At 71.3% G+C, this 47,791-nt stretch carries 42 protein-coding genes and 2 pseudogenes; 25 read left to right on the plus strand and 19 right to left on the minus strand.

Annotation, left to right across the window (positions count from 1 at the left end; translation table 11 throughout):
- Positions 1-46: 46 nt before the first annotated feature.
- Positions 47-1,462: a DUF4185 domain-containing protein gene (locus ACTWP8_RS34065; RefSeq protein WP_443325955.1), complete on the plus strand. Its 1,416-nt coding sequence runs from the start codon at positions 47-49 to the stop codon at positions 1,460-1,462.
- A gap of 61 nt (positions 1,463-1,523) precedes the next feature.
- Positions 1,524-1,922 carry a J-domain-containing protein gene (locus ACTWP8_RS34070; RefSeq protein WP_443325956.1) on the plus strand — a complete coding sequence of 133 codons (399 nt, stop codon included), beginning with the start codon at positions 1,524-1,526 and terminating at the stop codon, positions 1,920-1,922.
- Between the two features lie 125 nt (positions 1,923-2,047).
- Here the strand turns inward: ACTWP8_RS34070 and ACTWP8_RS34075 are convergent, their stop codons facing one another.
- The 3 genes from ACTWP8_RS34075 to ACTWP8_RS34085 form a co-directional block, all read right to left on the minus strand.
- On the minus strand, positions 2,048-2,689 hold the full coding sequence (locus ACTWP8_RS34075) for a GNAT family N-acetyltransferase (RefSeq protein ID WP_443325957.1): 642 nt from the start codon (positions 2,687-2,689) through the stop codon (positions 2,048-2,050).
- Between the two features lie 159 nt (positions 2,690-2,848).
- Positions 2,849-3,274, minus strand: a complete 426-nt coding sequence (locus tag ACTWP8_RS34080; protein ID WP_443325958.1) for an SRPBCC domain-containing protein — start codon at positions 3,272-3,274, stop codon at positions 2,849-2,851.
- A gap of 196 nt (positions 3,275-3,470) precedes the next feature.
- Positions 3,471-5,093 carry an ABC-F family ATP-binding cassette domain-containing protein gene (locus tag ACTWP8_RS34085; RefSeq protein ID WP_443325959.1) on the minus strand — a complete coding sequence of 541 codons (1,623 nt, stop codon included), beginning with the start codon at positions 5,091-5,093 and terminating at the stop codon, positions 3,471-3,473.
- 409 nt (positions 5,094-5,502) lie between these two features.
- Here ACTWP8_RS34085 and ACTWP8_RS34090 point away from each other — a divergent pair, with 409 nt between their 5' ends.
- Complete coding sequence (locus ACTWP8_RS34090) at positions 5,503-5,652, plus strand: hypothetical protein (protein WP_443325960.1); 150 nt, start codon at positions 5,503-5,505, stop codon at positions 5,650-5,652.
- Positions 5,653-5,697: 45 nt separating this feature from the next.
- Here ACTWP8_RS34090 and ACTWP8_RS34095 read toward each other — a convergent pair whose 3' ends face one another.
- Positions 5,698-6,111: an SsgA family sporulation/cell division regulator gene (locus ACTWP8_RS34095; protein ID WP_443318463.1), complete on the minus strand. Its 414-nt coding sequence runs from the start codon at positions 6,109-6,111 to the stop codon at positions 5,698-5,700.
- 133 nt (positions 6,112-6,244) lie between these two features.
- Here ACTWP8_RS34095 and ACTWP8_RS34100 point away from each other — a divergent pair, with 133 nt between their 5' ends.
- The 11 genes and pseudogenes from ACTWP8_RS34100 to ACTWP8_RS34150 all read left to right on the plus strand — a co-directional run bounded on the left by ACTWP8_RS34100 (position 6,245) and on the right by ACTWP8_RS34150 (position 17,591).
- A complete protein-coding gene (locus tag ACTWP8_RS34100; protein WP_443325961.1) occupies positions 6,245-6,955 on the plus strand; it encodes an endonuclease V in 711 nt (236 codons plus the stop codon).
- 115 nt (positions 6,956-7,070) lie between these two features.
- Complete coding sequence (locus ACTWP8_RS34105; protein WP_443325962.1) at positions 7,071-7,574, plus strand: pyridoxamine 5'-phosphate oxidase family protein; 504 nt, start codon at positions 7,071-7,073, stop codon at positions 7,572-7,574.
- Positions 7,575-7,583: 9 nt separating this feature from the next.
- On the plus strand, positions 7,584-7,883 hold the full coding sequence (locus ACTWP8_RS34110; protein WP_443325963.1) for a YciI family protein: 300 nt from the start codon (positions 7,584-7,586) through the stop codon (positions 7,881-7,883).
- 253 nt (positions 7,884-8,136) lie between these two features.
- Positions 8,137-8,250 (plus strand): annotated as a pseudogene (locus ACTWP8_RS34115) (oxidoreductase); the annotation flags it as partial.
- 303 nt (positions 8,251-8,553) lie between these two features.
- On the plus strand, positions 8,554-9,489 hold the full coding sequence (locus ACTWP8_RS34120; protein WP_443325964.1) for a dihydrodipicolinate synthase family protein: 936 nt from the start codon (positions 8,554-8,556) through the stop codon (positions 9,487-9,489).
- The gene (locus tag ACTWP8_RS34125) at positions 9,486-11,162 is read left to right on the plus strand and encodes a sialate:H+ symport family MFS transporter (RefSeq protein ID WP_443325965.1); all 1,677 of its coding nucleotides are present in this window, start codon (positions 9,486-9,488) and stop codon (positions 11,160-11,162) included. Before ACTWP8_RS34120 ends, ACTWP8_RS34125 begins: the two co-directional genes overlap by 4 nt.
- Entirely contained in the window at positions 11,123-11,530 is a 408-nt protein-coding gene (locus tag ACTWP8_RS34130) for an MmcQ/YjbR family DNA-binding protein (protein ID WP_443325966.1), read from the plus strand. The genes ACTWP8_RS34125 and ACTWP8_RS34130 overlap by 40 nt, the downstream gene beginning before the upstream one ends.
- 132 nt (positions 11,531-11,662) lie before the next feature.
- Positions 11,663-12,799, plus strand: a complete 1,137-nt coding sequence (locus ACTWP8_RS34135) for a CaiB/BaiF CoA transferase family protein (RefSeq protein ID WP_443325967.1) — start codon at positions 11,663-11,665, stop codon at positions 12,797-12,799.
- Position 12,800: 1 nt separating this feature from the next.
- Positions 12,801-13,943, plus strand: coding sequence for an acyl-CoA dehydrogenase family protein (locus ACTWP8_RS34140; RefSeq protein ID WP_443325968.1), 1,143 nt, complete (start codon positions 12,801-12,803; stop codon positions 13,941-13,943).
- Positions 13,944-14,006: 63 nt separating this feature from the next.
- On the plus strand, positions 14,007-15,221 hold the full coding sequence (locus ACTWP8_RS34145; RefSeq protein WP_443325969.1) for an acetyl-CoA C-acetyltransferase: 1,215 nt from the start codon (positions 14,007-14,009) through the stop codon (positions 15,219-15,221).
- 189 nt (positions 15,222-15,410) lie between these two features.
- Positions 15,411-17,591 carry a 3-hydroxyacyl-CoA dehydrogenase NAD-binding domain-containing protein gene (locus tag ACTWP8_RS34150; RefSeq protein WP_443325970.1) on the plus strand — a complete coding sequence of 727 codons (2,181 nt, stop codon included), beginning with the start codon at positions 15,411-15,413 and terminating at the stop codon, positions 17,589-17,591.
- Positions 17,592-17,665: 74 nt separating this feature from the next.
- Here ACTWP8_RS34150 and ACTWP8_RS34155 read toward each other — a convergent pair whose 3' ends face one another.
- Together ACTWP8_RS34155 and ACTWP8_RS34160 are read right to left on the minus strand one after the other, a co-directional pair.
- On the minus strand, positions 17,666-18,277 hold the full coding sequence (locus ACTWP8_RS34155; RefSeq protein ID WP_443325971.1) for a hypothetical protein: 612 nt from the start codon (positions 18,275-18,277) through the stop codon (positions 17,666-17,668).
- A gap of 23 nt (positions 18,278-18,300) precedes the next feature.
- On the minus strand, positions 18,301-19,086 hold the full coding sequence (locus ACTWP8_RS34160; RefSeq protein ID WP_443325972.1) for a MerR family transcriptional regulator: 786 nt from the start codon (positions 19,084-19,086) through the stop codon (positions 18,301-18,303).
- 307 nt (positions 19,087-19,393) lie between these two features.
- Here ACTWP8_RS34160 and ACTWP8_RS34165 point away from each other — a divergent pair.
- Positions 19,394-19,585 (plus strand): annotated as a pseudogene (locus ACTWP8_RS34165) (IS5/IS1182 family transposase); the annotation flags it as partial.
- Positions 19,586-19,600: 15 nt separating this feature from the next.
- Here ACTWP8_RS34165 and ACTWP8_RS34170 read toward each other — a convergent pair.
- The gene (locus ACTWP8_RS34170; RefSeq protein WP_443325991.1) at positions 19,601-20,239 is read right to left on the minus strand and encodes a LysE family translocator; all 639 of its coding nucleotides are present in this window, start codon (positions 20,237-20,239) and stop codon (positions 19,601-19,603) included.
- Positions 20,240-20,611: 372 nt separating this feature from the next.
- Between ACTWP8_RS34170 and ACTWP8_RS34175 the strand changes: the two genes are divergently transcribed.
- On the plus strand, positions 20,612-21,598 hold the full coding sequence (locus ACTWP8_RS34175; protein ID WP_443325973.1) for an erythromycin esterase family protein: 987 nt from the start codon (positions 20,612-20,614) through the stop codon (positions 21,596-21,598).
- Between the two features lie 225 nt (positions 21,599-21,823).
- On the opposite strand, the gene sph is transcribed toward ACTWP8_RS34175, so the two are convergent.
- Positions 21,824-22,858 carry a sphingomyelin phosphodiesterase gene (gene sph, locus ACTWP8_RS34180; RefSeq protein ID WP_443325974.1) on the minus strand — a complete coding sequence of 345 codons (1,035 nt, stop codon included), beginning with the start codon at positions 22,856-22,858 and terminating at the stop codon, positions 21,824-21,826.
- A gap of 306 nt (positions 22,859-23,164) precedes the next feature.
- Here sph and ACTWP8_RS34185 point away from each other — a divergent pair, with 306 nt between their 5' ends.
- The 4 genes from ACTWP8_RS34185 (at position 23,165) to ACTWP8_RS34200 (ending at position 25,839) form a co-directional block, all read left to right on the plus strand.
- Complete coding sequence (locus ACTWP8_RS34185) at positions 23,165-23,323, plus strand: hypothetical protein (RefSeq protein ID WP_443325975.1); 159 nt, start codon at positions 23,165-23,167, stop codon at positions 23,321-23,323.
- 71 nt (positions 23,324-23,394) lie between these two features.
- A complete protein-coding gene (locus ACTWP8_RS34190) occupies positions 23,395-24,261 on the plus strand; it encodes an oxygenase MpaB family protein (RefSeq protein WP_443325992.1) in 867 nt (288 codons plus the stop codon).
- A 119-nt stretch (positions 24,262-24,380) separates the two neighbouring features.
- The gene (locus tag ACTWP8_RS34195; RefSeq protein WP_443325976.1) at positions 24,381-25,475 is read left to right on the plus strand and encodes a hypothetical protein; all 1,095 of its coding nucleotides are present in this window, start codon (positions 24,381-24,383) and stop codon (positions 25,473-25,475) included.
- Positions 25,476-25,566: 91 nt separating this feature from the next.
- Positions 25,567-25,839, plus strand: coding sequence for a peptidoglycan-binding domain-containing protein (locus tag ACTWP8_RS34200; protein ID WP_443318446.1), 273 nt, complete (start codon positions 25,567-25,569; stop codon positions 25,837-25,839).
- Between the two features lie 74 nt (positions 25,840-25,913).
- Here ACTWP8_RS34200 and ACTWP8_RS34205 read toward each other — a convergent pair whose 3' ends face one another.
- Both ACTWP8_RS34205 and ACTWP8_RS34210 read right to left on the minus strand, forming a co-directional pair.
- Positions 25,914-27,446 (minus strand): M1 family metallopeptidase, encoded by a 1,533-nt coding sequence (locus tag ACTWP8_RS34205; protein ID WP_443325977.1) that lies wholly within the window; start codon positions 27,444-27,446, stop codon positions 25,914-25,916.
- A gap of 43 nt (positions 27,447-27,489) precedes the next feature.
- Positions 27,490-28,632, minus strand: a complete 1,143-nt coding sequence (locus ACTWP8_RS34210; protein ID WP_443325978.1) for a VanZ family protein — start codon at positions 28,630-28,632, stop codon at positions 27,490-27,492.
- Here ACTWP8_RS34210 and ACTWP8_RS34215 point away from each other — a divergent pair.
- Positions 28,610-30,583, plus strand: coding sequence for a Xaa-Pro dipeptidyl-peptidase (locus ACTWP8_RS34215; RefSeq protein WP_443325979.1), 1,974 nt, complete (start codon positions 28,610-28,612; stop codon positions 30,581-30,583). The two genes, ACTWP8_RS34210 and ACTWP8_RS34215, sit on opposite strands and share 23 nt — an antisense overlap.
- 108 nt (positions 30,584-30,691) lie before the next feature.
- The gene (locus tag ACTWP8_RS34220) at positions 30,692-32,410 is read left to right on the plus strand and encodes a BCCT family transporter (protein WP_443325993.1); all 1,719 of its coding nucleotides are present in this window, start codon (positions 30,692-30,694) and stop codon (positions 32,408-32,410) included.
- A gap of 131 nt (positions 32,411-32,541) precedes the next feature.
- Here ACTWP8_RS34220 and ACTWP8_RS34225 read toward each other — a convergent pair whose 3' ends face one another.
- From ACTWP8_RS34225 to ACTWP8_RS34235, 3 genes are read right to left on the minus strand one after another with little or no spacing between them, the layout of a single operon-like run.
- The gene (locus tag ACTWP8_RS34225; RefSeq protein ID WP_443325980.1) at positions 32,542-34,038 is read right to left on the minus strand and encodes a tripartite tricarboxylate transporter permease; all 1,497 of its coding nucleotides are present in this window, start codon (positions 34,036-34,038) and stop codon (positions 32,542-32,544) included.
- Positions 34,038-34,574, minus strand: a complete 537-nt coding sequence (locus tag ACTWP8_RS34230) for a tripartite tricarboxylate transporter TctB family protein (RefSeq protein ID WP_443325994.1) — start codon at positions 34,572-34,574, stop codon at positions 34,038-34,040. Before ACTWP8_RS34230 ends, ACTWP8_RS34225 begins: the two co-directional genes overlap by 1 nt.
- Positions 34,575-34,579: 5 nt before the next feature.
- Complete coding sequence (locus ACTWP8_RS34235) at positions 34,580-35,584, minus strand: Bug family tripartite tricarboxylate transporter substrate binding protein (protein WP_443325981.1); 1,005 nt, start codon at positions 35,582-35,584, stop codon at positions 34,580-34,582.
- A 111-nt stretch (positions 35,585-35,695) separates the two neighbouring features.
- On the opposite strand from ACTWP8_RS34235, the gene ACTWP8_RS34240 reads away from it, so the two are divergent.
- Positions 35,696-36,382: a response regulator gene (locus tag ACTWP8_RS34240; RefSeq protein WP_443325982.1), complete on the plus strand. Its 687-nt coding sequence runs from the start codon at positions 35,696-35,698 to the stop codon at positions 36,380-36,382.
- A 21-nt stretch (positions 36,383-36,403) separates the two neighbouring features.
- Here ACTWP8_RS34240 and ACTWP8_RS34245 read toward each other — a convergent pair whose 3' ends face one another.
- On the minus strand, positions 36,404-37,381 hold the full coding sequence (locus tag ACTWP8_RS34245; RefSeq protein WP_443325983.1) for an FAD-dependent oxidoreductase: 978 nt from the start codon (positions 37,379-37,381) through the stop codon (positions 36,404-36,406).
- A gap of 91 nt (positions 37,382-37,472) precedes the next feature.
- Between ACTWP8_RS34245 and ACTWP8_RS34250 the strand changes: the two genes are divergently transcribed.
- Both ACTWP8_RS34250 and ACTWP8_RS34255 read left to right on the plus strand, forming a co-directional pair.
- Positions 37,473-38,540: an oxidoreductase gene (locus ACTWP8_RS34250; RefSeq protein WP_443325984.1), complete on the plus strand. Its 1,068-nt coding sequence runs from the start codon at positions 37,473-37,475 to the stop codon at positions 38,538-38,540.
- Positions 38,541-38,681: 141 nt separating this feature from the next.
- The gene (locus ACTWP8_RS34255) at positions 38,682-40,322 is read left to right on the plus strand and encodes an ABC-F family ATP-binding cassette domain-containing protein (protein ID WP_443325985.1); all 1,641 of its coding nucleotides are present in this window, start codon (positions 38,682-38,684) and stop codon (positions 40,320-40,322) included.
- A gap of 59 nt (positions 40,323-40,381) precedes the next feature.
- On the opposite strand, the gene ACTWP8_RS34260 is transcribed toward ACTWP8_RS34255, so the two are convergent.
- The 5 genes from ACTWP8_RS34260 to ACTWP8_RS34280 all read right to left on the minus strand — a co-directional run bounded on the left by ACTWP8_RS34260 (position 40,382) and on the right by ACTWP8_RS34280 (position 47,640).
- Positions 40,382-41,896, minus strand: coding sequence for a hypothetical protein (locus ACTWP8_RS34260; protein WP_443325986.1), 1,515 nt, complete (start codon positions 41,894-41,896; stop codon positions 40,382-40,384).
- 196 nt (positions 41,897-42,092) lie between these two features.
- Positions 42,093-43,313 carry a sensor histidine kinase gene (locus ACTWP8_RS34265; protein ID WP_443325987.1) on the minus strand — a complete coding sequence of 407 codons (1,221 nt, stop codon included), beginning with the start codon at positions 43,311-43,313 and terminating at the stop codon, positions 42,093-42,095.
- A 50-nt stretch (positions 43,314-43,363) separates the two neighbouring features.
- Complete coding sequence (locus tag ACTWP8_RS34270; RefSeq protein WP_443325988.1) at positions 43,364-44,041, minus strand: winged helix-turn-helix domain-containing protein; 678 nt, start codon at positions 44,039-44,041, stop codon at positions 43,364-43,366.
- A gap of 172 nt (positions 44,042-44,213) precedes the next feature.
- Positions 44,214-46,586 carry a Tex family protein gene (locus ACTWP8_RS34275; protein WP_443325989.1) on the minus strand — a complete coding sequence of 791 codons (2,373 nt, stop codon included), beginning with the start codon at positions 46,584-46,586 and terminating at the stop codon, positions 44,214-44,216.
- 187 nt (positions 46,587-46,773) lie between these two features.
- Positions 46,774-47,640 (minus strand): SCO6745 family protein, encoded by an 867-nt coding sequence (locus tag ACTWP8_RS34280; protein ID WP_443325990.1) that lies wholly within the window; start codon positions 47,638-47,640, stop codon positions 46,774-46,776.
- Positions 47,641-47,791 lie beyond the last annotated feature (151 nt).

The raw sequence follows: 47,791 nt of genomic DNA on the forward strand, positions 1-47,791 counted from the left end.
AGCCTGGTACGTGGACCTGACGTCTCGTCAAAGAGGTGCGTCCCGCGTGGGTTTTTCCGGCATACGTTCCGTCACGTCGCAACGGCACCGCACGATCACCCTCGCCGCGCTCGCCCTCGCACTGGCCGCGGCAGCCGCCCTGCTCCTCGCGCTCCCCGGCTCCCCCCACGACGAGGCAACCCGCTGCCGCGGCCTGAAGGTCGGCTCGTGGGCCGCCGACGACCGTACGACCGGCGAGTTCGCCCGCTACGGGGACGACGGCAGCCGCTTCGACGACTGGACCGGCGGCGACGGCACCCACTCCGTACGGCTCCCCGACGGCCGCACCCTGTGGCTGTTCTCCGACCCCTTCCTCGGCCAGGTCCACCCCCCGCCCAACCCGGAGGGGCAGCCGCACTCCTGGCGGGACAACTCCGCTCCCGGCGGCGCTCTCGGCGGCACCCCCGGCGCTCCCGCCTGGCTGCGGAACGCGGCCGTCGTGATGTCCCCTTCCGGCCGCCTGGAGCGGACACTGACCGGCGGTACGGCGGCTGCCCCCGCGCCGCTGTTCCCCAATCCGCCGTCCGCGGGGCAGCAGCAGTGGCGGTGGCCGGTCGAGGCGGTCGTCGAGCCGCGCACGTCCGGTTCGCCAGGCGCACCGTCCGAGAAGTCCGAGAAGTCCGGGAGCGTCGTCCGCGTCCTGCTGTGGACCCGTACCGCAGGGGCCCCTCCCTGGCTCTACGGCGTCCCGGCCGCCACCGAGGTCGCCACCCTCTCGCTGCCCGACCTGCGCCTCGAGGGCATCGAGCGGATCTCCGACCAGACCCGCACCGCCGACCCGGCGCGCCGCGTCCTCTACGGCACGACAGCCGTCCGCAGCGGCCGCTGGACGTACGTGTTCGGCGGCGACGACGGCCGCGGTGCCACCCCCGCCCGCCCCTCCTCGCACGCCTACCTCGCGCGCGTGCCGCATGGGCGGCTGGCCGATCCGTCCGCCTGGCGCTACTGGGACGGCGGGCGCTGGCAGCCGGACCCGGACCGTGCGGCGCCCGTCCTCGGCGACGGCGGGCGGCGGGGCGTCGGCAGCGCGTTCACGGTGGTGCGCAAGTACGGCACCTGGGTGCTGCTCACCATGGACGCGGGCGGCCCGCACGCGGCCGGCCTCGCCACCATCACCTCGTACTGGGCCTGCTCCCCGCGTGGCCCCTGGCATGGGCCGTCCGGTGGCTTCGAGGCACCCCTGCCGCCCGACTCCGCGGCGCGACGCGAGGTCGCCGCGTACAACCCCCAGGCGCACCCGGAGTTCACCTCCGGAGGGAGGCTGCTGCTCAGCTACGACGTCAACTGGCTCGGCTCCGACCCGTCGGCCGCGCACGCCAACGTCAACCGCAACGTGTCCCTCTACCGCCCGCGGTTCGTCCGGCTGCGCCTGGAGCCGGCCGGCGAGCAGCGGCCCGCGCCCGCACCCGCGCGGGAGCCGTGAGTGAGCGGCGGGACCGGACGCCGCCCGTGTGTGCGGAGGCGGGGTGGGGGAGAATGGCAGCATGACTGAGCGCAAGCCACCCGGCGTCGGCTTCGAGTCATGGGTCGACAAGCAGATCCGCGAAGCTGCGGACCGTGGCGAGTTCGACGACCTGCCCGGCGCGGGCAAGCCCATCCCCGGCCTGGACAGGCCCTACGACGAGCTGTGGTGGATCAAGGAGAAGATGCACCGCGAGAACGTGTCCTATCTGCCGCCGACGCTCACCCTGCGGAAGGAGGCGGAGGACGCGCTGGCCGCGGCGTCGCAGGCCGCGTCGGAGTCCGAGGTCCGGCAGATCGTGGCGGACATCAACGAGAAGATCCGCGAGGCGATCAGGAAGCCGCTCTCCGGTCCTCAGCTCAACCTCGTTCCCTTCGACGCCGAGCGCGTCGTCCGTGAGTGGCGCGAGCGGCGGACATGAGGCCTTGAGGCCTTGAGGACACGAGGTCAAGAGGCAAGAAGGCCACGAGGTCATGAACCGCCGCAAGCACGCCGTACGCGGACCGCGTTCCCGTGGCCGGACGTCATCACGCGTCTCATCACGCGTCACACTCCGAAGAGTTCGCCGCACGCCTCCAGGCCATGCACGTGCACCGGGACCGCACGCCGTGACTCCCACTCCGCGCGGTCCAGGCGCAGCCGTTGTATGGTCCGCAGTTCCCCGCGCACTGACGCGGTGCTGAGACCGTCCGGGCGGTAGCCGAGCTTCCGCGACACCCCGAGCGAGCGTGGGTTGTCCGTCATGGCGGCCGACGTCACCCAGCGCGCGCCAAGACCCTCGAAGGCCAGGTGCAGCGCCGCCGCCCGCATTTCCGTGCCGATGCCCTGCCCTTGATGGGCGATCCCCAGCCAGGAGCCCGTCTTCGCCTCCCGGGTCATGGCGAAGTCCGTCGCGAACAGGTCCTGCCGACCCACCACTTTCCCGTCGCGCAGCACGGCCAGGCTCAGGGTCCACTTCTCCGGGCGCCAGTCCGCGATGGTGCCCAGCACGTGCTGGAAGGTGGCCCGACCCCGCCCCTCCGGCCCGGCATCGCTCCAGGGAAAGAGGAACGGCATCTCCGCCGGATCGTGCACCCCGTCCGCGGCGACCGCCGCCAGCTCATCGAGCAACTCTGTGTCCGGCAACCGCAGCTCAAGCCGCGGCGTCGTCATCCGCAGCCCGTACACGGGCCAGAAACGCCTCTCCATAACGAGAGCCTGCCGAACTCCCCATCGGATCGTCGAATGAATTAGTGCGCTGCCAGGTGGACCATGACGCCTGCGGCGGCCACGCGGCGCAGCACCGATATGCGGCTCCGCCGCGTGGCGCACATCGAAGGGAAAGGCCCGCCGGCACGCCCTCGTCGGTCATCTGCGGAAGGGCAGCGGCTCACCGGTTTCGAGCAGGCTCTTCAGGCTGGACAGAAGCATCGGCCAGCCCGGCCGGACGACCTTGAGGAAGAGGCCGTCCGGGTCCAGGTCGCTGTGGACCACCGCCAGGTGGGTCACCTCTCCCATCGGGCCGAGGTGGAACGAAATCGTGGACGGGTGCCCGCCGTTGGCCTCGGGCTGGTCGGTCTGGGACCAGTCGTAGACGAGCCGCCGGCCGGGGACCGACTCCGCCACCGTCCCCGTTCCGTCCGGGGACCGGCTGACCAGCGGCGAACCCGCCTGCCAGTCCGTCTCGAAGGACATGCCGAAACGCCAGCGCGGCACCAGGGCGGGGTCGGTCAGGGCCTCCCAGACCTTCTCGGGTGTGGCGCGTACGTAGAAGTCGAAGGTCAGGGTCGTCATCCGCGGAGCTCTCCGTCGATCGGCTGTCGGCATCGGCCGTTGGTGGATCAGTGGATACCCGATTCTGGGCGCTCCAGCCACGCTGCGCCGCCCAGTGACGCGCGCGTGGGCGCGTTGACGAGGCGACCACCGCACACGCAGGGGTGAGGCCGGAGCCCGGAGAGGGGCGCCGGGCCTCACGCCTCGTCCGGCCCTCTCACACCTCGTCCGGCTCCACCCCCGCCAACTCCCCCTCCAGCCGCACCCACCGGGTGATCCCGATCCCCCGGAGGAACGGCACATCGTGGCTCGCGACGAGCAGCGCGCCCTCGTACGAGTCCAGGGCGGCCGTCAATTGCCGCACTGACGCCATGTCCAGGTTGTTCGTGGGCTCGTCGAGCATGAGGAGCTGCGGGGCGGGCTCGGCCAGCATCAGGGCGGCGAGGGTTGCGCGGAAGCGTTCGCCGCCCGAGAGGGTGCCCGCGGGCTGGTCGGCGCGGGCGCCGCGGAAGAGGAAGCGGGCGAGGCGGGCGCGGATACGGTTGTTGGTGGCGCTGGGGGCGAAGCGGGCCACGTTCTCGGCGACGGTCAGCCCGTCGTCGAGAACGTCGAGCCGCTGCGGCAGACAGCGCAGCGGCACGTGCGCCACCGCCTCGCCGCCCGCCGGGTCCAGCTCGCCCGCGACCGTCCGCAGCAGCGTCGACTTCCCCGAGCCGTTCCGCCCGATCAGGGCGACCCGCTCAGGGCCGCGGATCTCGAATCCCGGCACGCGCGCGATGCCGTGCCGGAGTTCCAGGTTCCGCAGGGTGAGGACGGCCCGGCCCGCCGGGACCGCCGTGTGCGGGAGGTCGATACGGATCTCGTCGTCGTCCCGTACCGCCCCGACCGCCTCGTCCAGCCGCCCCTTCGCCTCCTCCAGCCTCTCCGCGTGCATGATCCGGTGCTTGCCCGCGGACTCCTGGGCCGTCCGCTTGCGCATCTTCATGACAGCACGCGGCTCCCGCTTGGTGTCGTACATCTTCTGGCCGTAGCGCACCCGCCGCGCCAACTTGACCTGCGCGTCCGCCAGTTCCCGCTTCTGCCGCCGCACGTCCGCCTCGGCGACGCGGACCATCCGCTCGGCGGCCTCCTGCTCCACGGCCAGGGCCTCCTCGTACGCGGAGAAGTTCCCGCCGTACCAGCGGACGTCCCCGCCGCGCAGATCGGCGATCTGGTCGGCCAGCTCCAGCAGTTCGCGGTCGTGGCTGACCACGATCATCACTCCCGACCAGGACGCCACCGCGTCGTACAGCCGACGCCGCGCCTCCAGGTCGAGGTTGTTGGTCGGCTCGTCGAGCAGCAGGACGTCGGGCCGCCGCAGAAGCAGGGCCGCCAGCCGCAGCAGCACCGACTCGCCGCCCGAGACCTCCCCGAGGGTGCGGTCCAGGTCGATGCGGCCGAGGCCGAGCTGGTCGAGCGTCGCGCGGGCCCGCTCCTCGACGTCCCAGTCGTCGCCCACCGCGGCGAAGTGCTCCTCGCTCGCGTCGCCGCCCTCGATGGCGTGCAGCGCGGCGCGGGTGCGGGCGATACCCAGCGCCTCGTCGACCCGCAGGGTGGTGTCGAGTACGAGATTCTGCGGCAGGTAGCCGGCCTCCCCGGCGATCCGGACGCTGCCCGCCGCCGGGGTCAGCTCCCCGGCCATGAGCCGCAGCAGCGTGGACTTGCCGGAGCCGTTGAGCCCGATCAGGCCGGTACGGCCGGGACCGACCGACAGGTCGAAGTCCTCGAAGACGGCGGTCCCGTCGGGCCAGGCGAAGGCGAGTCCCGAGCAGGTGACGGATGAGGGGGCGGAATGAGCCATGCACGGCCTCCCGGTTTGCTCGAAGCGATGTGGTGTGACGTGAAGTCATGCGGCAACACGGAGGAGACACCGGGAGTGCGACAACGGCGGCGAGCGAGCGGGCGGCCGGGCCAAGGCAGCAACGGCAGTAAAGGGGGAGCAAGAAGGCCCCGGTCGCGGGAAGACGGCTCAGTGCCGAGGTCGCACACGGCTCACGCAGGCAGCGTCACTGCGGAGCTCGGTGTCCCAGAACCTCAGACGAGCAACGTCCTTCTCCATTCGACGACAACGGGGCCAGAAACGACCGTACGGCGCGGCGCCGCCCCGTCGCAACGCAATAAAAGTCGGACCACGACCCCGTTCGCGGCGCTGATCGCGCCGGCGGCGGTGGGGGGCTGCGCACGGTGGTGTCGGCGGCGGACGCCACGGCGTGCGAGGCGCGGAGATCGCCGCCCTGGCCGAGCGCGGCGGCCGGGCGGCTCCGGCGCTGAAGAAGGTCATGAACGAGGTGCGGACGGCCTTGATCGTCGCGGTCACCACGGCCGTGCTGGTCCCCAGGATCACGGCCGCGGGCAGCTGACCCCGGGACCCGGGCCCGGAACTCCGGTCCTGCCCGCTGAGGCGGTCACGCCTCTCTCAGCAGCGCCGCCAGATCACCGTCCACGTCCAGGTACAGCCCCTCGCGGCCCACCGGGACCACCAGATACGTCCGCTGCAGGAAGCGGCGCAGATCGGCGGACTCCATCCGCACCATCGCCGTACCGACCGAGGCGTGGAACTCCAGCACGGTCAGATCGTCGCCGAACGGCCGTACGTGCACGTCCCCGTCGCCCGCCGGCTTCTCGAGACCGGCGGCCAGAAGGTCCCGGCCGAAGACCCACGCCACGTCCGAGCCGGCGAGCGAGGCCCGCGGCGGGAAGCAGACGCGTACGGCGAGCGGGTCGTCCCGCTGGTAGCGCAGCACCGCCGTGATGGCCTGCACCTGGGCATCGGCGGTGATGAGGCCGGCCCGGACAGCTTGGTCGATGACAGGGAACACGCCTGCCTCCTCGCGCTCGTAGGGATCCTTGGACGACGGTCCGCACTGGATAGGACGGCTCCGTGGCCGGATTCGTGCATCGGAGGGGAGGGTGACGTCTGTCACGGCCGCGGGGAGGTGATAGGACGGCTGCATGGGATGGACCTCCGGGGGATGGACGGGGACGGACCGGGGCTGGCCGGGCTCCGAGGCCGAGGCGGTCGAGGAGCAGGAGCGGCTGCGCGGGCTCGTCGACCTGGAGAGCGCGGGCCCTGCTCCGGGCGCCCCGGGCCGGGTCGCCGGGGTGGACGTGGCGTACGACGAGCGCACCGACCGGGTGGCCGCCGCTGCCGTCGTCCTGGACCTGGCGACCCTCGAGGTGGTGGAGCGGGCGACGGCCGTCTCCACGGCCTCCTTCCCGTACGTGCCGGGCCTGCTGGCCTTCCGCGAACTGCCCCCCGTCCTACGGGCGTTGGAGAGGCTGGCCGCCCCGCCCGACCTGGTCGTGTGCGACGGCTACGGCATCGCCCACCCGCGCCGCCTCGGGCTGGCCAGCCATCTCGGGGTGCTGACCGGTATCCCGTCCTTCGGGGTCGCCAAAACGCCGTTCTCCTTCGCGTACGAGCCGCCGGGCCCCTCGCGCGGCGCGTGGGCGCCGCTGGTCGACGGTGGCGAGGTGGTCGGGCGCGCGCTCCGTACCCGCGACGGCGTCAAGCCGGTCTTCGTCTCGGTCGGGCACGCGATCGGCCTGGAGGCGGCCTGTGCGCACACGCTGCGGCTGACCCCGCGCCACCGGCTGCCGGAGACGACGCGCCACGCGGACGCCCTGTGCCGCCGCGCCCTCGCGGCGGCCCTGGCGGGCTGAGTCCGGGGGCCACGCGCGCGGGTAGCGGGGGAGGAACGAGGGCAGGGCAGGCCTACGGGAGTCCTACGGCCGTACGTCCCCGGTTCGGCGGCACTCCCGCCGTACGGTGAGCCGTATGGACGCCCTGCCCGCTCCCGAAGCCGAGTCCCCGGTCATGTTCGGCAGCCCGATGCCGCCGGGAGAGCTCCTGCCCTGGCAGTGGGCGCTCGACCGGCTGATCGCCGCCCGTACCTACTGGATCGCCACCACCCGCCCCGGCGGACGCCCGCACACCCGCCCGATCTGGGCGGTCTGGCTGGAGGACGGCCTCTGGTTCAGCACGGGCTCGCTCGCCCGCCACAACCTCCGCGGCAACCCGGAGGTCACCGTGCACCTGGAGGACGGCGACCGCCCGGTGATCGTGGAGGGGATGGCGGAGGCGGTCGCGGGGGCCGGGCCGCTGACCGCTTTCCTGGCCGCGTACAACGCCAAGTACGACTGGGATCTCGTCGCGGCCGGCGAGGGTGTGGCCGACAGCTCCGGCGCTGCCGGGCCCGTCTTCCGGCTGCGGCCGCGGGTCGTATTCGGCTGGGATGACGAGATGAGGGCCCCCACGCGGTGGAGGTTCCCGGGCACGTAGGCTCGGATCATGTTCGTGCTTGAGCTGACTTACACCGCACCCGCCGACGAGGTCGACGCCCTCCGCGAAGCCCACCTGGAGTGGGTGGACGAGCAGTTCGAGGCAGGGGTGTTCGTCGCGTCCGGACGCAAGAGCCCGCCCGACGGCGGGGTGATCCTGGCGGTGGGGGACGACCGGGACCGCATCGAGGCCGTCGTCGCCAGCGACCCGTTCGTGCAGGAGGAGGTCTGCGCGTACCGGGTCACGCAGTTCACGATGTCGAGGACCGTGCCGGGGCTCGCGGAGTACCGCCAGCAGCCCGTCGGCTGACGCCCTGGCGCCCTGGACGGTGAGCTGACGGTGGACTGGCTTCGCCCGCCATGAGGCGCACGAGGCGCAGAGGCGCACGAGGCTAACGGAGCAGGCTGAGGCGTTCGGCGTCGGCAGGACTGTGCGCGGCGGCGCTCGCGGTCGTCGCCACCCCGGAGGGCACCGCAGCCGGCGTCACGGCAGGCGAGCGCCCGCGCACCGGCCGGCACCTCATCGGCCGGCTCTCATCGGTCGGCACCTCATCGGCCGGTACCTCATCGCGACCGGCAGCGACGCCCGGTTCCGCGGACTCGCGGCGGTGAGCCGCGGCACGGCCTGGGCTGTGGGCTCGAAGGGCACGGTCCTGCGCACGGTCGACGGCGGCCGCGACGACCTGGCCTGCTGGGCCTCGGGAGAAAAGGGCCGCATCGCCCGCCTGAGCCGCTGACGTCCCGGCCGGCCGTCTGGCCCGGCACCCGCCCGTTGACCCTGGCCTCGACGACCAGGGCTACGCCACCGCACGTGCAGTCAGGGCCCGCGGCCACACCGTTTGCTCACCACTTACTCACCACGCCCGGACAGGTCTTGACGCGGCGATATCGCTCGGGCACTGTCGGCCCCAAGACATAGGACGTCCAACGTCCAATGCAATCAGGCTTCTTCGCGATTGCCCGAAATTGTGGAGCCCGCAATGCCACTCCCCACTCCCCTCACCGGCGTCGTGCCACCCCTGTGCACCCCGCTCACCCCCGGCGGTGACATCGACACCCGCTCCCTCCGCTCCCTCGCCGAACGCCTCATCGGCGCCGGCGTCGACGCGCTCTTCGCGCTCGGCTCCAGCGGTGAGGTCGCCTACCTGAGCGACGCCCAGCGCCATACAGTCCTCCGTACGGCCGTTGAGGCGGCCGACGGCCGCGTGCCCGTACTCGCCGGGGTGATCGACATGACGACCGCGCGCGTCCTCGACCACGCGCGCGCCGCAACGGAGCTCGGCGCTGACGCCCTCGTGGCCACCGCGCCCTTCTACACCCGCACTCACCCGGTCGAGATCGCCGACCACTTCCGGCGCATCCGCCAGGGCGTGGACCTGCCGCTCTTCGCGTACGACATCCCGCTCGCCGTGCACACCAAGCTCCCGGCCGCGATCGTCCTCGCGCTCGCCGCCGACGGCACCCTCACGGGCCTCAAGGACAGCAGCGGTGACGACGGCGCGCTGCGCCGACTCCTCGTCGAGCTGCGCCACCGGGGCCTCGACAGCACGTTCTCCGTGCTCACCGGGTCCGAACTCGCCGTCGACGGGGCCCTGCTCGCCGGTGCCCACGGTGTCGTACCCGGCCTGGGCAACGTCGATCCGGCCGGTTACGTCCGGCTCTACGCGCAGGCGCGCGCGGGCCGTTGGGCGGACGCCGCGGCGGAGCAGGACCGCCTCGCCGCGCTGTTCGCCATCACCGACGTCGGCGACGAGGCGGCCATGGGCCGCAGCTCGTCCGCGCTCGGCGCCTTCAAGGCCGCACTCCACCTGCTGGGCGTCATCGACTGCCCGGCCACCGCCGCCCCGCAGGTCCCCTTGGGCGACGCCGCAACCAAGTCCGTGAGCCGCCTGCTCGAAGAGGGAGGACTGCTGTGAGCACGCCGGAGAACGCGCCAGGGTCCGAGTCCGGTTCCGGGGCGGGGTCCGAGTCCGCACCCGGGTCCGGGCCCGCGCCCGAATCGGGGTCCGAGTCGGCGTCCGAATCCGCGTCCGAGTCCGCGCCCGGAGCGTTACCCCTCCGCTGGTACCGGGAGGTCTCCCGGCGCCAGTGGAAGTCGATGTTCGCCGCCTGGGCCGGCTACGTCCTCGACGGCTTCGACTTCGTGCTCATCACGCTCGTCCTCACCGAGATCGCCGACGACTTCGGGCTGAGCACCGTGCAGTCCGCGAGCCTGGTCTCCGGCGCCTTCATCACCCGCTGGCTCGGCGGCGCGCTGCTCGGCGCGATGGGCGACCGCTACGGCCGCAAGGCCGCGATGATCGCCAGCATCCTGCTCTACTCGCTCGGCACCTTCGCGTGCGGCTTCGCGTGGGGCTACACCAGCCTCTTCGTCGCCCGGCTCGCGATCGGCATGGGGATGGCGGGCGAGTACAGCGCCAGCGCGACGTACGTGCTGGAGACCTGGCCGATCCGGCTGCGCAACCGCGCCTCCGGCTTCCTGATCTCCGGCTACGCCTTCGGCACGGTCCTGGCCGCCGAGGTCTACAAGTGGGTTGTGCCAGGGCTGGGCTGGCGCTGGATGTTCTGGATCGGCGTGCTGCCGGTGCTGGTCGCGCTGTGGGTGCGGCGGGCGCTGCCGGAGGCCGACGACTGGAGCGCCGAGGTCGGGGCCGCCGAGGCCCGGCCCAACCCGTTCCGGCCGCTGTTCGCCACACGCGCGCGTGCCACCGTGAACTCCATCCTCACCGCGGCCGCCGGCACCGCCCTGTTCTGCGTCTTCACGCCGGCCGGTGCCGGGGCGGTGCCCGCGCTGTCGGCGGTCGCGGCGGCCTGCCTGGTCGCCTTCGCCGTGCAGCTCGGCGGCCGGAGCGGCTGGGTGCTGTACGTCGGGCTGATGGCGACCGTGTTCTGCTGCTTCCTCTACAGCTGGCCGATCCAGGCCCTGCTGCCGACCTATCTCAAGACCGAGCTCGGGTACTCGCCCGGGCAGGTCACGGACGTCATGTACTACGCCGGGTTCGGGACGATGTTCGGCTGCTGGCTCGCGGGCTTCGTCGGCGACCGGCTCGGCACGCGCACCGCGTACACCGTCACGCTGATCGCCTCTCTGGCCTTCATCTTCCCGGTCTTCGCGGTCCAGGACAGCCTTGTCGGGCTCGGCGTGCTGCTCTTCTTCATGCTGGCGCTGAGCCAGGGCATCTCGGGCCTGCTGCCCAAGTACGTCGCGGGCCACTTCCCGGTCGCGACGCGCGCCGCCTCGCTCGGCTTCGTCTACAACGTCGGCGCGCTCGGCGGGGCGGTTGCCCCGGTGCTCGGCGCGCGGCTCGCCGAGGGGATGCCACTGGGCCGGGCGCTCGCCGTGCTGGCCTTCGGCCTGACCGCGGTCGTGATCGTGCTGGTCGGCGGCAATATCCCGCACCGCCTGCACCGGCTGACCGACCGCATGGCCGACGCCGACCACCTGGTTCACGCGCCGATGTCAGCGGCCCCGGTTAGCGTGGAGCGCGCGAACCCGGAGCGGGGCGAGCAGCGAGGCGAGCAGGGCGAGCGAGGCGGAGGCGAGGAGCGATGGGCGCAGCGAAGGACAAGGGTCCGCCGACGGCCCTGAAGGCGCCGCTGAAGGTGCGGGAGAAAGTGCGGAAGTTCGCGCTCGGGCTGCCCGGGGCGGTGGAGGAGTTCCCCTGGGGCGAGAGCGTGATCAAGGTCAACAAGAAGGTCTTCGTCTTCCTCGGCGTCGACGACGGCAGTTACCCGCCGGGTGTCACCGTCAAGCTCAAGGACGAGGCGACTCACGAGCACGCGATGTCCGCACCCGGCGCGGAGCCGGCGGGGTACGGGCTGGGCAAGGCGGGCTGGGTGAGCGTCCCGCTCGCCGAGCCGGGCGCGCCGGAGCCCGATCTGCTGTGCGACTGGGTGGAGGAGAGCTACCGCGTCATCGCCCCCAAGAAGCTCATCGCGGAGCTGGACGCCGACTGACCCCCGCGACCGCCGGACGCGACCCGTAGGCGGCCCATCGGGGGTTTCACATCAGCCGGGGCTTGTGCGAAGTGGAACGTGTTCTTAGCATCACTGATGTTACATCAATGGTGTCAAAGAGCTGGGGGCTTGATGGCAGCCGCAGGGAAGGCCGCAGGGAGGGGCCCCCTGGCCGGGGTTCGGGTCGTGGAGCTGGCGGGGATCGGCCCCGGGCCGTTCGCCGCCATGCTCCTCGCCGACCTCGGCGCCGACGTCGTCCGCGTCGACCGCCCCGGCGGCGCCGGGCTGAACATCGACCCCGCCTACGACGTCACCAACCGCAACAAGCGCTCCGTGCTCCTCGACCTCAAGTCTCCCGGGGGACCGGCGGCCGTCCTCGGCCTCGCCGAGCGTGCCGACATCCTGATCGAGGGCTTCCGGCCAGGCGTCGCCGAGCGCCTCGGCGTCGGCCCGGAGGACTGCTTCGACCGCAACCCGCGGCTCGTCTACGGCCGGATGACCGGCTGGGGCCAGGAAGGCCCGCTCGCCGACCGCGCCGGGCACGACATCGCGTACATCGCCATCACCGGCGCTCTCGGGATGATCGGACGACCGGGCGAGCCGCCCGCGGTCCCCGCCAACCTCCTCGGTGACTACGCCGGCGGCTCGCTCTACCTCGTCATCGGTGTTCTCGCCGCGCTCCAGCACGCCCGTACGGCGGGCGAGGGCCAGATCGTGGACGCGGCCATCGTCGACGGGACCGCGCATCTGACCGCCATGATCCACGGGATGATGGCGGCCGGCGGCTGGCAGGACCGGCGCGGCGCCAACCTCCTGGACGGCGGCTGCCCCTTCTACGGCACGTACGAGACGGCCGACGGCGGCCACATGGCCGTCGGGGCGCTGGAGCAGCGGTTCTACGAGGAGTTCGTCCGGCTCCTCGGCATCGCGGACGAGGCACCCGCGCGCAAGGACGCGGCGCGCTGGGGCGAGCTGCGCGCCGCCGTCACCGCCCGCTTCAAGCAGCGCACGCGCGAGGAGTGGACCGCCGTCTTCCAGGACTCGGACGCCTGTGTAGCGCCCGTGCTCTCCCTCCGCGAGGCCCCGGCCCACCCGCACCTCGCCGCCCGCGCCACCTTCACCGAGCACGGCGGCATCACCCAGCCAGCCCCCGCCCCGCGCTTTTCCGCCACGCCCGGCGCCCTGCGCCGCCCGCCCGCGCAGCCCGGAGCGGACACCGCAGAAGTGGCCCGCGACTGGGACGTTCCCGCACTCACCGAGGAGAGCTGAGTTGAAGCGCCGGATCTTCACCGCCGAGCACGATGCCTTCCGCGAGACCGTCCGCACCTTCCTCACCAAGGAGGTGCTGCCCCACTACGAGCAGTGGGAGAAGGACGGCATCGTCAGCCGGGACGCCTGGCTGGCCGCAGGGCGCCAGGGGCTGCTCGGGATCGCCGTCCCCGAGGAGTACGGCGGCGGCGGGAACGACGACTTCCGTTACGCCGCGGTGCTCGCCGAGGAGTTCACCCGGGCAGGCGCCGCGGGCCTCGCGATCGGGCTGCACAACGACATCATCGGCCCCTATCTGAACTCCCTCGCCACCGACGAGCAGAAGCGGCGCTGGCTGCCCGGCTTCTGCAGCGGCGAGATCGTCACAGCGATAGCGATGACCGAGCCGGGCGCGGGATCGGACCTCCAGGGCGTCCGTACGACGGCGGTCGACCGGGGAGACCACTGGCTGCTGAACGGCTCGAAGACGTTCATCTCCAACGGCATCCTCGCCGATCTGGTGATCGTGGTGGCGAAGACGACGCCGGAGGGCGGTGCGCACGGGCTCAGCCTGCTCGTCGTCGAGCGCGGCACGGCGGGCTTCGAGCGCGGCCGCAACCTCGACAAGATCGGGCAGAAGGCCCAGGACACCGCCGAGCTGTTCTTCCACGACGTGAAGGTGCCCAAGGAAAACCTGCTCGGCGAGGAGAACGGCGGCTTCGTCCACCTCATGAGGAATCTCGCGCAGGAGCGGATGACCATCGCGGTCGCCGGAATCGCCGCGGCCGAGCACCTTCTGGAGATCACCACCGCGTATGTGAAGGAGCGCGAGGCCTTCGGGAGGCCGATCTCCAGGCTCCAGCACATCCGGTTCGAGATCGCCGAGATGGCCACCGAGTGCGCCGTGACCCGAGCCTTTCTCGACCGCTGCATCACCGAGCACGCGAGCGGCGGGCTCGACGCGGTGCACGCCTCGATGGCCAAGTGGTGGGCCACCGAGCTCCAGAAGCGGGTCGCCGACCGGTGCCTGCAACTCCACGGCGGATACGGCTACATGGCTGAATACCCGGTCGCCAGAGCCTTCACCGACGGCCGTATCCAGACCATCTACGGCGGCACGACCGAGATCATGAAGGAGATCATCGGCCGCTCCCTGCTCTCCTGACCCGCCCCACCACCCTCATCGCCCCATCACCCGCACCGCCTCATCCCCCGAAAGGCTGCTGACGTGAGCACCGAAGCGTATGTGTACGACGCCATCCGCACCCCGCGCGGGCGCGGCAAGGCCAACGGCGCACTGCACGGCACCAAGCCCATCGACCTCATCGTCGGGCTCATCCACGAGATCCGCCGCCGCTTCCCCGGCCTGGATCCGGCCGCCGTGGACGACATCGTGCTCGGCGTCGTCAGCCCCGTCGGCGACCAGGGCTCCGACATCGCCAAGACCGCCGCCATCGCGGCCGGGCTCCCCGACACCGTCGCCGGCGTCCAGGAGAACCGCTTCTGCGCCTCCGGCCTCGAGGCTGTCAACCTGGCCGCTGCCAAGGTCCGTTCCGGCTGGGAGGACCTGGTCCTCGCGGGCGGCGTCGAGTCGATGTCCCGCGTCGCCATGGGCTCGGACGGCGGCGCCTGGGCCGCGGACCCGATGACCAACTTCGAGACCGGCTTCGTGCCGCAGGGCATCGGCGCCGACCTCATCGCCACCATCGAGGGCTTCACGCGGCACGACGTGGACACGTACGCGGCGCGGTCGCAGGAGCGGGCCGCCGAGGCGTGGAAGGACGGCCGCTTCGACCGCTCCGTCGTCCCGGTCCGCGACCACAACGGCCTGGTCGTCCTCGACCGCGACGAGCACATCAGGCCCGGGACGACCCCGGAGACGCTGGCCGCCCTCAAGCCGTCCTTCGCCACGATCGGGCAGGCGGGCGGCTTCGACGCCGTGGCGCTGCAGAAGTACCACTGGGTGGAACGGATCGACCACGTCCACCACGCCGGGAACTCCTCCGGCATCGTCGACGGCGCGGCGCTCGTCGCGGTCGGCAACCGCGAGGTGGGGGAGCGGTACGGGCTCGAGCCCCGCGCCCGTATCCTCTCGGCCGCCGTCTCGGGCGCCGACCCGACCATCATGCTCACCGGGCCCGCCCCCGCCTCCCGTAAGGCGCTCGCCAAGGCGGGTCTGACCATCGACGACATCGATCTCGTCGAGATGAACGAGGCCTTCGCCGCCGTCGTCCTGCGCTTCGCCCGCGACATGGGCCTCCCGCTGGACAAGGTCAACGTCAACGGCGGCGCCATCGCCATGGGCCACCCCCTCGGCGCCACCGGCGCGATGCTGCTCGGCACGGTCATCGACGAGCTGGAGCGCCGCGACCAGCGGTACGGCCTGGTCACGCTCTGCGTGGGCGGCGGCATGGGCAGCGCGACGGTGGTCGAGCGCGTGTAGCGCTCCCGCGGAGCCGAGGCCCTGCCCCGCGAGCGGGTAGCGGCCGTTTCGGCTCCCCGGGCTACCGCTGGGTGGGGGCTCCCCCGGTGAAGCCAGGCCCAAGGAGTGCCCCCATCCGGTCCGCGCCGTTGGACGACCGCCGTCGCGGCGGGAATTACTTGCCGACCAGACCCTCACGGAGACTCAGACATGACCGATCGCACCACCATCCGCTGGGAGCAGGACGGGACCGGCGTCGTCACACTCGTCCTCGACGACCCCGGCCAGTCCGCCAACACCATGAACCAGGCCTTCAAGGCCTCCCTCACCGCGATCGCCGACCGCCTGGAGGCCGAGAAGGACTCCGTGCGCGGCATCATCGTCACGTCGGCCAAGAAGACCTTCTTCGCGGGCGGCGACCTCAAGGACATGAGCAAGCTCGGCCCCGAGCACGCCGAGCAGGTCTTCGAGACCGGCATGGGCATCAAGCGGGACCTGCGCCGCCTCGAGACCCTGGGCAAGCCCGTCGTCGCCGCCATCAATGGCGCTGCCCTGGGCGGCGGTTTCGAGATCGCGCTCGCCTGCCACCACCGCATCGCCCTCGACGCCCCCGGCTCCAAGATCGGCTTCCCCGAGGTCACGCTGGGGCTGCTGCCGGGCAGCGGCGGTGTGGTCCGCAGCGTACGGATGCTGGGCATCGCCGACGCGCTGCTGAAGGTGCTGCTGCAGGGCACCCAGTACAACCCGCGGCGGGCCCTCGAGGCGGGCCTGATCCACGACGTCGTGGCGACGCAGGACGACATGCTGGCCAAGGCCCGCGCCTTCATCGACGCCCACCCCGAGTCGCAGCAGCCCTGGGACGCCAAGGGTTACAAGATCCCTGGCGGGACCCCGGCCAACCCGAAGTTCGCCGCCAACCTCCCCGCCTTCCCCGCCAACCTGAAGAAGCAGACGGGCGGCGCGCCCTACCCCGCCCCGCGGAACATCCTCGCCGCGGCCGTCGAGGGCGCCCAGGTCGACTTCGAGACCGCGCAGGTCATCGAGTCCCGTTACTTCACCGAGCTGGTCACCGGCCAGATCGCCAAGAACATGATCCAGGCCTTCTTCTTCGACCTCCAGGCCGTCAATGCAGGCAGAAGCCGCCCGTCCGGCATCGAGCGGCGTCAGGTGCGCAAGGTGGCGGTCCTCGGCGCGGGCATGATGGGCGCCGGCATCGCGTACTCCTGCGCGCGGGCCGGGATCGAGGTCGTGCTGAAGGACGTCTCGGCCGAGGCCGCGGCGAAGGGCAAGGCGTACTCGGCGGGCCTGCTGGACAAGGCGCTGGCCAAGGGCCGTACGACCCAGGTGAAGCGCGAGGAGCTGCTCGCCCGTATCACCCCGACCGCCGACGTACGGGACCTGGCGGGCTGCGATGCCGTCATCGAGGCCGTGTTCGAAGACCCGGCCCTCAAGCACAAGGTCTTCCAGGAGATCGAGAGCGTCGTCGCCCCGGACGCGCTGCTCTGCTCCAACACCTCCACCCTCCCCATCACGCTGCTCGCCGAGGGTGTCCAGCGCAGCCAGGACTTCATCGGCCTGCACTTCTTCTCGCCCGTCGACAAGATGCAGCTGGTCGAGATCATCAAGGGCGAGAAGACGGGTGAGGAGGCCACCGCCCGCGCCTTCGACCTCGTACGACAGATCCGCAAGACGCCGATCGTGGTCAACGACTCGCGCGGCTTCTTCACCTCGCGCGTGATCGGCCAGTTCATCAACGAGGGCGTGGCCATGGTGGGCGAGGGCGCCGACCCGGCCTCCGTCGAGCAGGCCGCGGCCCAGGCCGGCTACCCGGCCAAGGTGCTGTCCCTGATGGACGAGCTGACCCTCACCCTGCCGCGCAAGATCCGCGAGGAGACGCGCCGGGCCGTTCAGGAGTCGGGCGGCAGGTGGACCCCGCACCCGGCGGACGAGGTAGTCGACCGCATGATCGACGAGTTCGGCCGTCCGGGCCGCAGTGGGGGAGCGGGCTTCTACGACTACGGCGAGGACGGCAGGCGGGCGGGTCTGTGGCCGGGCCTGCGCGAGCACTTCGGGCAGCGGCCGGGCCCACCGGTCCCCTTCGAGGACATGAAGGAGCGGATGCTGTTCTCGGAGGCGCTGGACACGGTCCGGTGCCTGGAGGAGGGCGTGCTCACCTCGGTCGCCGACGCCAACATCGGCTCGATCCTCGGCATCGGCTTCCCCGGCTGGACCGGCGGCGTCCTCCAGTACATCAACGGCTACGAGGGCGGCCTCCCGGGCTTCGTGGCCCGCGCCCTCGAACTCCAGTCGGCGTACGGAGACCGCTTCGCGCCGCCCGAGCTGCTGCTGGGCAAGGCCGAGAGGGGCGAGACCTTCACCGACGCTCCCTGACCGGAGGCAGCCGGCAAAGCGCTACGGCCGGACCCGCGCGTGGCCGCGGGCCCGGCCGTCGTGGTGTTCGCCGCTCAGACGCGAGGGCGGGTGAACCAGTACGTGGCCTGCTTCTGCCCGAGCATCACGATGATGACGATGCCGCACGCGATCTCCAGAAGTCCGGCGGGCTGCTTCTGTCCCAGGGCGCCGAGGCCGAAGAGGATCATCAGCGACCCGAAGACGATGGCCGTGATCCTCGCGCCGTTGCCGCTCTTGCCGAAGAGCAGGGCGCAGATGAAGCCGCCGATCACGGGCAGGTTGGAGCCAATTACCTTGCCCGCGGCCTCTCCGTCGGCGATCGCCCCGGCGGCGACGGATCCGACCAGCACGAGACCGGCGAGGACGAAGAACATGACCTGCGCGGTCCGCACCTGGCCCGGCATGGTCCCGGGAACGGCCGGATGGCCCGGGCCCGGAGGATACGGCGCATACGGGCCGGGCTGCGGCGGTCCGTACGGCCCGTATCCGGCCTGCTGCGGGTACGACTGCGGATGCGACTGCGAGTGTGGATACGGCTGCGGTTGCTGGTAGCCGTACGGCTGCGCCTGGGGATTCGGGTACGGCTGCGGCTGCGGCGGTGCGGGCGGTTGGCCGTAGCCGCCCGCGCCGGGCGCATTCCAACCGGACGGTTCCTGAGGGGACATGCCCCGAGGCTATCGAACGGGTGTCACCCGGGCTCCTGCGCTTCCCGGCCGTCGCCGAGCCAGCTCCGCAGCTCCTCTTTCATGGACCGCTGGAAGGCCGTGACCAGCGCCTGCACCACCAGCGGCTGCATATGGGCGGACAGGGACTTCGTCCGCGCCACCCGCTCGGGCCCCGGCTCGTCCTCGCGCGAGGGGTCCCACACCTCCTCGCGGAAGAGGCGGCTCAGTTCGCGGGCAGCCGAGCGGGTGTGCTCGAGCATGACCGTACGGGCCGCGACGATCCCGTCCAGCGAGATCGGGACGTCCAGGAGCCGTACGCCGAGGTGCAGCAGGCCCGATTCGACCCGGAAGACGCCGGGGGCCTCGGTCCGTACGAGTACGCCCATCGCCGCGAGCCGGTCCAGGTCCTCCTCCGACAGCTCGCGGCCCATCCGCCGCTCCAGCTGCTCCCGCGTCGCCTCCTCCGCGCTGTCCGGCACCCAGGAGGCCACGAGGGCGCGGTGGATGGCGAGGTCGTGCGCGCTGATGTCCTGCGGCAGGTGGCGCAGATAGCGCTCGATCGCCGCGAGCGTCATGCCCTGGTGCTGCAACTCCTCGATCAGCGCGAGCCGGGAGAGGTGTTCGTGGCCGTACCGGCCGACGCGGCGCGGGCCTATCGCGGGCGGCGGCAGCAGGCCGCGCGTGCTGTAGAAGCGGACCGTGCGGACCGTGATCCCGGCACGCGCCGCGAGTTCGTCGACGGTGAGGGCGAGTTCAGGGGGTCCGCCGGACTCATCCGTCGTGGTCTCAGACGTCGTCTGCTGGGTCATCGGCTGCGCCCTCCCTCTCTGCACCATCCGGGGTTCAACAGTATTGCTGTCTCACCACTCCTGTGAAACGGGTGAGGCGGTGTGCGCGCCCGGGCCGCTCGGGCCATTGACGGGCAGAAGCCGGCGGGCACGGCGGCGGGGCGGTCGGCGAGGGCGAACCGCCGGGCCCCGTCGAGGCTCCGCTCCCAGCGCGCCGCCTCGGGAGCGGGCCCCCGGGGGCGTACGTCCGTGACGTCGCGTGCCGCGGGAGTGGGACGGGCGGCGCCAGGTGCCGCGCTTCGACGGGGTGACCTCCGGGACGTTCTGAAAGCGCCGTGGCAGCAAAGGCGGCCGACCCGCCGGCTTCGACAAGACGATCTACAAGCGCAGAAACGAAGTGGAGCGGACGATCAACAGGCTCAAGAACTTCCGGGCCATGGCCGCGAGATACGACAAGCGGGCCTACGTCTTTCACGGCCCTGTCGCCGTCGTAGCGATCAGACTCTGGCTCCGTACATGATCTGCGAGGCAGAACTCAATCCTTGCGGCCTGTCGTGGCGACGGTGACGCCGAGGCCAATCATCGTGAGCCCACCGACCCCGCCGACCAGGGAGAGCCGCTGCGGTGAGCGGGCAAACCAGCTCCGCGTGGTGGCCGCGGCCAATCCCCACACGCTGTCGGAAGCCACCGCGATGACATTGAAGACCAGGCCGAGCAACAGCATTTGAACCGTCACGTGCCCCTGGCCATGGTCGACGAACTGAGGCAGTACGGCGGCGAAGAACACGATGGTCTTGGGGTTGGCCACGCCGACCGCGAACCCCTCCCACAACGTGCGCCAGCTGCCATGGGCGGGACCATTGCCGGTGAACGAGGCATGCAGGGCCCGACGCCGCCGCACCGCCTTGACACCGAGGTACACCAAGTACGCGGCACCCACGAGCTTCAGCGCCGTGAAGACGAGGACCGAGCGCTCCACGATGGCCCCGACTCCCAGTGCCACGGCCACAACGAGTACGTAAGCTCCGAGCGTGTTCCCCACGACTGTGGTCAGCGCGGCACGGCGCCCCTGGGCCAGCGCCCGCCCGATCACGAACAGCACGCTGGGGCCGGGAATCACGATCAGCAGGAACGACATGGCCGCGAATGCCAGTAGTCGGTCGGTAGACACCATGAAGCCCATGCAAGCACGGAGGCCGTTCACGCCTGAAGCCCTTTTCCCGCACGCGGACCCCATGACGAGCAGGGAGGCGTCGCCCGAGAACCGGCCTGCGACCTGACCCCCATCCGAACCGCGAGCTGTCCAGCGATGATCCGCCGGACAGGCGCTGAAGGGCTGTCCGGCAAATGTTCTACGTCTGTGCTGAGTGGAAGCGCAACAGTTTCAGCATCGGCGCCCTTGTTGTCACCCGGATCATCTGCAGCCCCATAGCAGGCCACCGGGTCGGCTTGACCTCAACCTTGGTTCATGTCTGAGGCTGCTCGTGCGGCGCCGGCCGCGACCGGGTCGTATCCCGGAACCGATCACGTGTATCGGAGGCTTGCCATGACCGACGAGGTGACCCAGTGGATCAGGAGTCGTGCCCATCGCCTCACCGCGCTCGACCCCCGGGCCCCGTTGAGCGACCTTCGGCCGTTGGCCGACATGGTGCGCGATGCCAAGGTTGTGGCCGTGGGTGTCGCCTGCCGCCACACCCACGAGCTGTCCGCTGTCTCGCACCGGGTCGTCCGACTGCTGGTCGAGGAACTGGGATTCCGCTCACTTGCACTGGAAGGGGACGACGCATCGAGGGTCGGTCTCGATGAGTACGTCAGAACCGGAACGGGTGACCCGCGGGCACTGCTGGCTGAAGCCCGGTCGTTCTGGCAGACCGAGGAGATCCTCGGCCTTATCCAGTGGATGCGCTCATACAACCACCAGCATCCCGGTGACCCGGTTCGATTCGCTGGGATTGCCCCCTCTCAGCGGCACCCCTCTCAGCACGACGACCTGGCCGACATCGAGCGGGGCCTGGCCGAGGAGACGATCTGGTGGCGCGAGCGCACCGCAGACAAAATCGTCTACTGGGGTGGGCTCGCGCACGCCGCCAACGGCAATCCGCGGACCGTTTCCGCTTCGTCCTCTGCGATGACGCACCGGAACGCGGGCAGCTATCTGCGCGAGCGCTTCGGGCCTGGTTATGTATCCATCGGCCTGACGTTTCACCACGGCATGACCCTCTACCCCGTACCCGCCCCGCCGTCAGAATTCGCCGACGCGATGCTGGGAAGCGCGGGCCTGGATGCCTACCTTCTGGACCTGAAGGCTGACGGCCCGGGCCGCGTGAGGACCTGGCTCAGCACACCGACCAGGACACGTCTGATCGGCCCGGCCTACGATCCCCGTGACGACGGCGCTTACCACATGTCCGGCGGATCGCTCGCAGACTGGTTCGATGCCGTCATCCACGTCCAGGAGGTCACCCCCGTCCGTCTTCTCGACGGTGAGAAAGCTGAGCCTCCTGCCGCGACAAGCGGTATCCCGACTGGGTGACAGCTGCAGTGCTTCACCGGTGTAGAGCCGCAGATGGTTCGAGTGACAGCTTTCGCGCTCTACTTCCGCGCCTGCTTGGCGCCGGAGAGCTCCCACGCCTTGCAGGCATTCCGGTTGCCGGCCAAGACCCCCGAGAGCTAAACCTCGCCGGGCTCCACTTACGCGGTGCGCTCATCTGGCTCCGCAGCCTCCGCCCAGCCACATGATCAGAACCGGGCACGCACCCTAGCCGCCCACCACCGGGTAGTGGTCGGAGAGGTTGGTGTACGTGTAGTCGGTGCCCCAGCTGGTGACCGTCCAGGGGGCCGACTGCTCCTTGACGACGGTGTTGCGCCAGGCGGCCGGGCGGGCGTGGCCCTGGCGGTGGAGGACGTAGTCGAGGTCCTCGCGCGGGTCGTCGGGGTAGCGGTAGCGGGCGATGGAGTTGTCCTGGGTGTCGAACGAGTACGGGTGGCCGGTGCGCTCGTCGGCCGGGGCGAGGCCGGCGTCCATGAGCATCGAGGCGTACTCGGAGCTGCGCGAGTCCACGTTGAGGTCTCCCGCGACGACCACCTCTTCGCCCGCGGGAATGTTCTTGCCGTCGAGGAAGGCGTCGATCGCCTTGAACTGCTCGGCGCGGGTCGCGGCGGCCTCGCCCGGGTCGCAGCCGGGGTCGGTCGACTGGGCGTGCGTGCCGACGACATGCACCTTCGTGCCGTTCACGTTGAGGACGACGTACACGAAGCCCTTGTTGGACCACCAGTCGGCGCCGCACGCGTCCGCGTAGACGAACTGCTCCTTGCGCTCGATCGGCCACTTGCTGAGGACCGTGACGCCGCCGTCCTCGGGCGTGGTGGCGGAGTACGCGCCGCCCGTGGCGTCCCAGCCGCTCTTGCTGCGGCCCATGACGGGCGTCTGGTGCGGGTACTGCGAGGACGCGTAGCTCTTCAGCGCGTCGGAGGAGGAGTTGTCGAACGCCTCCTGGAGGACGACGACGTCGTTGCCGCGGAAGAAGTCCGTGGCAGGGATCTCCCGGGCCCGGTGGTCCTGGCCCCAGTTGGGGTAGAGCGTTTTGCTGAAGAGGAACACGTTGTACGTGAGTACCTTCAACTGCGGTGCGGCGGCGGTCCCTTCGGCGGCCGCGGCGGCGGCCTCGGCGGACCGGGCGGCCTCGGTTGCCTCGGCCGCCGATCCGGACGGCGCGGACGCGACGAGCGCGGCCGCCGCGAGCACGGCGGCGACCGCGCCGCCCTGGACCTTGCGGAGCGTGGAGTGCGGCACTGCATCTCCCGGTGATGTGTGGAGGGTTGACTGGCATTGAGCCTGGCGCCGCACATCAAAGCAGGTGCCGTTACCTCTAGGTAACCCTGTGCGAGGGGAACGTGGCCGGAGCGGGCATACGTGGCTGTTGAACGCACGACGAACAGTGCGTGAACAGAACGACGGCTTCCGCAGTATCGACGCCGACGACTACATCACGGCGCCCTCTTTGAGCCGGAGTACGCGTACACCTACGGGTCGCCAGCGCCCAATTCCCTCACCTCCACATTCCTCGACTACATGGCCGGTGACACCGGACGGAACCCCATGGAAAAGCACGGCCATCTGCCCTGCTCCGCGGCGGACAACCAGAAGGCGTGCCAGCGGGCTTACGTCAGCACCAGCAGCGGCCACAACAGCGACCGTGACCGGGCGGCCGCCCGCGCGGCGCGGACCGATCGGGGAAGAGCGATGATGGGGGTGTGACCACCGGGCACGGAGCGGTGGCCCGGGTACGCCGCGGCGCCGCCGATCCCGTACCGCCTCCCGTCGGCGGGATGCTGTGGAGCCTCGCCGGGGAGGTGCGGGCCGTGCTGTCGATGCCCGCCGCGCTGACCATGCAGGTCGCGCACCCGGCCGTGGGTGCGGGCGTGGACGATCACTCCGCCTTCCGCACCGATCCGTGGGGCCGCGCCGCGCGGTCCGTCGCGTCCGCACAGCTGTGGGTGTACGGGGGCAGGGCCGCGGCCGTTGCCGAGGGCCGCAGGCTGCGGAAGCTGCACGAGCCGATCCGCGGCACCGACGCCCACGGCCGCCCTTACCAGGCGCTCACCCCCGCCTACTACGCGTGGGTGCACGCCACCGGCTTCCCGGTCTACCGGCACGCCCAGCGCGTCATGGGCCGCCGGCCCTTCACGCCGGCGGAGGAGCGGCGGCTGTACGCGGAGTGGCTCCAGGTCGGCCGGGTCCTCGGCATCAGCGACAGCGACATGCCGCAGACGCTGGAGGAGTTCTGGCCGTACTACCGGAAGGTGCTGGAGGAGGAGCTGGAGGCGACGGTGGTCGTACGGGAGCTGGTCGCCACCGATGTGTACGTGCCGCCGCCCGGGTGGGGCCCGCGGCCCCTGCGGCTGTCGGTGCGGGCGGCCTGGCCGCTGCTGCTGCCGCCGCTTCTGCGGGTGCGCCGCTTCCTGACCATCGGGCTGATGCCGCCGGACGCGCGCGTGGCCATCGGCCTGGAGTGGAGCGACGGAGAGGAGCGCGCGCTGCGGCGCTTCGGGCGGGTCGTACGGGTCGTGGTGCCGCTGCTGCCGGAGCGCCTGCGGTACCTGCCCTACGCGCGCGTGGCCCGCCGACAGGCCCGCCGCGCGGCGCGGCGGGCGGCGCGAACTTCGGGCACGGGCGCTTTGCGCCGGCTCAAGTGAGAGGGCGGGTTACCCGCAATTCCTACGCCCTAACACGATCAGTAAAGGCCCGCAATTCGGCGACCAACCGCAGTCGGCCGGCAGTGGTTGTTCGTATCGAAAACGGCGATAGTCGGTGTATGGCGAATACCAGAACTGTCTGGGGGCGTCGGAGGGCCGGAAAATACGAGACAGGGCTGTGGGAGCTCCGGGAGGCCCTCTGGTCACGAATCAGCGAACTCGAGGCGCTTCTCAAGACCAAGACGGAGCAAGGGCCTCCGCCCTCCTCGGCGGTGCAGGTGCTGGCGGAACAGGCGTTCAGGGAGCTGGAAGAAGCGAGAAGCGCGCTGCGTCACGATCACCCCCGGCATCTGCCCGCCGCACACCTGGCGGTTGCTCAGACTCATTTCGATGTGGCGCACATCCTCATGCTGCGGCTGTCGCCACTGGACGATGTCAGAGCCATGCTGCCCGGCCTGGTGTCCTTCATCCGGGAGCAACTCCCCGTCAGCGACGAGCGGAGAGTGCAGGTTGAGGAGATCGCACTTGCCGTGCGGACGGGCGGAAGTCTTGATGGCGCGCAGCGCGAAGTGCTCGTCGACGCGGTAGCCGTCGCCCGTCAAGGCTATCTGCGGGAGAATATCCGCGTCCGCAGTTTCACCCGTATCGTGTACGGGATGTCCGCCGCCTTGGCGGTCATCGCCGTTCTCGTCGCTGTTTTCGGCGGCATCTCTCCGAAGACGGTGCCCTTGTGTTTCAACCCGGAGGGCATCGGAGTCGTCTGTCCCACGGCGAGCGCCCCGCAGGGTCAGAACCCGAACCCGGACGGTGATGTCGATGATCTCTATGCGATGGTCGCCTCCCGATGGGACTACCTCGTCGTGGAGTTCGTGGGGCTCGTGGCCGCAACGGTCGCGGCGGCCACGTCACTGCGGCGGATCAGAGGCACGTCAACGCCGTACAACGTGCCCGTGGCACTGGCGTTGCTCAAACTTCCCACCGGCGCTCTGACGGCCGTGCTCGGACTTCTCCTCATGCGCGGGGAGTTCGTCCCGGGCCTCAGAGCCCTGGATTCGTCGGCGCAGATCATCGCCTGGGCCGTCATCTTCGGCTATGCCCAGCAGCTCTTCACCAGAGTCGTCGACAATCAGGCGCAGTCGGTATTGAACTCGGTGAGAGGGCCGAACGCCGTGCCGAGCAAGCCGGTTCGCGAACCGCAGGCCCCGCCCGCCTAGCGAGAAAATGCGGCGGGTGCGGTCCTGTGCTTCCCTGAGAGAAACGTGCGGGAAGCACGGCTGCTCTCGACGAACCATTGAGGAGCTCGCGATGCCCAATGGAAGCCAGCCCTGCGACTACACCAACGCGCGGCCCACGCTCAAGATTGGCGCGAAGGGCGAAGCGGTCAAGCAGGCGCAGTGCTATCTCAACTTTTCGCTCGACGGGGAAAAGCTTCTCGAGGACGGAATCTTCGGCCCCGTAACCGATGCCGCCACGAAGAGATTCCAGAAGTGCGCGGACATTACGATCGACGGCATCATCGGCGCCCAGACCTGGTCGTTCCTGACCTTCTGGGCGAACGCGCCGGACTTTGTCTGCTGAGCGCGTGATACCCGTGCCGGGCGTCCCGTCCGGGGCCCGCCGCCTGGCGCGGCGGGCCCTGAACGGTCAGTACCTCAGCGGCCGTGGTGGCCGCCCTGGGCGTGGTCGCGGTCGTGCACGGTGTGTGTCGCGGCGATCTTCTTCCACGACTTGGGTTTCGCCGGGGCCTTCTTCGCGCCGATCTGGGCGCGCGCCGCAGCAGCCGCCGCCGGTTTCCCCTCCGTGAAGAGCCAGGTCTCGAAGAGGTCCGCGAGCGGCTTGCCCGACACCTTCTCCGCGTAGCGGGCGAAGTCACGTACCGACCCGTTCCCGTACGCGTTCTCCTTCGGCCAGCCCTTGAGGATCGCGAAGAAGGCTTGGTCGCCGATCTCGTTGCGCAGCGCCTGGAGAGCGAGGGCCCCCCGGTCGTACACGGCGTCGTGGAACTGGTTCTCCGGGCCGGGGTCGCCCGGCTTGACCTTCCAGAACGGGTCGTCGGCCGGGTACTGGGCGTACACGTAGTCGGCCAGCTCCTGAGCCGTGCCCTCGCCTTCTTTCTCGGACCACAGCCACTGTGCGTAGCTGGCGAAGCCCTCGTTGACCCAGATGTCCTTCCAGCCCTTGACCGAGACGCTGTCCCCGTACCACTGGTGGGCCAGTTCGTGGACGACGACGGAGACGTTCGCGCCCCTGGCGAATTGCCGGGGACTGTAGAAGGGGCGGGTCTGGGTCTCGAGCGCGTACCGGGTCGGCACGTTCGGGACGTATCCGCCGAGCGCGTTGAACGGGTACGGGCCGAAGGCCTCGGTGAGCCACTCGGCGACCTCAGTGGACCGCTCGACACTCGCCCGCGCCGCCCCCGCGTTGTCGCCGAGCTCCTTGCTGTACGCGTTGAGTACGGGCAGGCCGTCGGCGGTCTTGTCGGTGGTGACGTCGAACCTGCCGACGGCGAGGGTGGCGAGATACGTGGCCTGTGGCTTGTTGGAGCGCCAGCTGTACTTGGTCCAGCCCAGGCGCGAACTCTGCGACTGCAGCACGCCGTTGCTGATGGCCTGCGTGCCGTCGGGGACGGACACGGAGACGTCGTACGTGGCCTTGTCCAGCGGGTGGTCGTTGCTCGGGAACCACCACCAGGCGGCCTCGGGCTCGTTGGCCGCCACGCCGCCGTCCGGGGTCCGCAGCCAGGAGGTGAAGCCGTTCACCTCCACCTGCGACGGCGTGCCGGAGTAGCGCACGACGATGCTGACCTGCTTGCCCTTGTCCAGCGGCACGGCCGGGGTGATCTCCAGCTCGTGGGCGCCGGACCTGGCGAAGTCCGCCTTCTTCCCGTTCACCCGCACTTCGCTCACGTCGAGGGCGAAGTCGAGGTTGAAGCGCGAGAGCGCCTCGGTGGTGGTGGCGAGCAGCGTCGCGGTGCCGTCCAGGCGGTCGGTCTCCGGCTGGTACTTCAGGCGCAGGTCGTAGTGCGAGACGTCGTATCCGCCGTTGCCGTAGTCCGGGTAGTAGGGGTCGCCGAGGCCCGGGGCGCCGGGCGCGGCCTCTTGCGAGGTGGCCGTCGCCGCTGATGCCGGGATCGCCAGCAGCAGGCAGGCGGCGAGTGCGCTCGGGGCGAGAAGTCTGCGGTGCACGGGTCAGTCCTCCAACTGGTCGGGGAGAAGGATGCGTTCGACCCTATTCGGACGACTGTCCTACCGCCTCGCGGGCGGCCTGTGCTGTCACAAGATCGCCACTCGGCGGACATGATGCCGGACTGCCGGCGTCGTACCGCCGCGCCCGCGCGTGCGGCAGGGCCCTGTTCCGTACGCCGGAGAGGCGTTCGTGCAGGCCGAGGCCCCCGGGGTGGCTGCGGACCGCGCCCGCGTAGCGCGCCACGAGCGCCAGGCAGGCGGACACGGCGACGAGGAGGACGAACCCGCCGACCGGGTCCTCCGCCACGGCGTAGCCGATGTGCTGGTAGCTGACCTCGCTCGCGATCCCGATCAGTTCGGAGGCTCCGGCCGGGGAGCCGGGGAGGATCGCACCGGTCGTGAACCATACGACCAACAGCGGCGGTCCGAGCGCGCCCGCGCGCAGCGCGAGGCGGGCGGGCGACGGACGGCCGCCGCCGGACGTCACCAACTGCAGCAGGAGCACGTGCTTCCCGGGGGTCGCCCCGGTGCGCCACGGCACGACGACGAACCACAGCGTGGCGACCGCGGGCGGCACCCACACCACGGCCTCCGTGCCGAGGACGTAGAAGGCGATGCCCGCCATGCCACCGGTCAGCAGCGCGATGCCCGTGACGTCCAGTAGCAGCGCGATCAGGCGGCGCCCGAAGGGGATCCTGCCGGAGGCGAGCGTGGCGAGTGCGGCGAGCGCGCGGTCGTCCAGGCTGTCCAGGTCGGGCAGTGCGCGCGCCAGCGGCCCCGCGGCCGCCCAGCCGAGGGCGGCGCCCGCGGTGTTGACGATGAGGTCGTCGACGGCGAACAGCCGGTACGGGCACGCGTACAGGACCCACAGCCCGCTGTACTGGGTGAGTTCGAAGAACAGGGATCCCGCGAGACCGGCTGCCGTGGCGGCGGCCAGGCCCCGCCGGAAGTGGACGCGTACGAACGCCCCGAGCGGCAGCAGCAGGACCAGGTTGAACACCGCTTGCCAGACCGCCGAGTTGTGCAGCACCAGTGCGCCGAAGGTGACGCGGTGGTGCGCCTCCTTCCAGATGTTGGCGAAGGCGGTGCCGGGCGTTAAGTGGGGCCGGGCGAAGGAGGGGTACGCGGCGCAGACGTCGAGGAACGCGTGTACCGTCCAACTGGTGGCGATACGCGCGCGGGTCACCCGCAACCAGTGGAGAACGCTCGTGCCGGCGGCGCTGGCCGCCCTGATGGCCGTGCTCGTCCAGCCGACCGGGGCCCAGGCCGCCCCGGCGGCCCCGGCGGAGAGCAAGCCCGTCTACTCCTACGACGCAGCGATACGCGAGTCCGTGTGGGTGGACACCGGAATCGACGGCGACTCGGACGGCAGGACCGACCGGGTCGCCGTCGACATCGTCCGGCCCCGCGAACCCGCGCAGCAGGGCCGCCGTATCCCCGTGATCATGGACGCGAGCCCGTACTACTCCTGCTGCGGGCGCGGCAACGAGAGCCAGAAGAAGACGTACGACGCGAGCGGGAAGCCGGTCCAGTTCCCGCTGTTCTACGACAACTACTTCGTCCCGCGCGGCTATGCGGCCGTCCTCGTCGATCTCGCCGGTACGAACCGCTCCGACGGCTGCGTCGACGTCGGCGGCCGCTCCGACATCCAGTCCGCCAAGGCGGTCGTCGACTGGCTGAACGGCCGGGCCCGCGGCTACAGCTCCCGCACCGGCGCCACGCCCGTCACAGCCCGCTGGTCGACCGGCGCCGTCGGAATGATCGGCAAGAGCTATGACGGCACGGTCGCCAACGGCGTCGCCGCCACCGGCGTCAAGGGCCTCAGGACCATCGTGCCGATCGGCGCCATCAGCTCCTGGTACGACTACTACTTCGCCGAAGGCGCCCCCCTCTACGACAGCGGCCCCGACTGGCTGTCGGACTACGTGGAGAGCCCGGAGGCCCGCGCCCGCTGCGGGGCCGTGCAGCAGCGGCTCGTCGATGGGGCCCCGCGCAGCGGCGACTGGACCCGGCTGTGGAGCGAGCGCGACTACGTACCCGACGCGGACAAGGTGCGCGCCAGCGTCTTCGCCGTCCACGGCATGCAGGACCTCAACGTCCGCGCCAGGCACTTCGGCCAGTGGTGGGAAGCCCTCGCCGAGGAGGGCGTGGAGCGCAAGGTCTGGCTCTCCCGGACCGGGCACGTCGACCCCTTCGACTTCCGCCGCGGGGTGTGGGTGAAGACCCTCCACCGCTGGTTCGACCACTACCTCCTGGGCTACGACAACGGCATCGAGGACGAGCCGATGGCCGATATCGAGCGCGCCCCCGACCGGTGGTCCACCGACCACGTCTGGCCCCCGGGCGGCATCGGGGCCACCACCCTGCGGCCGCGTACGGGCGAGGCGCCCGGCGTCGGCACCCTCGGCCTGAAGCCGGCACGCCCCGGCTCGGCCGAGTCCTTCACCGACGACCCGAAGCTGAGCGAGACCGACTGGGCCGCGCAGACCGACACATCGACGCCCGGCAAGGTGGGGTTCACGACCAGGCCGCTCAGCAAGCCGCTGCGCCTGTCCGGATCGGGAAAGGTGACCGTCACCGCGACCCCGTCCACCTCCAGCGCCCACCTGTCCGCCGTGCTCGTGGACCTCGGACCCTCCACCATCCGCGACTACGCCGCCCCGGGCGAAGGCATCACCACCCTGCCCGAGCGCACCTGTTGGGGGAGCAGCGACTCCGGTGACAGCGCCTGCTTCAAGGAGACGAAGGCGAAGACGGCGGACGTCGACCACACCGTCTTCAGCCGCGGCTGGGCGGACCTGGGCAACTACGCCTCCGAGTACACCGGCCGCCCGCTGACCCCGGGCGGGAAGTACACGATCACCCTCGACCTCCACGCGAGCGACCACGTCGTCCCGGCCGGACACCGTCTCGCCCTGATCGTCGCCGGTACGGACGCCGGGCTCATCGACCCGCCCGCCTCCACCCCGCGGCTCACGCTCGATCTGGCCCGTACGTCCGCGAAGTTGCCGCTGGCCGGCGGCGTGAAGGCGTTCGTACGCGCGACCACCGGAGTGCCGCCCCGGGCGACCGCGCCCGAGGACGGCCCGCTGAGCGGCGTGCGCGATCCGCGCGCCGCCCGCATCCCGTCCGCCTAACGGCTACGCCGGTTGTGCCCACCCGTTCCGCCCCGCCGAACGAATGCCCACACCCGGAGCTCAGGAAGATCCGGATTGAGATCCGAACACCTGGTAATGCGTACCCGCATGGACAACGAGAAGGACACGCAGGGCGAGCCCGACGAGGTCGTGGTCAGACACCTCCCCGGCAGCCCGCACGAGACCCGCCGGCCGGAGACCGACAAGGTGGTCTTCGGGGTCACGGCCGCGGCGACGCTCGCGTTCGTCATATGGGGCGCCGCGGCCACGGACGCGCTGGAGGACGCGTCCGGCTCGATGCTCAGCGGGCTGATGCACAACGGCGGCTGGGCTTTCGTGCTGGCCGCGTCCGGCTTCGTGGTCTTCGCGCTGTGGCTCGCGATAAGCCGCTACGGGAAGATCACCCTCGGTGGGGAGGGCGAGGAGCCGGAGTTCCGCACCATCTCGTGGGTCGCGATGATGTTCAGCGCGGGCATGGGCATCGGCCTGATGTTCTACGGCGTGAGCGAGCCGCTGTCGCACTTCAAGGAGCCGCCGCCCGGCACCGATCCGGCCGACGCCGCCCAGGCCATGGAGACCGCCATGGCCACCACGCTCTTCCACTGGACGCTCCACCCGTGGGCCATCTACGCGGTGGTGGGTCTCGCCATCGCGTACAGCAGCTTCCGGCGCGGCAGGCGGCAGTTGATCAGCGCGGTCTTCGAACCGCTGCTCGGGAGGAAGTACGCGAACGGCTGGGGCGGGCAGGTCATCGACATCCTGGCGATCTTCGCCACCCTCTTCGGGTCCGCCGCCTCGCTGGGCCTCGGCACGCTGCAGATCAGCAGCGGCATCCAGGAACTCGACTGGATGGGAGACGTCGGCACCGGGCTTCTGGTCGGCATCATCGCCGTGCTGACCGTGGCGTTCGTGGCCTCCGCCGTGTCCGGTGTCGCCAAGGGCATCCAGTGGCTGTCCAACATCAACATGGTGCTGGCGCTGATCCTCGCGGCCTTCGTGTTCGTGGCGGGGCCGACGATCCTCATCCTCGACCTGCTGCCGACCTCCATCGGCTCCTACGTCGGGGACCTGCCGCAGCTCGCGGGGCGCACGGAGGCGTCCAGCGGCAAGGGAGTCGCCGACTGGCTCTCCAGCTGGACGGTCTTCTACTGGGCCTGGTGGATCTCGTGGACGCCCTTCGTCGGCATGTTCATCGCCAGGATCAGCCGCGGCCGTACCATCAGGCAGTTCGTGGGCGGCGTGATCCTGGTGCCCAGCACGGTCAGCCTGCTGTGGTTCGCGGTCTTCGGCGGATCGGCGATGAAGCTGCAGGACCAGGGGCGGCTCGGCGGCGAGACCACGCCCGAGGGGCAGCTCTTCGGCGTGCTGCAGCAGTACCCGATCGCCACCGCGATGAGTCTGCTGGTGATGATCCTCGTCGCGATCTTCTTCGTCTCCGGCGCCGACGCCGCGTCGATCGTGATGGGGACGCTGTCCCAGAAGGGCTCCATCGAACCGACCAAGCCCGTCGTCGTGTTCTGGGGCGTGCTGACCGGGGCGGTGGCGGCCATCATGCTGCTGATCGGCGGTGGCGCGGGCGATGCGCTCACGGGCCTGCAGAATCTGACGATCCTGGTCGCCGCGCCCTTCACGCTCGTCATGGTCGGGTTGTGCTGGGCGCTGATGCGGGATCTGCGGCGGGACCCGCTGATCGTGCGGGGCGAGAAGGGCGAGGTGGCCGTGGAGGAGGCGGTGATCGCCGGACACGAGAAGTTCGGCGGCGACTTCGAACTCCGCATCGGCCCCTCGACGAACGGGAACCCCAACGAGCGGACGCGCTCGGACTGACTTTCACGCCCCGGGCTGAGCCGAGTTCGGCACCGCCGGGCCGCGTCACCGGGCTTCTCGCCGTCGCGGCGGTAAGAATTTCCCGCCGCGACGGCGAGCAATCGGTACGGCGGAGACCGGCGGTGGAGAACTCACCGCAAGATTGCTCGTTTCCGCGGCCGCACCTTCGTGATCAGCGGCCACAACACCACCAGCGCCGCCACCCCGTACAGCACGACAGCGAGGGGCTCGCTCCAGAGCCCGCTCACCGCGCCGTTGCTCAGCTGGAACGTGCGGCGCAGCTGCTCCTCCGCCAGGGGGCCCAGGATCACGCCCAGGATCAGCGGCAGCACCGGAAGGCCGAACCGCCGCATCATGAAGCCGAGCAGGCCGAGCACCAGCAGCACCACCAGGTCCACGGCCTGGGAGTTCACAGCGAACGCGCCCAGCGCGGAAAAGAACAGGATCCCCGCGTAGAGGTACGAGCGCGGCACCTGCAGCAGCTTCGCCCACACTGGCGCCAGCGGGACGTTCAGCAGGAGCAGCAGCACATTCCCGACGAACAGGCTCGCGATCAGCGCCCAGACCAGCTCGCTCTCACGCTCGAACAGCAGCGGGCCCGGCTGGATGCCGTACTGCGTGAACGCGGCGAGCATCACCGCGCCGGTGGCGTTCGCCGGCAGCCCCAGCGACAGCATCGGCACGAGCGACCCCGCCGCCGAGCCCTTGTTGGTCGCCTCGGGGCCGGCCACGCCCTCGATCGCGCCGCGCCCGAACTCGCTGTCCCGGCCCGCGAGGCGCTTCTCCGTGGCGTACGAGATGACCGTGGGGATCTCGGCACCGCCCGCCGGCAGCGCGCCCATCGGAAACCCGATGAGGACGCCGCGCAGCCATGGCTTCCACGACCGCTTGAGATCCTGCCGGCTCATCCACGGCCGCCCGACCGGCACCGGCTTCGGCGGGGTGTGCCGCAGATGACCGGCCACCCAGAGAGCCTCGCCGACAGCGAACACGGCGACCGCGACGACCACGATGTCGATGCCGTCCGCGAGCTGCGGCACGCCGAAGGTCAGCCGCTGCTGGCCGGAGATCGAGTCGATGCCGATCAGCCCGATGGTCAGGCCGAGCGCGAGCGAGGAGAAGCCGCGCACCCGGGAGGAGCCGATGACGGCGGTCACCGTCGTCAGCGCCACCACCATGATCGCGAAGTACGCGGGCGCGCCCAGCGTCACCGCGAAGTCCACGACCAGCGGGGCCAGGAAGGCGAGCATCGCCGTGCCGATGGTGGAGGCGATGAAGGAGCCGATCACGGCGGTGGCCAGCGCCTGTGCCGCCAGCCCGCGTTTGGCCATCAGACTGCCCTCGATGGCGGTCACCACGGAGGCCGACTCACCAGGGGTGTTGAGAAGTATCGAGGTGATCGCGCCGCCGAACATCCCGCCGTAGTAGATCCCGCCGAACATGACGAACGCGGAGGTCGGCTCCATGCCGAAGGTCACGGGCAGCAGCAGCGCCACCGTCATCGCCGGACCGATGCCCGGCAGCACGCCGACCGCGGAGCCGATGAGCACGCCGACCAGCGCGTAGAGCAGATTGACGGGGGAGAGTACGGTCGCGAAGCCCCCGAGCAGACTGGACAGCGCGTCCATCACAGGACCCCTTCCAGCACGCCGGGCGGCAGAGTGATGCCGAGCCCGTAGGCGAACGCGTAGAAAGAGCCGACCGACATCACGACGGAGACGACCGCGTCGCGGAGCCAGGTGCGGCTGCCGAGTGCGTACGCGATGCCCCAGAACAGCAGCGCACCCGAGATCGCCCAGCCCAGCGGCTCGATGAGCACCGCGTTTGCCAGGAAGAAGGCGATCACCAGCATCACCGCGCGCCAGTCCAGCTTGGCGGTGAGATCGATGTCCTCGCCGCCCTCGGCTTCGCCGCGTCCGCCGTGCAGCACGTCGATCGCGTGCACCAGCGCGCACACCACCAGGCCGCCGCCCACCCCGTACGGCACGGCCTGGGGGCCGATGGGCCCGGCGGCCGTCGCCGCCGTGCCCATCGTCGCGGCGTCGAGGATCACGACGGCGCCGAGCCCCGCGAGCAGTGCGGAGACCAGCAGCTCCACGCGGCCTCCGGTCTCCTCTCCCGCGGCGGCGGTGTCGCCCTCGTCCTCCCGTTCCTTCGCCGTCATATCGATCACTTCGTCAATCCGAGCCGCTTGAGGGTGCTTTCGACCTTCTTGTTCTGCTCGGCGAGGAAGTCCTCGAACTCCTTGCCCCGCAGGAAGGCGTCGGTCCAGCCGTTGCGCCGCATGGCCGTCTGCCACTCGTCCGAGTCCCGCATGGTGCGCAGGGCCTCGACGAGCTGCTCGCGGCGCTGCCGGGAGATGCCGGGGGCGGCCACCACCCCGCGCCAGTTGATCGCGGAGACGTCGACTCCCTCGTCGGCGAGGGTGGGCGCGTCGATGCCCTTGACGGTCGTCCTGCCGGTGGTCGCCAGCACCCGTACGTCGCCGGTGGCGATCTGGTCGACCATCTCCCCGATGCCCGTGGCCGCCACGTCGATCTTGCTGCCGAGCAGCGCGGTCAGCAGCTCGCCGCCCCCGTCGTAGCCGATGTAGCGGACCTTGGCCGGATCGACGTCGGAGGCTTCGGCGACCTGCATGGGCAGGAGGTGGTCAGGACCGCCGGGGGATGAGCCACCGCCGACCGACAGCCGGTCGGGGGCGCGTCGCCATGCGTCGAGGAAGTCCTTCAGGGTGCGCAGCCGCGAGTCCTTCGGTACGACGATGGCGCTCGGGTCCTGGATCAGCCGGACCAGCGGGGTGGTGTCCTCCAGCGAGACGGCCGACTTGTTGGTGAACACCGCGCCGACGACGCCGAGGCCCATCATCATGAGCATCTCGTCGCTGCCGCGGGAGTTCACCAGCCGGGACAGGCCGATGGTGCCGCCCGCCCCGGAGATGTTCGTGACCTCCATGCCGCGGGCGGCGTTCGAGGCGGTCAGGGCCTTGCCGACGGTACGGGCGGTGATGTCGAAGCCGCTGCCCGGGCTGTTGCCGACGATCATGCGGAGCCCGGTGAGCGGCCCCTTGGCTCCGGTCCGGCTCTTCCCGGTCGTTCCGCAGCCGGCCGTGGCAGCCGTCGCAGCCGGGGCGAGTGCCGCGAGTGCGGCGGTGCGCAGCAGTGTCCGTCTGTTCACAGGGGACTCATTTCCTCGGTGTGACGGGGGGCGGTGCGCAGACCATCCCAGGGAGATGTGTGCCCGGTCACTATTCGCAAAACAAAGGTCGTTGAGTACCTTGTGGTCCTCATGGAACTCAGTGTTCTGGTCGTCGACGACGACTTCATGGTCGCCAGGCTGCACAGCGTGTGCGTCGACCGGACCCCCGGATTCCGCTCGGCTGGGGTCGCGCTCAGCGCCGCCGAGGCGGTACGGGAGGCCGCCCGGCTCGCTCCCGACCTGGTGCTGCTCGACCTGTACCTGCCGGACGGGTCGGGCCTCGAGGTGCTGCGCCGCATCCGCGAGGACGACCCGGATACGGACTTCCTGGTGGTCAGTGCCGCGAAGGACGCCGAGACGGTGCGCGAGGCGCAGCGTGCGGGCGCGGTCAACTACCTCATCAAGCCGTTCGAACAAGCGGATCTGCGCGCCAGGCTCCGCCACTACCGCGCAGCCCACCTGGCGATGGCCGGCGCCCCCGACACCGCTCAGTCGGACGTGGACCGGCTGTTCCCCGCGCCCTCGCCGGAGCGGGGGCGGAGCGCGGCCCCGCTGCCGAAGGGACTGAGCGCCCCCACCGCGTCCCTGGTCGAGACCGCCCTGCGGGCCAGGGCGCCGGAGGGCCTGTCGGCGAGCGAATGCGCGGCCGAGACGGGCCTGTCCCGGGTCAGCGCCCGGCGCTACCTGGAGCACTTCACGGACGCGGGGCGGGCCGAGGTCCACCTGCGGTACGGGACGACGGGGCGGCCCGAGCGGCGGTATACGTGGCGGCACTGACGGGCCGCCGTGGTGCGGGCGTCAGCGCTGCGCCGTCGCCTCTCCGCCCGCGACCACCAGCCACGCCGCTTCCTCCGCGCACCCCCACGACACCGTGACACCCGCCCCGCCGTGCCCGTAGTTGTGCACGCACAGCGCCCCGCCGGGCAGCCGTTCCACCTCGATGCGCACGCTGGGTCTGAAGGGCCGCAGCCCCACCCGGTGTTCGAGGACCCGGGCCGTCGCGAGCCCCGGGTGGAAGCGGGCGCAGCGGCGGACGATCGCCTCGGCGGTCGCCGGGTCGGGGGTCAGGTCCCCCACGTCCTCGCGCGCCGTGCCGCCGAGCACCACCCCGTACGGCTGAGGCAGCACGTACGTCGTGTCCGCCGCCCCCACGTCCGCCGCCACGAACCACTCGTCGATGCCCGGGTTCTCCACGATCACCAACTGCCCCTGCACGGGCCGCACCTCCGGGTCCGGGACCAGCTCGCGCGCTCCGAGCCCGGTGCAGTTGACGACGAACGGCGCCTCCCGCCCCGCCTCGTCGAGCGAGGCCGCGCTCCGCCGCTCCAGCACACCGCCGGCGGCGGCCAGCCGCCGCTCCAGGTACGGCAGATGGGCCCGCATGTCGAGCAGCGGCACACGCGCGTGGACGCCTGCCCGGCACCCGTCGGGGAGTTCCTCGATGCGGGCCGCGCGGAGCCCCGGCACCCCCTCGGCCCACGCGCCGAAGTCCCAGCCACCGGTGTCGGCCATGATTCCCGCGACCAGCCGCACCCCCGTCTCGTCCGGCCGCTCGGCCAGCCCGGACAGGACGTGGAAGGAGTGCAGCGACCACTCGACGGCCCGCTCCTCCGGCTGGATGCGGTACGGCCAGCACAGCGCGCCCGCCACCGCGGACGTCGTGGCCCCGGCGGGATCCCGGCTCCACACCCGTACGCGCTGGGCGCTCTCCGCGAGGACGACGGCGGTGGTCAGCCCGATGACCCCGCCGCCGACGACGATCACATCGCTCTCCATGCCGGGACGTTATCCGCTCCGCGCGGCCCGTACGAGAGCGGACACGAGGCCCGGAATCTGTAGTTCCGTCGTGGATGGGGATACTCAGGACATGGCTGCCGAGCCCGCGTACGCGACCTTCGGACTGGCGCCGGCGACTCGTGCCGGGGGCGTCCTCTCCGACGGTGCCTATCAAGTGCACCGGGACTTCCTGGACTTCATCGTCGACGGCAGGCCGCTGCTGCTCCGGCTCGCGGACCTCGACGCCGTCTCGCCGCTCGCCTCCGACCTGGGGCCCTCCGTCTTCACCGCGCACGTGCGGCGGCTGCTGCTCGAGACCGAACCGCCGCTCGCCGGCGGGCGGTACGTGATCTACGGATGCCCGGAGTGCGAAGGGCTCGAGTGCGGAGCGGTCACGGCCGTCATCGAGCGGGACGGCACGGACGTCGTCTGGCGGGACTTCGCCTGGCAGACGGACGAGGTCGCCGACCTCGAGCAGGGCGGCTACCCCGGGGTGGGCCCCTTCCGCTTCCGCGGCGACCAGTACCGGGCCGAGCTGGAACGGCTGCTCTCCGGCGCCGGCGAGCGGGCCGCCGCACGCCGCGTCCTGCTCGTCGGCCGGCGGGCCGCTGTACTGGCCAGGCTCGCCTCCGCGCTCCGCACGATCGGCATCGGCGCGGACCTCACCCGGGACGCGGCGGGCGCGGACGCCGACGAGCTGCGCGCGTACGGGGCCGTGGCCTTCGACGGGGCCGTCGAGCAGCGGGAACGGGACGCCGTGCACCGTGCCTTCGAGGCCGCGGGAGCCGACGCCGTGTTCGTCGAAGCACTCGCGCCGGTCATTCCGCTGCTCGTCGCGCAGATAGAGCAGGCGCTGGACCGGACTCCGGAGGACCGGCGGCGGCTGACCGCGCTGTCGGCGACGAGCGGCGGGGGGACGGTGGAGGTGACCGTGGAGGTGGCGGCGCCCTGCCGCGTCCAGCTCACCGCGTACCGCCTCGACCGGTTCCAGCGCACTCGTACCCGGGAGCTGTTCGACGACCAGCTCGAGCCCGGCCGGCACGTCATCGAGCCGGACGCGCAGGCGGTCAGGGGAGAGGCGTTCGTGGTCGCCCGCACCACGGGCGGCGTCCTGGCGGCGGCTGTACGGCGTGGGGAGCGGCCGTCGTGGCGCTCGTGAGGTTGCCGGGCCGGTCATGAGGCCGCGCGTGAGCCGCCGGGCCGGTCATGAGGCCGCTCGTGAGGCCGCCGGGCCGGTCATGACGCCCGTCCTGACGCCGTTCGTGACACCGCTTCCCGAGCCCGTAGGATCGACCGCCTGATGACTGCCACCCTCGTCGCCAAGGACCTCGCCGCCGGGCACGGTGACCGCACGCTGTTCTCCGGGCTCGACCTGGTCGTCGCACCCGGCGACGTGATCGGGCTCGTCGGCGTCAACGGCTCCGGGAAGTCCACCCTGCTGCGCCTGCTCGCGGGCCTCGACACGCCGGAGCGCGGCGCCCTGCGGCTCAGCCCGCCCACGGCCGCCGTCGGCCACCTGCCGCAGGAGCCGGAGCGGCGGCCGGGGGAGACCGTACGGGAGTTCCTCGCCCGGCGCACCGGCGTGGCCGCCGCGCAGCGCGCCCTTGACGAGTCCACCCAGGCCCTGGCCGACGGCCTGCCGGGCGCCGACGACGCGTACGCCACCGGTCTCGAGCGCTGGCTCGGCCTCGGCGGCGCGGACCTGGAGGAGCGGGCCGAGGAGGTGGCGGACGGCCTCGGCCTCGCGGTCGGCCTCGACCTGCCGATGACGGCCCTCTCCGGCGGCCAGGCCGCCCGCGCCGGGCTCGCATCGCTGCTGCTCAGCCGCTATGACGTCTTCCTGCTCGACGAGCCGACGAACGACCTGGACCTCGCAGGACTCCACCGCCTGGAGTCGTTCGTCACGGGCCTGCGCGCCGGAACGGTGGTCGTCAGCCACGACCGGGAGTTCCTCACCCGGACCGTGACGAAGGTCCTCGAACTCGATCTCGCGCAGCAGCAGGTGAACCTGTACGGCGGGGGCTACGCGGCGTTTCTCGAGGAGCGCGAGGTCGGCAGGCGCCACGCCCGCCAGGAGTACGAGGAGTACGCCGACACGCGCGCCTCGCTGGAGACGCGCGCCAGAATGCAGCGGAACTGGATGGCCAAGGGCGTGAAGAACGCCCGCCGCAAGGCGGGCGACAACGACAAGCTCGGCCGGAAGTTCCGCTCCGACGCGAGCGAGAAGCAGGCGGCCAAGGCACGCCAGACGGAGCGGCTGATCGAACGGCTCGAGGTGGTCGAGGAGCCGCGCAAGGAGTGGGAGCTGCGCATGGAGATCGCGGCGGCCCCGCGCTCCGGTGCGGTCGTGGCGACGCTCACCGGCGCGGAGGCCAAGCGCGGCTCCTTCGCCTTCGGACCGGTCGACCTGCAGATCGACTGGGCGGACCGTGTGGCCATCACCGGAGCCAACGGCTCCGGCAAGTCCACGCTCCTGGCCGCCCTGCTCGGCCGGCTCCCGCTCGACGCGGGGCACGCGGCGCTCGGACCGGGCGTGGTGGTGGGCGAGGTGGACCAGGCCCGCGGGCTCTTCTTCGGGGACGAGCCGCTGATGGACGCCTTCGGGGCGGCCGTCCCGGACATGGCAGCCGCGGAAGTCCGTACGCTGCTTGCCAAGTTCGGCCTCAAGGCGGCCCATGTGCTCCGTCCCGCGTCCACACTCTCACCCGGTGAGCGGACCCGCGCCGCGCTGGCCCTGCTCCAGGGCCGCGGCGTGAACCTCCTGGTTCTGGACGAGCCCACGAACCACCTCGACCTCCCGGCCATCGAGCAACTGGAGTCTGCCCTGGCGTCGTACGAGGGCACGCTCCTCCTGGTCACCCACGACCGCCGCATGCTCCAGGCGGTGCACGTCACGCGCCGCCTGGAGCTCGCCGCGGGGCGCGTGACGGAGCACAGCTGAGAGAGGGCCCGACCCGGTGCGCGGCTCCACGGAGACAGGCCGTCATCCGGCATCCGGCGTCAGGGCGGTGACCCCGTACCGAACGCATGGAGTTCGACGCACGGCTCGGCGTTCGACGGGCAGTGCGCGGTGACGTAGACACGGTGTACCCCGCCGACGGGAGCGATCGGCACGGAGATGTCGTCCAATGACCCGTCGGGCACGGGATTGATCCGCGCCAGCCGGGGCCGGGTGGGGGAGTCGAGCCGCAACTCGATCGAGGCGCCTCCGCCCGGTGGTCCCGCGAGTCTGGCCTTGGCGAGAGTCTCCTTGCCGTTGGAGAAGTCCACACGGTCGTACCGCAGGAGGGAGAAGCGCCCCAGGAGGCGGCTGCCGCGCAGAGACCCGGTGGTGGTCCCGCTCTCCACCGTGAAGGCGCCGGCCTGGATACGGTCTTTCGCCAGGAGTACTGGGGAAGGCGGCGCGGTCGAGGGCGGCGGAGTCTCCTGTGCGGTCGGGGAGGAGGAACCGGGCGGCAGGTATCCCCGGGCCGCATGATGCTGCTGGCAGCCGGGCAGCGTGATCATGCCTACGGTGACGCCGATCAGGAAGCCGATGACGGCGACGCTGGTGGGGGAGAGCCGACGGCCCCGGCGCGGAACCCGGCTCCTCCTTCCGGGGCTCGGCGCCCCGTCCGGCGCGACGGGGCGCCTGCCTAAGCGCTGTGCCGGGGCTTCGGCATCGGCCCTGGCGCTTTCCAGCAGCCGTGTCAGGAACGGCGGATCACCCAGCGGAACGGGGATGTCCGCCTTCGCCCGCAGGTATTCCTCTCCAGGCCACCAACCCAGCAGCCGCACGGGCAACTGCTTTTCCAGCTGCGCATCGAGCCGGGACACGTCCTTGTAGACACGCATGCAGCCCGGACAGATCCGAAGGTGGTCCGCGGCCTCCTTGGCCGGGGGCGACTCGGGCTGGAAAGCCAGTTGCCTGACCACCTCCTTGCAGTCCTGACGCCCCAGCCGTTCGAGATACAGGTCCGTACGGGCCCGGCGCAGCTCGCCCCTGGCCTGGGCGCACAGGTCCTGGATCGCATCACGGGCCAGGCCCGTGATGCGGGCTGTCAGCGCGGGGTCGTCGCGGTCCACCACCGAGTGCCACAGCAGGCACTGGGTGGTGGGCGGGAGCCGCTTGAAGGCGAGAGCGAGATGGCCGTCTTCACCCCAGGGCCAGCGGAATCCCGCAGCGGCCCAGGCGCGGAAGGACGGCGACAGCGCTTCGCCCTCGAGGTGCAGGCGCGTGACCGCCGTGGTGCGAACGCCGTCCAGCAACTGGAGCCGCAGGCACCCCGGATGACGGCGCTCGATGAAGGACTCCCCGGACAGCATCCGTTGGAGCAGCTGGGCGAAGACATGTGAGGTCGCCTCATGCGCATGTACGGGACCCGGCAGGCACTGGGTCGTATAGGCCTGCACGGCGGCGTAGTGGCGGCGATAGAGATACCGGAAGAGTTCGACCTGTCCCTCTCGGATCGCGTGGCTCAGCGCAGTATCCGAAAGAGGCCGCTGTGGGGGCAGCGGACCCAAGACCAAGTGCATCGAGGAACCTTCCACTAAGGTCCGGCGGCAGCCTGGTCGCATGTCGGCCACGCGCCGTAGCCGTCTGATCTTCCACGTCCTGAAAACTGGCCCGGATTCGGAACGGTGGAGCGTTCATGCGTGCACCCAGCCTGGCGAAAGCTGCATGAGATGAAGATGAGGCGAGACCGGTCAAGACTGGGCAGAACCGGGCGGATCAATCGTCCTTGTATTGCGGAAGCCGCAACTCCGCGATCAGTCCGCCGCCTGGGGCATCCAAGAGTTGGGCGCTGCCGCCGTGCAATTGCGCTATCCAGCGGACGATCGCCAGTCCTGTTCCGGTCCCCGACCCACCGGTGACCCCGCGGCGGAAGACCTTCTCGCGATCCTTGGGCGGCACACCCGACCCATGGTCACGGACCGCGATCCGGCCGGGGGAGACGGTCACCTCCACTGGCCGGTGAGGGGAGTACGGTCCGCCGCCGCCGTGCTGCTGCGCGTTCTCGACCAGGTTGCGCAGCGCCTGGGCGAGCAGTCCCGGGTCGCCCAGCACCACCACCGGCTCGGTGCTGATGGTGACCGCCGCCGGGCCGGGCAACTCCTGAAGGGTGAGCTCGACCAACTGGTCCAGCCGTAAGGGCGTACGTTCGACCTCCTGGGTGCCCGCAGCCAGCCGTGCCCTCGCCAGCAGACCGGTGACGAGGCGACTGAGCCGGTCGACCAGGTGTACCGCTTCGCTCAGGGCTGCCGGGGCCCGCTCGGGGGCCGAGCTCCCGCCTTCCACCACCAACTGCAAGGTGGCCAGCGGAGTCCGCAGCTCGTGAGCCGCCTCTGCCAGGAACTGCTCCTGTCGCTGCAGGCTCGTGATGGCGGGCCGCATCGCACGGCCGGAGAGCAGGTGCCCGACAGCCGCCGCGAACACGACCAGGGCCGTGCAGCCGATCGTCAGCCAGCGGATCAGCAGCTCGTGACGGCGTTCGCTGCTCCCGGGATCCCCGCCGACCAGGATCGCGGCCCTGATGTCCTCGTCCTCCCAGACGGGGGCGGCGGCCCACCGCAGTTCCCGCTTGTCAGCCGCGACCGCGGTGAACAGGACGGTGTCCTCATCGGCCACCATCTCCCGCCACCGCCGCCGGAGTTCCGCCTGGAGGGGGGCTACGGAGGGCATAGGCTCGGCGACATGGACGACCGGCGTCCTGCCCGGTCGCCCGGTCAGGACGACCACCGCTTCTACGCGCTGCGCCAGTGAGTCCTCGTACAGCGGATCGAGGTGCAGTTGTCCCTGATTGTCGAACCACACCGCGCGGGAGAGCCCGACGGCCCGGCTGTTGACGTCGCTGTCGAGGTCGCCGGCGCGGGAGCCGGCGTCGATGTGCGCGGCGATCGCCGCGAGAACGAAAAGGCAGCTCGCGGTGGTGAACGCGAACAGCAGTGTCATCACCCGGCGGCAGCGGCGCAGCCGCGCCACGGCCCGGGAGGGCGTACGGCCTAACAGCGCTGTGCCTCCGCCTCCGCCAGCCGGTAGCCGAAGCCCCGCACCGTTTCGATCGGATCCGGTGGACCCAGTCGGCGCCGCAGCTGGCCGATCAGTACGTCCACCACGTTGGACATCGGCTCGCCCATTTCGTCCCAGCAGTGCTCGATCAGCTCCGTGCGCGTGACCACTTCACCGACCCGCAGCATCAACACCTCCAGCACGGCGAACTCCTTGGCGGTGAGGCTGAGGAGGACTCCGGCGCGGCGCACCCTGCGGCGGGGCAGGTCGACCTCCAGGTCGCCGACCTTGAGTTCCGGCGGCCGGGCGGGCTGGGCCCTGCGGCACAGCGCGCGTACGCGGGCGGTCAGTTCGGCGAAAGCGAAGGGCTTGACGAGATAGTCGTCGGCCCCGTGCTCGAACCCCGCCACGCGGTCGGCGACCGTGTCCAGGGCCGTGAGAAGCAGAAAGGGCAGGGCGGAACCCGCCCTTCGATGTGCCGCGAGGAGGCGCAGCGAGTCACCGTCCGGGACGGCCCGGTCCGCCACCACGCAGTCGTAGGCATGGATGGAGAGGCGGAAATCGGCGTCGGCGAGTGTCAAGGCGAGATCCACGGCGAAGCCCGCCTCTCGCAGTCTCGCGGAGATCACGGGTCCGAGCTCGGGGTCGTCCTCGAGAATCAGAACGCGCACGGTCCGTCAGTCTAGGCTCGAATTCCGGTAAATCTGCGATGAACGGGCGGGCTGTGCTTGCCGATTGGCGGCGCGGCAGGGCACCGGCAGGACGGACGTACCCCGGCCCCGGCCACGGACGCACCACTGCCCCGGCCACGGACCGGGGCAGTGCGCCAGGTGAGAGGGGCCGCTAGCCGCGGCGCTTGGGGTCGAGGAGGCCCGCGCGGCGCAGCGCGTCCGCCATCGCTCCGTTCGCGGGGGCGGCGTCGCGGCCCCGGTCGCCGCCGCGGCCGCCCTGCCGCTGCTGCGGCGCGCCGCGCCGCGGCCGGTCCCGGCCCTCGCCGCGGTCACTGCGTCCCCCCGGCTTCCCCCCGCCGGACGGCGACTCGTCGTCCAGCCGCAGCGTGAGCGAAATCCGCTTCCGCGGAATGTCCACGTCGAGCACCTTCACCCGCACGATGTCCCCCGGCTTCACCACATCCCTCGGGTCCTTCACGAAGGTCTTCGACATCGCCGAGACATGCACCAGACCGTCCTGGTGGACGCCCACGTCCACAAAGGCCCCGAAGGCGGCGACATTCGTGACGACCCCCTCCAGGATCATCCCGGCCGCGAGGTCGCCGATCTTCTCCACGCCTTCCTTGAAGGCCGCCGTCTTGAACGCGGGCCGCGGGTCGCGCCCCGGCTTCTCCAGCTCCTTCAGGATGTCCGTGACCGTCGGCAGGCCGAAGGACTCGTCCACGAAGTCCGCAGGCTTCAGTCCGCGCAGCACCGCCGTGTTGCCGATGAGCGCCTTCACCTCCCCGCCGGTCGAACCCGCGATCCGCCGCACCACCGGGTACGCCTCCGGGTGCACGCTCGACGCGTCGAGCGGGTCGTCGCCGCCGCGAATGCGGAGGAAGCCCGCGCACTGCTCGTACGCCTTGGGCCCGAGCCGCGCCACCTCCTTCAGCTGCTTCCGCGCGCGGAAGGCGCCGTTCGCGTCGCGGTGCGCCACGATGTTCTCGGCAAGGCCCGCGCCGATGCCCGAGACCCGGGCCAGCAGTGGCGCGGATGCGGTGTTGACGTCCACCCCCACACCGTTCACACAGTCCTCGACGACCGCGTCGAGCGAGCGGGAGAGCTTCACCTCGGACAGGTCGTGCTGGTACTGGCCGACGCCGATCGACTTCGGGTCGATCTTCACCAGCTCGGCCAGCGGGTCCTGCAGGCGCCGCGCGATCGACACCGCGCCGCGCAGCGACACGTCCAGGCCCGGCAGCTCCTGTGAGGCGAAGGCCGACGCCGAGTACACCGATGCCCCGGCCTCCGAGACCATCACCTTCGTCAGCTTCAACTCCGGCTGCTGCGCGATGAGATCGGCCGCGAGCTTGTCGGTCTCCCGCGACGCCGTGCCGTTTCCGATGGCGATCAGCTCGACGCGGTGCTCGCGCGCCAGCCGGGCCAGCCTGGCCAGCGACTCGTCCCACTTCTGCTGCGGTACGTGCGGATAGATCGTGTCCGTCGCGGCCACCTTGCCGGTCGCGTCGACGACGGCCACCTTCACGCCCGTACGGAATCCCGGATCCAGGCCCATCGTCGCGCGCGTGCCCGCCGGGGCGGCCAGCAGCAGGTCGCGCAGGTTGGCCGCGAACACCCGGACCGCCTCGTCCTCGGCGGCCTGCCGCAGCCGCAGCCGCAGATCGATGCCGAGGTGGACGAGGACGCGGGTGCGCCAGGCCCAGCGGACCGTGTCGGTCAGCCACTTGTCGGCCGGGCGGCCGCGGTCCGCGATGCCGAAGCGGGCGGCGATCGCCTGCTCGTACGAGCTCGGGCCCTCGTCCGCCTCGTCGCCGGGACCGGCGGGCTCCAGGGCGAGGTCGAGGACCTCCTCCTTCTCGCCGCGGAACATCGCCAGCACCCGGTGCGAGGGCAGCTCCGTGAACGGCTCGGCGAAGTCGAAGTAGTCGGCGAACTTCGCGCCCGCCTCCTCCTTGCCCTCCCGCACCTTCGCGGCCAGCCGCCCCCGCTGCCACATGCGCTCGCGCAGCTCGCCGATCAGGTCCGCGTCCTCGCCGAACCGCTCGGTGAGGATGGCGCGGGCACCCTCCAGCGCGGCGGCGGCGTCCGCGACGCCCGAGCCCTCGTCGACGAACGCGGCGGCGGCCGCGAGCGGCTCGACCGACGGGTCGCCGAGCAGCCCGTCGGCGAGCGGCTCGAGCCCCGCCTCGCGCGCGATCTGCGCCTTCGTACGGCGCTTGGGCTTGAAGGGCAGGTAGATGTCCTCGAGCCGGGCCTTGGAGTCCGCGGCCCGGATCTGCGCCTCGAGGCGCTCGTCGAGCTTGCCCTGCGACCGGACCGACTCGAGGATCGCGGTGCGCCGCTCCTCCAGCTCCCGCAGATAGCGCAGCCGCTCCTCGAGCGAGCGCAGCTGGGCGTCGTCGAGCATCTCGGTCGCTTCCTTGCGGTAGCGCGCGATGAACGGCACGGTCGAACCGCCGTCGAGCAGCTCGACGGCCGCCTTTACCTGCCGCTCCCGTACGCCGAGCTCCTCGGCGATCCTGCCCTCAATCGACGTCGTCACGATCCGATCCGCCTTGTCGTTGCTGCTGGTGCCCGCATTGTGCCAGGTGGCGCCGACAGCCCTGCGCAGACAGTCCGAAGCGGTACGGGACCGCCGCGCGCTGCGGCCGCGCGCACGGCGGTGGCACCGGCCCGGCCCGGCCCGCGCCTGCGGCGCGGCGTTTCCCATTCGCGCCGGTGGTCCGGCCTCAGCCCTTGCCGAAGAGGTCCGCGGGGAAGGCACCGGCGGTGACCGCGGCTGCCAACCAGGCGCCGGCGAGCTCCGTGAGCCGCGCGACCCCGGCCTCGCCGAGGTGCTCGTACGGGGCGCGGTCGAGCCGGTCCGTGTCCTCCTCGATCCGCTTGCGCAGCCCGAGCCCCTCCTCGGTCAACTCGCCCCCCGCGTCGAGGAGTCCGCGCTCGCGCAGCCGATCCTGGGCCGCGGCCCAGTCGTCCTGCCCCCACGCGCGCGTGCGCAGCAGCCACTTGGGGCTCTGGCCCTTGCCGGTGGCCGAGTGGGTGACCATCGCCTCCAGCCCGTCCAGCTCGGCGCCCATCAGTACCGTGATGTGACCGTCGCCGCGGTGCTCGCGGAGCAGCGTCGCCGCGTGCCAGAAGGCGAGGTGGGGCTCCTCGGGCGCCGGCTGGTCGGCGTGCGCGGCGTACAGCGTCCGGCCGGGGCGGCTGCACGCCTCGGCCGCGCGCAGGGCGAGCTTCGCCGCCTCCGCCATCTCGGCCGAGGCCACGGCCTCTTCGCCGAGCAGCCGCCGCAGTCCGGCGTCGACGGCGCGCAGCCGGGCGGCGAGGGCGTCCTCGGGGGAGGCGGTGCGCCAGATCCGCGGTACGTGGCGGGCCACCAGCTCGGGGTTGAAGTTGTAGAACGCGGCGGTGACCGCGCCGGCACCGGCGGCTCCCATCGCGGAGGCCCGCGACGCGAAGTATGCGGCGGACCAGTCGTCGTGGCCGATGGCCGCCATCTCCTGGGCGTGCTCTGCGGTGAAGTAGACCGCCGAGTGCAGCGGGTTGAGGGCGTTGTGACAGCGTCGCCCGGCGCGGGCGGGCAGAGGAGTGCTCATGCCCGCACGTTACCTGTAAGTAGCAATCTACTGAAGCCCCGACGGCCCGCCCAGCGCCCGCCTGAAGCCCACGCACCCACCCCTTCGTGCACCCGCCGAGCCGCCCACCCAACCGCCCGGGGTCCCCTTCCCATGGCCCTCTTCCCTGCTT

It is taken from the genome of Streptomyces sp. 7N604, from assembly GCF_052245475.1.
GTDB lineage: Bacteria > Actinomycetota > Actinomycetes > Streptomycetales > Streptomycetaceae > Streptomyces.

Coding starts and splice junctions, on each gene's coding strand:
- ACTWP8_RS34255 (WP_443325985.1), top strand. CDS start 38,682: ATGACTGCCACCCTCGTCGCCAAGGACCTCGCCGCCGGGCACGGTGAC.
- ACTWP8_RS34085 (WP_443325959.1), bottom strand. CDS start 5,093: ATGGCTCATTCCGCCCCCTCATCCGTCACCTGCTCGGGACTCGCCTTC.
- ACTWP8_RS34195 (WP_443325976.1), top strand. CDS start 24,381: ATGGCGAATACCAGAACTGTCTGGGGGCGTCGGAGGGCCGGAAAATAC.
- ACTWP8_RS34250 (WP_443325984.1), top strand. CDS start 37,473: ATGGCTGCCGAGCCCGCGTACGCGACCTTCGGACTGGCGCCGGCGACT.
- ACTWP8_RS34240 (WP_443325982.1), top strand. CDS start 35,696: ATGGAACTCAGTGTTCTGGTCGTCGACGACGACTTCATGGTCGCCAGG.
- ACTWP8_RS34225 (WP_443325980.1), bottom strand. CDS start 34,038: ATGGACGCGCTGTCCAGTCTGCTCGGGGGCTTCGCGACCGTACTCTCC.
- ACTWP8_RS34120 (WP_443325964.1), top strand. CDS start 8,554: ATGCCACTCCCCACTCCCCTCACCGGCGTCGTGCCACCCCTGTGCACC.
- ACTWP8_RS34070 (WP_443325956.1), top strand. CDS start 1,524: ATGACTGAGCGCAAGCCACCCGGCGTCGGCTTCGAGTCATGGGTCGAC.
- ACTWP8_RS34130 (WP_443325966.1), top strand. CDS start 11,123: ATGGGCGCAGCGAAGGACAAGGGTCCGCCGACGGCCCTGAAGGCGCCG.
- ACTWP8_RS34170 (WP_443325991.1), bottom strand. CDS start 20,239: ATGGTGTCTACCGACCGACTACTGGCATTCGCGGCCATGTCGTTCCTG.
- ACTWP8_RS34150 (WP_443325970.1), top strand. CDS start 15,411: ATGACCGATCGCACCACCATCCGCTGGGAGCAGGACGGGACCGGCGTC.
- ACTWP8_RS34260 (WP_443325986.1), bottom strand. CDS start 41,896: ATGCACTTGGTCTTGGGTCCGCTGCCCCCACAGCGGCCTCTTTCGGAT.
- ACTWP8_RS34160 (WP_443325972.1), bottom strand. CDS start 19,086: ATGACCCAGCAGACGACGTCTGAGACCACGACGGATGAGTCCGGCGGA.
- ACTWP8_RS34185 (WP_443325975.1), top strand. CDS start 23,165: ATGGAAAAGCACGGCCATCTGCCCTGCTCCGCGGCGGACAACCAGAAG.
- ACTWP8_RS34175 (WP_443325973.1), top strand. CDS start 20,612: ATGACCGACGAGGTGACCCAGTGGATCAGGAGTCGTGCCCATCGCCTC.
- ACTWP8_RS34230 (WP_443325994.1), bottom strand. CDS start 34,574: ATGACGGCGAAGGAACGGGAGGACGAGGGCGACACCGCCGCCGCGGGA.
- ACTWP8_RS34220 (WP_443325993.1), top strand. CDS start 30,692: ATGGACAACGAGAAGGACACGCAGGGCGAGCCCGACGAGGTCGTGGTC.
- ACTWP8_RS34245 (WP_443325983.1), bottom strand. CDS start 37,381: ATGGAGAGCGATGTGATCGTCGTCGGCGGCGGGGTCATCGGGCTGACC.
- ACTWP8_RS34190 (WP_443325992.1), top strand. CDS start 23,395: ATGCTGTGGAGCCTCGCCGGGGAGGTGCGGGCCGTGCTGTCGATGCCC.
- ACTWP8_RS34155 (WP_443325971.1), bottom strand. CDS start 18,277: ATGTCCCCTCAGGAACCGTCCGGTTGGAATGCGCCCGGCGCGGGCGGC.
- ACTWP8_RS34105 (WP_443325962.1), top strand. CDS start 7,071: ATGGACGCCCTGCCCGCTCCCGAAGCCGAGTCCCCGGTCATGTTCGGC.
- ACTWP8_RS34110 (WP_443325963.1), top strand. CDS start 7,584: ATGTTCGTGCTTGAGCTGACTTACACCGCACCCGCCGACGAGGTCGAC.
- ACTWP8_RS34265 (WP_443325987.1), bottom strand. CDS start 43,313: ATGACACTGCTGTTCGCGTTCACCACCGCGAGCTGCCTTTTCGTTCTC.
- ACTWP8_RS34100 (WP_443325961.1), top strand. CDS start 6,245: ATGGGATGGACCTCCGGGGGATGGACGGGGACGGACCGGGGCTGGCCG.
- ACTWP8_RS34280 (WP_443325990.1), bottom strand. CDS start 47,640: ATGAGCACTCCTCTGCCCGCCCGCGCCGGGCGACGCTGTCACAACGCC.
- ACTWP8_RS34135 (WP_443325967.1), top strand. CDS start 11,663: ATGGCAGCCGCAGGGAAGGCCGCAGGGAGGGGCCCCCTGGCCGGGGTT.
- ACTWP8_RS34200 (WP_443318446.1), top strand. CDS start 25,567: ATGCCCAATGGAAGCCAGCCCTGCGACTACACCAACGCGCGGCCCACG.
- ACTWP8_RS34075 (WP_443325957.1), bottom strand. CDS start 2,689: ATGGAGAGGCGTTTCTGGCCCGTGTACGGGCTGCGGATGACGACGCCG.
- ACTWP8_RS34080 (WP_443325958.1), bottom strand. CDS start 3,274: ATGACGACCCTGACCTTCGACTTCTACGTACGCGCCACACCCGAGAAG.